The 55,801-nt window shown below is 70.2% G+C and carries 50 protein-coding genes and 1 pseudogene; 8 read left to right on the forward strand and 43 right to left on the reverse strand.

Going from position 1 to position 55,801, the window contains the following annotated elements:
- Positions 1-2,078 (reverse strand): ATP-binding protein (locus J7E87_RS11025; protein ID WP_308312899.1); only part of this gene is annotated, 2,078 nt, incomplete at its 3' end.
- Positions 2,079-2,256: 178 nt separating this feature from the next.
- Here J7E87_RS11025 and J7E87_RS11030 point away from each other — a divergent pair.
- Together J7E87_RS11030 and J7E87_RS11035 are read left to right on the forward strand one after the other, a co-directional pair.
- Complete coding sequence (locus J7E87_RS11030) at positions 2,257-3,336, forward strand: GDSL-type esterase/lipase family protein (protein ID WP_215092569.1); 1,080 nt, start codon at positions 2,257-2,259, stop codon at positions 3,334-3,336.
- A gap of 47 nt (positions 3,337-3,383) precedes the next feature.
- Positions 3,384-3,776 carry an ATP-binding protein gene (locus J7E87_RS11035; RefSeq protein WP_215092571.1) on the forward strand — a complete coding sequence of 131 codons (393 nt, stop codon included), beginning with the start codon at positions 3,384-3,386 and terminating at the stop codon, positions 3,774-3,776.
- Positions 3,777-3,916: 140 nt separating this feature from the next.
- Here the strand turns inward: J7E87_RS11035 and J7E87_RS11040 are convergent, their stop codons facing one another.
- The 5 genes from J7E87_RS11040 to J7E87_RS11060 form a co-directional block, all read right to left on the reverse strand.
- The gene (locus J7E87_RS11040) at positions 3,917-4,792 is read right to left on the reverse strand and encodes an RNA polymerase sigma factor SigF (protein ID WP_215092573.1); all 876 of its coding nucleotides are present in this window, start codon (positions 4,790-4,792) and stop codon (positions 3,917-3,919) included.
- Between the two features lie 151 nt (positions 4,793-4,943).
- Entirely contained in the window at positions 4,944-6,386 is a 1,443-nt protein-coding gene (locus J7E87_RS11045; RefSeq protein WP_215092575.1) for a GuaB1 family IMP dehydrogenase-related protein, read from the reverse strand.
- Between the two features lie 196 nt (positions 6,387-6,582).
- A complete protein-coding gene (locus tag J7E87_RS11050; RefSeq protein ID WP_215092577.1) occupies positions 6,583-7,617 on the reverse strand; it encodes a sugar-binding transcriptional regulator in 1,035 nt (344 codons plus the stop codon).
- A 75-nt stretch (positions 7,618-7,692) separates the two neighbouring features.
- Complete coding sequence (gene rpe / locus J7E87_RS11055) at positions 7,693-8,379, reverse strand: ribulose-phosphate 3-epimerase (protein WP_215092579.1); 687 nt, start codon at positions 8,377-8,379, stop codon at positions 7,693-7,695.
- Positions 8,380-8,691: 312 nt separating this feature from the next.
- Entirely contained in the window at positions 8,692-9,387 is a 696-nt protein-coding gene (locus tag J7E87_RS11060) for an SDR family oxidoreductase (protein ID WP_215092581.1), read from the reverse strand.
- Positions 9,388-9,523: 136 nt separating this feature from the next.
- On the opposite strand from J7E87_RS11060, the gene J7E87_RS11065 reads away from it, so the two are divergent.
- The gene (locus J7E87_RS11065; protein WP_308312900.1) at positions 9,524-10,381 is read left to right on the forward strand and encodes a helix-turn-helix transcriptional regulator; all 858 of its coding nucleotides are present in this window, start codon (positions 9,524-9,526) and stop codon (positions 10,379-10,381) included.
- Between the two features lie 74 nt (positions 10,382-10,455).
- Here the strand turns inward: J7E87_RS11065 and J7E87_RS34975 are convergent, their stop codons facing one another.
- Complete coding sequence (locus tag J7E87_RS34975) at positions 10,456-10,695, reverse strand: hypothetical protein (protein WP_285427319.1); 240 nt, start codon at positions 10,693-10,695, stop codon at positions 10,456-10,458.
- A gap of 165 nt (positions 10,696-10,860) precedes the next feature.
- Here J7E87_RS34975 and J7E87_RS11075 point away from each other — a divergent pair, with 165 nt between their 5' ends.
- Positions 10,861-12,768: a glycoside hydrolase family 5 protein gene (locus tag J7E87_RS11075; protein ID WP_215092653.1), complete on the forward strand. Its 1,908-nt coding sequence runs from the start codon at positions 10,861-10,863 to the stop codon at positions 12,766-12,768.
- A 60-nt stretch (positions 12,769-12,828) separates the two neighbouring features.
- On the opposite strand, the gene J7E87_RS11080 is transcribed toward J7E87_RS11075, so the two are convergent.
- The 6 genes and pseudogenes from J7E87_RS11080 to fmt form a co-directional block, all read right to left on the reverse strand.
- Complete coding sequence (locus J7E87_RS11080) at positions 12,829-13,551, reverse strand: hypothetical protein (protein ID WP_308312901.1); 723 nt, start codon at positions 13,549-13,551, stop codon at positions 12,829-12,831.
- Between the two features lie 62 nt (positions 13,552-13,613).
- Positions 13,614-13,964 (reverse strand): annotated as a pseudogene (locus J7E87_RS36430) (hypothetical protein); the annotation flags it as partial.
- Positions 13,965-14,897: 933 nt separating this feature from the next.
- Positions 14,898-15,194, reverse strand: coding sequence for a hypothetical protein (locus tag J7E87_RS11090; protein WP_215092587.1), 297 nt, complete (start codon positions 15,192-15,194; stop codon positions 14,898-14,900).
- A 617-nt stretch (positions 15,195-15,811) separates the two neighbouring features.
- On the reverse strand, positions 15,812-16,027 hold the full coding sequence (locus tag J7E87_RS11095; protein WP_215092589.1) for a DUF6243 family protein: 216 nt from the start codon (positions 16,025-16,027) through the stop codon (positions 15,812-15,814).
- A gap of 184 nt (positions 16,028-16,211) precedes the next feature.
- Positions 16,212-17,645, reverse strand: coding sequence for an RsmB/NOP family class I SAM-dependent RNA methyltransferase (locus J7E87_RS11100; protein WP_215092591.1), 1,434 nt, complete (start codon positions 17,643-17,645; stop codon positions 16,212-16,214).
- A 32-nt stretch (positions 17,646-17,677) separates the two neighbouring features.
- A complete protein-coding gene (fmt, locus tag J7E87_RS11105; protein WP_215092593.1) occupies positions 17,678-18,622 on the reverse strand; it encodes a methionyl-tRNA formyltransferase in 945 nt (314 codons plus the stop codon).
- Between the two features lie 251 nt (positions 18,623-18,873).
- Here fmt and J7E87_RS11110 point away from each other — a divergent pair, with 251 nt between their 5' ends.
- On the forward strand, positions 18,874-19,410 hold the full coding sequence (locus J7E87_RS11110) for a hypothetical protein (protein WP_215092595.1): 537 nt from the start codon (positions 18,874-18,876) through the stop codon (positions 19,408-19,410).
- A 70-nt stretch (positions 19,411-19,480) separates the two neighbouring features.
- On the opposite strand, the gene J7E87_RS11115 is transcribed toward J7E87_RS11110, so the two are convergent.
- The 14 genes from J7E87_RS11115 to pyrR all read right to left on the reverse strand — a co-directional run bounded on the left by J7E87_RS11115 (position 19,481) and on the right by pyrR (position 36,066).
- Positions 19,481-21,625: a primosomal protein N' gene (locus J7E87_RS11115; protein ID WP_215092597.1), complete on the reverse strand. Its 2,145-nt coding sequence runs from the start codon at positions 21,623-21,625 to the stop codon at positions 19,481-19,483.
- A gap of 88 nt (positions 21,626-21,713) precedes the next feature.
- Positions 21,714-22,922 (reverse strand): methionine adenosyltransferase, encoded by a 1,209-nt coding sequence (gene metK, locus J7E87_RS11120; RefSeq protein ID WP_215092599.1) that lies wholly within the window; start codon positions 22,920-22,922, stop codon positions 21,714-21,716.
- Between the two features lie 242 nt (positions 22,923-23,164).
- Positions 23,165-24,367, reverse strand: a complete 1,203-nt coding sequence (gene coaBC / locus J7E87_RS11125) for a bifunctional phosphopantothenoylcysteine decarboxylase/phosphopantothenate--cysteine ligase CoaBC (RefSeq protein WP_215092600.1) — start codon at positions 24,365-24,367, stop codon at positions 23,165-23,167.
- 122 nt (positions 24,368-24,489) lie between these two features.
- The gene (gene rpoZ, locus J7E87_RS11130; RefSeq protein WP_003977348.1) at positions 24,490-24,762 is read right to left on the reverse strand and encodes a DNA-directed RNA polymerase subunit omega; all 273 of its coding nucleotides are present in this window, start codon (positions 24,760-24,762) and stop codon (positions 24,490-24,492) included.
- Between the two features lie 43 nt (positions 24,763-24,805).
- Entirely contained in the window at positions 24,806-25,369 is a 564-nt protein-coding gene (gene gmk / locus J7E87_RS11135; protein ID WP_215092602.1) for a guanylate kinase, read from the reverse strand.
- A 38-nt stretch (positions 25,370-25,407) separates the two neighbouring features.
- A complete protein-coding gene (locus tag J7E87_RS11140) occupies positions 25,408-25,731 on the reverse strand; it encodes an integration host factor (RefSeq protein WP_005319887.1) in 324 nt (107 codons plus the stop codon).
- Between the two features lie 284 nt (positions 25,732-26,015).
- Complete coding sequence (gene pyrF / locus J7E87_RS11145) at positions 26,016-26,855, reverse strand: orotidine-5'-phosphate decarboxylase (protein ID WP_215092604.1); 840 nt, start codon at positions 26,853-26,855, stop codon at positions 26,016-26,018.
- Complete coding sequence (locus tag J7E87_RS11150) at positions 26,852-27,961, reverse strand: quinone-dependent dihydroorotate dehydrogenase (protein WP_215092605.1); 1,110 nt, start codon at positions 27,959-27,961, stop codon at positions 26,852-26,854. Before J7E87_RS11150 ends, pyrF begins: the two co-directional genes overlap by 4 nt.
- 55 nt (positions 27,962-28,016) lie before the next feature.
- Positions 28,017-31,325, reverse strand: coding sequence for a carbamoyl-phosphate synthase large subunit (gene carB / locus J7E87_RS11155; RefSeq protein WP_215092607.1), 3,309 nt, complete (start codon positions 31,323-31,325; stop codon positions 28,017-28,019).
- The gene (carA, locus tag J7E87_RS11160; protein ID WP_215092609.1) at positions 31,318-32,469 is read right to left on the reverse strand and encodes a glutamine-hydrolyzing carbamoyl-phosphate synthase small subunit; all 1,152 of its coding nucleotides are present in this window, start codon (positions 32,467-32,469) and stop codon (positions 31,318-31,320) included. Before carA ends, carB begins: the two co-directional genes overlap by 8 nt.
- Complete coding sequence (locus J7E87_RS11165; RefSeq protein WP_215092611.1) at positions 32,466-33,038, reverse strand: hypothetical protein; 573 nt, start codon at positions 33,036-33,038, stop codon at positions 32,466-32,468. The genes carA and J7E87_RS11165 overlap by 4 nt, the downstream gene beginning before the upstream one ends.
- A complete protein-coding gene (locus J7E87_RS11170) occupies positions 33,035-34,321 on the reverse strand; it encodes a dihydroorotase (protein WP_215092613.1) in 1,287 nt (428 codons plus the stop codon). Before J7E87_RS11170 ends, J7E87_RS11165 begins: the two co-directional genes overlap by 4 nt.
- 2 nt (positions 34,322-34,323) lie before the next feature.
- Positions 34,324-35,310, reverse strand: a complete 987-nt coding sequence (locus J7E87_RS11175) for an aspartate carbamoyltransferase catalytic subunit (protein WP_215092615.1) — start codon at positions 35,308-35,310, stop codon at positions 34,324-34,326.
- 138 nt (positions 35,311-35,448) lie between these two features.
- The gene (gene pyrR, locus J7E87_RS11180; RefSeq protein WP_215092617.1) at positions 35,449-36,066 is read right to left on the reverse strand and encodes a bifunctional pyr operon transcriptional regulator/uracil phosphoribosyltransferase PyrR; all 618 of its coding nucleotides are present in this window, start codon (positions 36,064-36,066) and stop codon (positions 35,449-35,451) included.
- A 234-nt stretch (positions 36,067-36,300) separates the two neighbouring features.
- Between pyrR and bldD the strand changes: the two genes are divergently transcribed.
- Positions 36,301-36,801 carry a transcriptional regulator BldD gene (bldD, locus tag J7E87_RS11185; protein ID WP_215092619.1) on the forward strand — a complete coding sequence of 167 codons (501 nt, stop codon included), beginning with the start codon at positions 36,301-36,303 and terminating at the stop codon, positions 36,799-36,801.
- Between the two features lie 190 nt (positions 36,802-36,991).
- Here bldD and nusB read toward each other — a convergent pair whose 3' ends face one another.
- The 14 genes from nusB to J7E87_RS11255 all read right to left on the reverse strand — a co-directional run bounded on the left by nusB (position 36,992) and on the right by J7E87_RS11255 (position 50,260).
- A complete protein-coding gene (gene nusB, locus J7E87_RS11190; protein ID WP_215092621.1) occupies positions 36,992-37,420 on the reverse strand; it encodes a transcription antitermination factor NusB in 429 nt (142 codons plus the stop codon).
- A gap of 2 nt (positions 37,421-37,422) precedes the next feature.
- Positions 37,423-37,989 carry an elongation factor P gene (gene efp / locus J7E87_RS11195; RefSeq protein WP_215092623.1) on the reverse strand — a complete coding sequence of 189 codons (567 nt, stop codon included), beginning with the start codon at positions 37,987-37,989 and terminating at the stop codon, positions 37,423-37,425.
- A gap of 59 nt (positions 37,990-38,048) precedes the next feature.
- Positions 38,049-39,155, reverse strand: a complete 1,107-nt coding sequence (locus J7E87_RS11200) for an aminopeptidase P family protein (protein WP_215092625.1) — start codon at positions 39,153-39,155, stop codon at positions 38,049-38,051.
- 101 nt (positions 39,156-39,256) lie between these two features.
- Positions 39,257-40,207 carry an AAA family ATPase gene (locus J7E87_RS11205; protein WP_215092627.1) on the reverse strand — a complete coding sequence of 317 codons (951 nt, stop codon included), beginning with the start codon at positions 40,205-40,207 and terminating at the stop codon, positions 39,257-39,259.
- 122 nt (positions 40,208-40,329) lie between these two features.
- A complete protein-coding gene (aroQ, locus tag J7E87_RS11210; protein ID WP_215092629.1) occupies positions 40,330-40,770 on the reverse strand; it encodes a type II 3-dehydroquinate dehydratase in 441 nt (146 codons plus the stop codon).
- Entirely contained in the window at positions 40,767-41,858 is a 1,092-nt protein-coding gene (gene aroB, locus J7E87_RS11215; protein ID WP_215092631.1) for a 3-dehydroquinate synthase, read from the reverse strand. Before aroB ends, aroQ begins: the two co-directional genes overlap by 4 nt.
- Complete coding sequence (locus tag J7E87_RS11220) at positions 41,855-42,340, reverse strand: shikimate kinase (protein ID WP_215092657.1); 486 nt, start codon at positions 42,338-42,340, stop codon at positions 41,855-41,857. The genes aroB and J7E87_RS11220 overlap by 4 nt, the downstream gene beginning before the upstream one ends.
- 38 nt (positions 42,341-42,378) lie before the next feature.
- Positions 42,379-43,563: a chorismate synthase gene (aroC, locus tag J7E87_RS11225; protein WP_215092633.1), complete on the reverse strand. Its 1,185-nt coding sequence runs from the start codon at positions 43,561-43,563 to the stop codon at positions 42,379-42,381.
- Positions 43,564-43,701: 138 nt separating this feature from the next.
- Positions 43,702-44,532, reverse strand: a complete 831-nt coding sequence (locus J7E87_RS11230) for a shikimate dehydrogenase (RefSeq protein ID WP_215092635.1) — start codon at positions 44,530-44,532, stop codon at positions 43,702-43,704.
- A complete protein-coding gene (mltG, locus tag J7E87_RS11235; RefSeq protein WP_215092637.1) occupies positions 44,529-46,232 on the reverse strand; it encodes an endolytic transglycosylase MltG in 1,704 nt (567 codons plus the stop codon). Before mltG ends, J7E87_RS11230 begins: the two co-directional genes overlap by 4 nt.
- A gap of 104 nt (positions 46,233-46,336) precedes the next feature.
- A complete protein-coding gene (gene ruvX / locus J7E87_RS11240; RefSeq protein WP_215092639.1) occupies positions 46,337-46,801 on the reverse strand; it encodes a Holliday junction resolvase RuvX in 465 nt (154 codons plus the stop codon).
- Between the two features lie 4 nt (positions 46,802-46,805).
- Positions 46,806-49,475: an alanine--tRNA ligase gene (alaS, locus tag J7E87_RS11245; RefSeq protein WP_215092641.1), complete on the reverse strand. Its 2,670-nt coding sequence runs from the start codon at positions 49,473-49,475 to the stop codon at positions 46,806-46,808.
- On the reverse strand, positions 49,475-49,816 hold the full coding sequence (locus J7E87_RS11250) for a DUF6167 family protein (RefSeq protein ID WP_215092643.1): 342 nt from the start codon (positions 49,814-49,816) through the stop codon (positions 49,475-49,477). Before J7E87_RS11250 ends, alaS begins: the two co-directional genes overlap by 1 nt.
- Before the next feature lie 6 nt (positions 49,817-49,822).
- A complete protein-coding gene (locus J7E87_RS11255) occupies positions 49,823-50,260 on the reverse strand; it encodes a DUF948 domain-containing protein (RefSeq protein ID WP_215092644.1) in 438 nt (145 codons plus the stop codon).
- Positions 50,261-50,418: 158 nt separating this feature from the next.
- On the opposite strand from J7E87_RS11255, the gene J7E87_RS11260 reads away from it, so the two are divergent.
- Entirely contained in the window at positions 50,419-52,608 is a 2,190-nt protein-coding gene (locus tag J7E87_RS11260) for an AAA family ATPase (protein WP_251017269.1), read from the forward strand.
- A gap of 22 nt (positions 52,609-52,630) precedes the next feature.
- Here the strand turns inward: J7E87_RS11260 and rpsD are convergent, their stop codons facing one another.
- Complete coding sequence (gene rpsD / locus J7E87_RS11265; RefSeq protein WP_215092649.1) at positions 52,631-53,245, reverse strand: 30S ribosomal protein S4; 615 nt, start codon at positions 53,243-53,245, stop codon at positions 52,631-52,633.
- A gap of 188 nt (positions 53,246-53,433) precedes the next feature.
- Here rpsD and J7E87_RS11270 point away from each other — a divergent pair, with 188 nt between their 5' ends.
- Positions 53,434-54,165 (forward strand): hypothetical protein, encoded by a 732-nt coding sequence (locus J7E87_RS11270; RefSeq protein WP_215092659.1) that lies wholly within the window; start codon positions 53,434-53,436, stop codon positions 54,163-54,165.
- A 114-nt stretch (positions 54,166-54,279) separates the two neighbouring features.
- Here J7E87_RS11270 and J7E87_RS11275 read toward each other — a convergent pair whose 3' ends face one another.
- On the reverse strand, positions 54,280-55,629 hold the full coding sequence (locus tag J7E87_RS11275) for a replication-associated recombination protein A (RefSeq protein ID WP_215092651.1): 1,350 nt from the start codon (positions 55,627-55,629) through the stop codon (positions 54,280-54,282).
- Positions 55,630-55,801 lie beyond the last annotated feature (172 nt).

Raw genomic sequence — 55,801 nt, forward strand, 5'->3', positions numbered from 1 at the left:
CCCTCGGGAGCTCCGGGGCCCGCGGCGGCGCGCGGTTCCGCCCCGGCGGGCGGCCGGCCCGACTCCGCCTGCGCGGCGGCGGCCGAGTCCTCCGGAGCGCGATCGTGCACCGGAGGAACGGACTCCAGCGCCCTGCGCGCGGACACCGCCCGCACCGGCGCGGGCTCCGCATCCGCTCCGTTCGGCCGGTCGGCCGGCTCGACGGGGGCGAGGATCGTGTGCGGCACAAGCACCACGGCCGTGGTGCCGCCGTACGGCGACCTGGTGAGGGTCACCCCGATGCCGTGCCGCGCGGCGAGCCGGCCGACGACGTACAGGCCGAGGCGCTCGTCCTGCGCGGGGTCGAAGTCCAGCGGGTGGGTGAGCGTCCGGTGCGCCAGCGCCAGTTCGTCCGTGTCCATGCCGAGCCCGCGGTCGTCGATCTCCAGCACAAAACCGTTGCGTGCATGCCCGGTCCGCATGGTGACCTGGGTGTGCGGCGGGGAGAACACGGCCGCGTTCTCGATCAGTTCGGCGACCAGGTGCACCATGTCGGCCACCGCCTCCGCGGCGATGCCCACCGCGGGCATCGGCGGCACCACGACCCGGGTGTAATCCTCGATCTCGCCGACCGCCGCGGACACGATGTCGGCCACCGGCACCGGATTGCGCCAACGGCGGCCGGGCGTCGCGCCGGAGAGGATGATGAGCCCTTCCGCGTGCCGTCGCATCCGGGTCGTCAGATGGTCGATCCGGAACAGGTCCTCCAGCGTGTCCGGGTCGCCGGTACGCCTCTCCAGGGTGTCGACCAGCTTCGACTGACGGTGGACCAGTGCCTGATTGCGCCGGGCGATGTTGAGCAGGACGGCGAAGATGCCACGGCGCAGTGTCGCCTGCTTGACGGCGGCCTCGACGGCCGCCAGGCGGGCGGCGTTGAGCGCCCGGCCGACCTGGCCGATCTCGTCGAGTCCTCTGGCCTCGTCGCCGAAGTCGAGCGGCGGGGCGGCCTCGGCCGCGTCGACCTCCTCGCCCGCGCCGAGCCGTTCCATGACCTCGGGCAGCTGACGGGTGGCCAGCACATCGGCGGCGTCGCGCAGTTCCTCCAGCCGGCGCGAGATGCGCCGGCCACTGGCCACCGAGAACCAGATCGACAGGCCGACCGCGATCAGCCCGACCACGCCGACGACCGCTGCTTTGATCATCTCGCGGTAGGCGAAGGCCCTGCCTCGGTCGGCGGTGTTGAGGGCCGAATCGGTGCACAGCAGCATGTACCGCTTGACCGCGCGGTCCGTCGTGGTCCGCCAGGAGTCGGCCGCCATGGCCTCCCCCGCGTAGGCCGCGCCCGCCCGCAGCAGCGTGTCCTCCCCGGCGGTCAGCGCCCGGTACTCCTCGCTCCGCTCGAAGGCGGTGAACAGCAGCCGGGAGTCGGCCGGGAGGTCGGGGACATAAGTACGGTGGAAGACCCGCCGGTCCTCGATGGTGGCGGTGAGCGAGTCGTACTGGCTGTCGGTGAGGCTCCCCGCGGCGCGCGCCCCGGCGACCAGGGCGTCCTCCCGCGAGACGAACTCCCGTACGCGCACCAGCTCCACGACGACCTGCGCCTCGCGGGCCATCTGACCGGCCTGCAGCGCGGTGAGCGTGGACTGTACGTCGAAGGTCGGCTCGACCATGGCGGTGTACGCGTCGACCGCACCGTCCCAGGAGATCGTCCGGGCCACCACCTGCTCGCGCAGGGGCTCGAGCCCGTCGGCGGCGCCGTTCATCGCGTCGAGGGACTGCCGCTGCCTGGCGGAGAGGTCCTCGCGCCGCTCCTGGTTCGCGATCGCGTCCCGCATGGCGCGCACGGCCCGGTCGGTCGAACGGTGCTGCTGGGTGAGCGCGGCAACGGCGGCCGGGCTGTCCTGCCGCCCCCCGCCCAGATACTCGGCGGAGATCCGGCGTTCGATCTGGATCTGGCCGACAGCGGTGTCGACCGGCGTGCCGAAACTCTCGTACACACCCTGTACGCGGATCAGGGCCCGCAGGTCTCCGGTCACCGACACCACGGCGAAAGTCCACAGCACCATCAGAGCGATGACGGGTATGACCGTCAGAGTCACGATCCGGCCACGGATCGTGGGACGGCGCAGTCGCCGGCGCATGGTCTCCCCAGAACAATAGGACAACTGGTCAGCGGTTATTACCGTCCGGTAGGGGCAGTCAAGCTACGCGACGTGGCCTGGACAGCGCAATGTTCCTGAAGGTAACCGAGCAGCACCCCGACCCCCTGGAGGTCTCGTGACCTGGCTCGACCCCAGCCCCTTTCTGCGCGGGGTGGCGTGGCTGGACGACGGGCGGGCGGTCCGCGCCGACCCGGCGGATCTGGCCAGGCTGCCGTGGGACGTCGCCGAGCGCGCGGCGCTGCCCATCGGCGTACGGCTGGAGTTCACGGCCCAGGGCGCCCGGGCGGTCGAGATCCGCTACCGCGCCTGCGTGCCGGGTCCGACCGACACGCTTAGGGAGATCGCCCACTGCTTCGCCCTCTGGCGGGGCGGCAGCCTTGTCTGCGAGACGATCGCCGAACCCGCCGAGGAGGCGGTCGTCACCCTCCGCCTGCCCGCGGGCGCCGAGGGACCGTTCACCATCCATCCGCCCGAAGCCCAGTCCCCCGTGATCCTGGGTCTCCGGGCCCTCGGCGGATCCGTCACGCCCGCCCCGCGCCGACCGCGCTGGGTGGTCCACGGCGACTCCATCACCGAGGGCTGGTGGTCCACCCGTCCTGCCAACTCCTGGCCCGCCGTCGCCGGGCGGCTCCTCGGCCTGGACCCGGTCAACCTCGGCTACGCCGGAGCCGGCCGCGGCGAACTGGCCACCGCGGAACAGCTCGCGGGACTTCCGGCCGACGCGATCACGCTCGCCTTCGGCACCAACTGCTGGTCCGGGATCCCCTGTTCGGCCCCGCTGCTGTACGAGACGACGCGCGCGTTCATCGCGCTCGTACGCCAGGGCCACCCGCACACCCCGCTGCTGTTGGTCTCCCCGGTGCTGCGACCCGACGCCGAGCAGACCCCGAACCGCCTGGGGGCCACGCTCGCCGAACTGCGTACGGCGATGGAGGAGGCGGTCGTCGACCTCATGGGCTCCGGCCCCGGCATCAGCTCCGGACCCCGACCGGGACCTGGCTCCAGCATCCGCTCCGGCTCCGGCTCCGGCTCCGGCGACAAGCGGCTCGCGCTCCTGCCGGGACGCGATCTGATCGGACCCGGACAGCTGGCCGACGGCGTGCACCCCGACGACGAGGGCCATGCGGCAATGGCGGCCGCGGTCGCCAAGGCGCTGCGTACGACACTCTCGTCATTCGAGTCGAGCGACACATAATGCGCGCGGGCTGATACAAGTGCGGCAAGTGGGGTAGGCGAGCCGTGATGAACGCAGAGCCGCACGTGGTGATTGACCAGTCGCCACACAGGGACAGCGCGGGGGCCCGCCGGGCCGCCGCGGAATTCTTGCTGCAGCACTGCCCCTGGGCCGACCTGGACGCGGTGCTGCTGGTCGTCTCCGAGCTGGTCGCCAACGCGGCCCGGCACACCGCGGGCTGGTGGCAACTGCATCTGCGGGCGGGGCAGGAGACGCTGGTAGTGGAGTTGGACGACTCCAGCCCGCTGCCTCCGGTGCCGCGCGAACCCGACTTCGCCGGTGGCGGCGGATTCGGCTGGCCCATGGTGCTGAAGCTCGCGGGACGAGTGGAAGTGCGCCCGCTGCCGCACGGCAAGCGGGTCCAGGCCACCTGGATGCGGCCGATGGCAGCGGCGTCCTGACCCCGGACACACCCCGAACTGACTCCGGATGCACCGAGGACCCCGGACGCACCCGGAACCCCGGAACACACGGAAGCGGCGTCCCGGCAGGCCGGGACGCCGCTTCTCCCGTGGGGGGGCAAAGGTAGTCCGCCGTCAGGTCACTCCACGGCGAGCAGTCCCGCACGCAGCCGCGAAGTGATGCGCGTCAGCAGGCGGGAGACGTGCATCTGCGAGACGCCCAGCTCCGCGCCGATCTCCGACTGGGTCATCTCCTCGCCGAAACGCATCTGCAGGATCTGCCTGTCCCGGTCGCCGAGCTCCTTGATGAGCGGCTTGAGCGCCTGGACGTTTTCCGCGGCCTCAAGATCGGCGTCGGGCGCGCCCAGCCGGTCGGACAGCGGCACCGCGGCGTGGTCGGAGGAGTCGTCCATCGGCATGTCGATCGAGCCTGCCGTATAGCCGTTGCTGGCGACCACGCCCTCGATGATCTGATCCTCGTCGAGCCCGAGGTGCTCGGCGAGTTCGGCGGTGGTCGGCGCACGGTCCAGTCGCTGGGAGAGCTCGTCGGTCGCCTTCGCCAGATCGATCCGCAGCTCCTGCAGCCTGCGCGGCACATGCACCGCCCAGCTGGTGTCGCGGAAGAACCGCTTGATCTCACCGATGATGTACGGCACGGCGAACGTCGCGAACTCCACCTCGCGGCTCAGCTCGAACCGGTCGATCGCCTTGATCAGGCCGATGGTTCCGACCTGGACGATGTCCTCCATCTGCTCGGCGCGGTTGCGGAACCGGCCTGCCGCGTACCTGACCAGCGCCAGGTTCAGTTCAATCAGCGTGTTGCGTACGTACTGGTGCTCGTGCGTTCCCTCTTCCAGCGCAGCCAGCCGCACGAAGAAGACCCTCGAGATCTCCCGTGCGTCACTGGGCGCCACCTCCCCAGGATTGGGCACGTCCGGAAGATCCAGCTCCGCGATCTTCGGCCCCCGTGTTCCAGGCTGTGTGAGTTCGGTCGTGACCGTGCTCGCCGTGGACACTTCGTCCTCCCCTGCTCGTGGACAATGCACGGCGCGTATACCCCGCCTGACGCCACACATGCCTGCCCAATTTGAAAAGAAACGCCGCGTCCGGCCGCCGCAGGATCGCGGGGCCGGACGCGGACGGCTCGTACCGGTTCCAGTCGGCGTGCTAGTTCCAGCTGACATGCAGGGGTTTGCCCTCGGCGTAGCCGGCGGCGCTCTGGATGCCGACGATCGCCTTTTCGGAGAACTCCTCGAGGGAGCCCGCGCCCGCGTAGGTGCAGGAGGAGCGGACGCCCGCGATGATCGAGTCGATGAGGTCCTCGACGCCCGGACGGCTCGGGTCGAGGAACATGCGCGAGGTGGAGATGCCCTCGTCGAACAGCGCCTTGCGGGCGCGGTCGTACGCCGACTCCTCGCTCGTACGATTACGGACGGCGCGCGCGGACGCCATGCCGAAGGACTCCTTGTACAGGCGTCCGTCGGCGGCCTGCTGCAGGTCGCCCGGGGACTCGTAGGTCCCGGCGAACCAGGAGCCGACCATGACGTTGGAGGCTCCGGCAGCGAGCGCCATGGCGACGTCGCGCGGGTGGCGGATACCGCCGTCGGCCCAGACATGCTTGCCGTACTTCTTCGCCTCGGCGGCACACTCCAGCACGGCCGAGAACTGCGGCCGGCCCACGCCGGTCATCATGCGGGTGGTGCACATGGCGCCGGGACCCACACCGACCTTGATGATGTCCGCGCCGGCCTCGACGAGATCGCGCACGCCCTCGGCGGCCACGATGTTGCCCGCGACGATCGGCACATGGGGGTCGAGGCCGCGGACCGCCTTGATCGCGCTGATCATCGACTCCTGGTGGCCGTGCGCGGTGTCGACGACGAGGGTGTCGACGCCCGCGTCGAGGAGCTGCTTGGCCTTGCCGGCCACATCGCCGTTGATGCCGACGGCGGCGGCGATGCGCAGCCGGCCATCGGCGTCGACGGCGGGGCTGTAGAGGGTCGCACGCAGGGCGCCCTTGCGGGTGAGGATGCCGGCGAGCCGGCCGTCCTTGTCCACGGCGGGGGCGTACCGGCGGTTGGCGTGGTCAAGCGTGTTGAAGGCGTCGCGCGGGTCGATGTCCGCGTCGAGCAGCAGCAGGTCCCTGGACATGACCTCGGACAGCTGGGTGAAGCGGTCGACGCCGGACAGGTCGGCGTCGGTGACGACACCGACGGGCCGGTGGTCCGCGTCGACGACGACACCGGCGTCGTGCGCCCGCTTCGGCAGCAGGGACAGCGCGTCGGCGACGGTCTGACCGGGGGCGAGCACGATCGGGGTGTCCAGGACGAGGTGGCGCGTCTTGACCCAGGAGATGACGTCGGTGACGACCTCGATCGGGATGTCCTGGGGGATGACGACGAGGCCACCGCGGCGGGCGAGTGTCTCGGCCATCCGGCGTCCCGCGATGGCGGTCATGTTCGCGACGACCAGCGGGATGGTGGTGCCGGACCCGTCGGGAGAGGAGAGGTCCACGTCATGACGGGAGCCGACGGCCGAGCGGCTCGGCACCATGAACACGTCGTCATAGGTCAGGTCGTACGGCGGCTTCAGGTCATTGAGGAAACGCACGTGCAGAACATCCCAGTCGATCGGAGTTGGCCCCCGGACATGTCAGCCGGGGAAATCGCACGTACCTCATTGTCCCATGGCGACGAGAATGCGATGCCGGGAGGAAACTCCAGCTCACAGGGGTGCCGTCGAGCAGATCCTCCAAACGGTCCGGCCCCGGCGCCCGCCTGGGACACCCGCGGGCCCAGCGGTCCGCTCAGTCGTCCGGGTCCGCCCGTTCCAGTGCCGGTCGCGCTCCCGGCGGGGCCGCCAGCAGCTGGTCCGCCGCCGCCGTGTCCGTCACCAGGCTGGTGACCAGCCCGGAGCGCAGTACGGCCGCGATCGCCTCCGCCTTGCGCTGGCCGCCCGCGATCGCCACCACCTCGGGGATCCGGCGCAGCCGGTCCGCCTCGACCGTGATGCACCGCTCGCCCAGGTCACGACCGACCCGCCGGCCGTCCGCGTCGAAGAGGTGCGCGGACATCTCGGCGGCGACGCCGAGCGAGGCGTAGTGCTCGCGCTCCTCGTCGGTGAGCATGTCGTGCACGGTCGAGATGCCCGCCTCCCAGGAGCCGATGGAGACGGCGGCGACGGTGACCTTGTCGAAGTACTCGAAGGCGCGGGCGATGCCGGTCTGGTTGCGCAGCGCCGCGGCGGTCGCCGGGTCGGGCAGCAGCATCGGGGCGTAGATGGGGTGGGCCTCGCCGCCGGAGACCTGAGCGGCGCGCCGCACCGCCTCGACCGAGCCGCGCTCGGCGGTCCCCGCGTCGTACACCCCGGTGAGCTGCACGACCGTGCACGGCGGCAGCTGGTCGAGCGCGGCAGCCATGTGAATGGTGGACCGGCCCCAGGCCAGGCCCAGCACATCGCCCTCGTTCACGAGCTCGCCGAGCAGATCGGCGGCCACTTCGCCGAGGTTCTCCGGGTCGGGTGACTCGTCGGCGGCCTCCGCGGGGGATTCGACGACGACCGCATGCCGCAGTCCGTAGCGTGCGCGGAGCGCGTCGGAGCGCTCGGCGTCCAGTTCCGCGGGTACGCGGATCTCGATCCGTACAAGATCACGCTCGAGCGCCGTCTCCAGGACCCGCGCGACCTTGAAGCGGCTGACGCCGAACTCCTCCGCGATCTGGATCTTGGATTTGCCCTCGAGGTAGAAGCGGCGGGCCATGGCCGCCGCCTGCACCAGCTCCGCGGGTCCCATCCGCATGGCTGACCGGCCCGTCGACACCGCGATCTCCTCACTGCTGTACACACTCCAGATCCGTCATCCTGTCAGATCCGGCGGTTCTTGATCAGCCCTGATGGGCTGAGTTCACTTGCTTGTGGCTCAGTGGTTGCACGGCCAGGCCGCCGAGGCCAGGGTGTTCTGCGCCTTCGTACGCAGCGCACGTACCGCCTGTGCCGGGTCCTCGGCGCCGTAGACCGCCGAACCGGCGACGAACACATCCGCGCCGGCCTCGGCGCACCGCTCGATCGTCGAGGCCGAGACGCCACCGTCGACCTGCAGCCACAGCTCCAGGCCGTGCTTGGAGATGAGCTCCCGGGTACGGCGGATCTTCGGCAGCATGATGTCGAGGAAGGACTGGCCGCCGAAGCCCGGCTCCACGGTCATGATCAACAGCATGTCGAGCTCGGGGAGCAGGTCCTCGTACGGCTCGATCGGGGTAGCGGGCTTGAGGGCCATCGATGCACGGGCGCCCTTGGACCGTATCTCGCGCGCCAGTCGTACGGGCGCGGCCGCGGCCTCGACATGGAAGGTGACGGAGCCGGCCCCCGCTTCGACGTACTGCGGGGCCCAGCGGTCGGGGTCTTCGATCATCAGATGGCAGTCCAGCGGAGTATCCGTCGCGCGGCTGAGGGATTCCACGACCGGCACACCCAGCGTGAGGTTGGGCACGAAGTGGTTGTCCATCACGTCGACATGGAGCCAGTCGGCGCCCTCAACTGCCTTGGCCTCCTCCCCCAGGCGGGAGAAGTCGGCGGAGAGAATACTGGGATTGATCTGAACGGCCATGAGCCAAGCCTGCCATGTTCCGGGGCTCTTCCCATCCCCGGTCTGCCACTCGGTACGGACCAATGGATCCCGGGATCATCACAGTCCGCGCAATCCTGACGATTCGGCCCGTCACGCGGGCCTATTGGGGGCGTCGTGCCGCACGCGCCGGAGCTTCAGCCGGGGCGCCTCCCTTGCCGGTGCACTTCGCGACGGCGGCCGCCGGCGCGGGTTCCTCCGCCGATGGTGCGGGCGCAGTCCCACGAGCCGATCGCGCCGTCATGGTTCTCTCCCTTCTCGGGGTGTCGGCCTTCTCGGGGTCTCGGCCCGGGGTTACCAGTCGACCGGGCCGGAGTTGTCGAAGAAGCCGCCGGTCGGGCCGTCGGCGCCGATGGACGCCATGCGGACGATGATGTCGGCGCCATCTTCAACGCTGTTGGTGCCCTGGTGGCCGTTGAGGTCGGTGGCGGTGTAGCCGGGGTCGACGGCGTTGAACCTGATGGCCGGGTACGCCTTGGCGTACTGCGAGGTGATCATGACCAGCGCGGTCTTGGACGAGTTGTAGTCCAGCAGCGCCACGTGGAACTCGATGCGGCTCGGGTCAGCGGTCGCCGCCAGCGAGGCCAGGCCGCTGCTGACGTTGACGACGACCGGAGTGCGACTGGCCTCCAGGAGCGGCAGGAAGGCGTGCGTCACGCGCACGACGCCGAACACATTGGTGTCGTAGGTGGTCTGCATGTCGGACCCGGTTACTTCACCGACCTGCTTGTGCGCGCCCACGATCCCGGCGTTGTTGACGAGGACGTCGATATGGCCGGCGTCGTCGCGGACGAATTCGGTGGCGGCCTTGACGGAGTCCTCGTCGGTGACGTCGATCTGGACGAAGCGGGCGCCGAGCTCGGCGGCCGCCTCCTGACCGCGCCGGGCATCGCGGGCCCCGATGTAGACGGTGTGCCCGGCCGAGATCAGGCGGCGGGCCGTCTCGAAGCCGAGGCCCTTATTCGCTCCGGTGATCAATGTGGTGGTCATTGTTTCACTCCGGTAATCGGTGGGTGGTGTGATGCCTCCACCCTCACCGCGCCGCGGACGAACAGGCAGTACCCGCTATTGCCTATGGACTGCCAGTACCAGGCTGTCCTGGCGCCGTGGCCTGATACTGGGGGGCGTGAGCGAATCCAGGAAACTGGGCACGGCGCTGCGCGGCTGGCGCGACCGGACAGCCCCCGCCACGGTCGGACTGCCCGCCGGCGGAGTACGGCGGGCCGCGGGCCTTCGGCGCGAGGAACTGGCTCAGCTCGCCGGCCTGTCGGTGGACTACATCACCCGCCTCGAACAGGGCCGGTCCACCTCACCGTCCCAGCAGGTCCTGTCCTCGCTCGCCCGCGCCCTGCGGCTGTCGGCGGCGGAACGAGAGCACCTGTTCCTCCTCGCCGGCCAGTCGGCGCCCGGCCCCGGACAGCTGTCGGCGCACATACCGCCCGGGGTCCGGCGACTGCTCGACCAACTGGACAGCGCACCACTGAGCGTGCACGACGCCGCCTGGAACCTGATCCTGTGGAACCCACTGTGGGCGGCCCTGTTCGGAGACGCATCGTCGCTGCACGGACGTGAGCGCAATATCGTGTGGCGCCACTTCGCCGGCCTGCCCGGCCGGGTCAGCCACACCCCCGAGCAGGAGGCCCGATTCGAGGCGGCCGTGGTCGCCGACCTCAGGGCGGCGACCGCCCGCTACCCCACCGACGCCGGCCTGCGCTCCCTGATCAAGGACCTGCGGGGCGTCAGCACCGACTTCGCACGCCTGTGGGACACCGCAATCGTGGGCGTCCACGAGACGGACACCAAGACCATCCACCACCCCGACATCGGAACGCTCACCCTCGACTGCGACGTGCTCATAGCCCCCGGCAGCGATCTGCGCATCGTCACCTACACCGCCGCCCCCAACAGCGAGGCCGCCGACAAACTCAAGCTCCTCGTCGTCATCGGCACCCAGGCCATGACCGAGGACGGCACCCCGGCATAGATGTCGACGGCGACACACCCGGCACCCGCGGGCCGAGGCCGGGCACGCTACGAGGCCGCCTCCCCTGTAGGTTCTCAGCCGCCAGAGGGAAGGTGGTGCCGCCCTCGCCGGGTGGCTGCCGGAAGCATGATGTCGAGGACGATCGCGTCGTACGCCGTCTCACGTGCCCGCCACAGGCCGTCCGTACCGTCGAGCGCGCCATCGACGGCGAAGCCCTCCGCCTCCAGACCGTTGCGAGCCCCTCGTCGAACCCGCTCCTCGTCCTCGTGGACGGAAGCGTCCGAGCCGCGCGCTCCGTCGCGTTTCGGCCTCATACCGGCTTGAGGGCCAAGACGTTACCGGCGGTACTGGCAACATCACCCGATGCCCACCATCATGGCGCATACATGCCAATGACAGCTCGCCGGGCACGCCGCGCTCCGCGAGGGAAACGGGTGGTCGTGAACAGGTCTTTCGTCAGGTCGGCGCTGGCCGCCGCGATGCTGGGCGTCCTGGCGGGTGCTTCGCTCGCGCCTGCGGCGACGGCCGAGCCGGGTCCCCCCGATCCCACGCGAGCCGGGCATGCCACCGAACTCGCCGCCGTCCGGTCGGCGCAGGCATGGACCCCTCCGCTGAGTACCCGGGGCCGGTACGTCGTCGACGCCGACGGCAACCGGTTCAAGCTGAAGTCGGGCAACTGGCACGGGGCGAGCGGTACATGGACCGGTTCGGGCAGCGCCGACGACCCGGCGAACAACCACGCGGGCGAGAAGTCGGACCGTATGCCGCTGGGCCTGGACCGCGCCCCGATGTCCGAGATCGTCGCCGGATTCCGCGAACTCGGTCTCAACAGCGTCCGCCTCCCCTTCTCCAACGAGATGGTCCACGACACTCGCCCGGTCGCGGACGCCTCGTTGGCAGCCAACCCACAGCTGAAGGGGAAGACACCTCTCCAGGTCTACGACGCCACCGTCAAGGCCCTGACGGACGCGGGCCTCGCGGTGATCCTCAACAACCACACCAACACGACGCGCTGGTGCTGCGGCGTCGACGGCAACGAGCGGTGGAACGCGAGCCGGAGCACCGAGAACTGGGAGAGCGACTGGCTGTTCATGGCCCGTCGCTACCGGGACAACCCACGGGTCGTCGGCGCCGATCTCTACAACGAAGTACGCCGCTCCATCCTCGACGACCCCAACTGGGGCCTCGGCGACCGGCACGACTGGTTCGCCGCGTCACAGCACCTGGGAGACCGGATCCTTCAGGAGGCCAATCCGGACCTGCTGGTGATCGTCGAAGGGATCAACTGGACCGGGATTCCCGTGGACGGTCTCCCGCACGAACGGCCCACCCTCGAGCCCGTTCAGCGGCTCTCGCACACCCTCGTGCGATCCGGAAAACTCGTGTACTCGGCCCACTTCTACGACTACACGGGACCGAACCACACCGGCGCCACCGGCACCGGAGAGACCTCCGACCCCCGCTACCGCGACTTCAGCCGCTCCGAGCTGTACGACGTGCTGCGGCGGCAGGCCTTCTACGTCGCCTCGCAAGCCGACCGGCACTTCACCGCACCGGTGTGGATCAGCGAGTTCGGCGTCGGAGGCCGGGAGGAGACGGGTGCGAAGCAGCGCGCCTGGTTCCAGAACTTCGTCGACGTCCTCATCGAGACGGACGCCGACTTCGCCTACTGGCCGCTCGTCGGCTGGCACGAGGACCGCAAGGGCAACGGCTGGGCGCTGCTGCACTGGGACTCCGCGGGGCGGCGGGCGGGTCTCTTCGACGGGGACGACTGGCGCGCCGGGCCCTGGGCGCGGCTGGTCGAAGCACCCGGCCGGACGGGCGAGGTCGCCCCGGCCGACCGCTGGTCGATGCTGAGCCCGGACCACGGGGACTTCGTCCAGTCACTGCGGATGCGCGAAGTCCAGGACTGGGACCACGGGGCGCGGAAGGCGGCGTGCCCGGACGACCAGCGGCTGGCCGGACTCAGCCACTCCGGCAACCGGGGACTGTGCACCGACGCCGGAGCCCGCGGTCTTCGTGCACCGGGCGGCGCCCATGAGGTGGTCCGCGACGAACGGCACGTCGAACCCGGCCGCGACTGGGCCTCCGGATACACCAAGCTCCAGTGCCCGTCGCGGCACTTTCTGATCGGCTACAGCGTGCGCGGGGCCGCCGTGTCCGCGGCCCTGTGCGCCGAGGCGGGCGAACCGCTGGGGGCGGCGGGCCGGACCGTATGGTTCGACCGGTCCGACGGCCGCCCGCCGGCGGCGGGCGGAGGCGACTTCGCGTACGGCCACCGCAAGGGGCAGTGCGCGGACGACGAGTACGCCGCCGGTATCGCGTACACCGGCCGCCTGGGCTCGTCCCGCACCCCGGACGCGCTCCTGTGCCGGAAGCTGCGCTGAAGCCCCGGGCCCAGCCTCACCCGGGTGAGTGACACGCATCGCCCGTGCGCGTCGGGCCCGTCACGCGGGCGGTCCGCCGGCCTCGGGTGCGAAGGCCTCCCCTGTCACGTCGCGGGCGAAACTGGCCCGTTGAAACCCGTAGGTGCCGATGTCCGAGACCTTGATCATGATGCAGAAGCGCTCGACCGACGTGAGGCGGTCGGCGATCTCCCGGTAGTTCCGCTTGAGGTAGTGGACGGCGGCCTGATTCGCCAAGGAACTCTGGCCGCAGATGAGAACCACCGGGCGTGTGGCCTCCGGCGGCATGAATTTGGCCACCACGGTGTGTTCGACGTGGTCGTGTTCAAACAGGTAGCGGTGCTCGCCCACGACGATGGCCGCCGAGTCGGGCGCTGGACCGTACGGAACGATGCGAACGCCCGGTAGATGGGCAGCCAGATGGCCGCCGGTGCGGACGTTGGCGTCACCCAGCGGGCCGCCTATGCAGTACTCGGTACGGTTGTCGTTGCTGCCCCGGAAGTCGTCACTGGACTCCGTGACGACATCGCAGCCGAGCTGGCTCGCCAGCGTCGCGACTTCGATCATGGCCCGGATCTCCTTGTGGGTGGCGACTCCTTTCACGTTGTGCTTGTTGCCCATGACGACTAAGCACGTCTCCCCCGGGACCAGGCCGAAGAAATCGGCCTTGCGTCGCAGCACCCGGGCGTCCTTGCCGCGCTCCCAGAGCCAGACGAACGCACCGCCGATGAGGCTGGTCGCCAGTCCGACCAGCACGTTGACCACGAGTGAGTAGATAGCTGCTCCCCCTTCGTTCAGCTGTCGTTCAGCGGTGCGGGCCGGCGATGTCAGAACCCCAGGGTGGTGAGGAGTTCGTCGACCGCACGTGACCACGGCAGCCGCTCGGCCAGGTCGACACGGAGTGCTTCGGCGGCCGCGAACTTCTCTTTGCTCTCCGAGAGCATGCCGTCGATCGCCCGGGCCCACGTCTGGATGTCGGTGGCGGTGTCGCCCGACATGGGCACCACCCAGACGCGGCCGCCTCGTCGCCGAGCGCCTCCCTCAGCAGGTCTCCGAGCCCGCTCGCCTCGCTCACCAGCACGGGTGCCCTCCACGATGGCCTCCTGCCCCACGAGGCCGAAGCCCTCGGCGCGGGACGGCATGATGACGAGGCTCGCCCGAATGAGGTCGTCCGCGAGATGCTCCGCGTCCTATCGACGAACACCTCGTCCCGCAGGGAGGAACTGGGCCCGTGCGTCTTCGATCCTGTCGCGCCTCCGGGGCCGGAGGGTCGGCAGAGGTCTACGACGTACTGCAGGTATCGCAAGTGGAAACTGCCGCCCTTCCAGGGCGGGCGCCACACGACCGCGCCGACGAATCCAGCGAGGGTGGCCAACAGGACGGCGTACCATCCCCCGCTGGACACCGACGCGAGTACGGCGCTGACAGCGCCGACGTTCGAACCCGCTCCCACCCCACCGGCGAAGCGACTTGTGATCGCGGTCCGCCTGACCAATATGACGCCCCCGATTCCGCAACCTAGGCCGCATAGCCGTACTACGGTCACGTCTTTCATACCGCTTGCACAGCTTCGGGTGCACACAAATGCCCGGATCGAGATGCGGAAATGAGAACGAGAGCGGCAGACGAGTCGGGCTGTACGCCAGGTTCTCCTGAGGCACCTCGCTGACCTGCGCTCTTGCGAGCTGAACCGGTCGTGAACGCCTGTTGGCTGCGCTGTACAGCGGGGTCTACGGGATCTTGTCGAAGCGCTGGTAGTGAAGGAGGTCGTTGCAGTTCAGCACCAGGGTGCGCGTGGGTATGCGGTGGATGACCTCCTGGCCAGGTACTCGCCCGGCCGCGCAGGGCGCAGCTTCCCGTACACGCCTGGGGGACGTGCGGCGATGTCCCGGTTCCTCTTCGTGCTCAGCCGGAACGTCGGCCGACGCTTCTCCAACTCCTCCAGCCACCGGTCATTTTGAGACGCTGACAGGCGGCGGCTGTAGGTTTCCAATTCGGAATGCCACATTCCGTTTAGGTGGGCTGGGCTTTTGCTGGTCGTCTCGCCTATGGGCCACGCGGTTCCGTCTCACGATCTTGGCCCATCGGCGAGTCCTCTCGGCCGAGACCCCTCATTGCTGGCACCACCACCCCCGATCGGCTTGCCAGTCCTGCAGCCAGGCCACGAAGTCGACCTCTGGCTCTGCTTCTGCTCCCGCGTCCACAAAGGGCGCCACACATCCGTCCCCCAGCCACCAGACCCGGCCGCGCTGGGGTCCGGTCACGATGAGGATCCAGAACTCACAATCACGGCTGCTACCCAAGAGGATCGAGCCGTGCCGATAGATGCTGTGCAGCAGGGGTGAGTGCTCATCGTGGTCGTAGTAGTCGTACTCCCACTGCCACTCCTCCTCGAGGGGGAAAGGCACGGCCGGCTCCCGTGAGGCCGTCCCATCGAACGGTTCGGGGCTCAGCCAGCACTCTGCCTCCCAGTGCTGCCAGCTCTCGGGAAGTCCGCCCAATGGAAGCAGCCCATGCGCAGTGGATGGACCCGTCAGCGAGCCGTTGGAAACCTCGGCGATGAGAGTCCGGTACGGCTCAGGCAGTTCAACGTCATGTGCGGTTTCCCAAGCCCGAACGCCGGCCTGACCAAGGGGAGGGTGACGCCGGCTGCTGGGAACGGCCTCGCTGAGGGTGGTGATAGCAGCCTGGAGCCGCCGCTTCACTGGGTCATCTGACATGAGGGTCCATTCGGTGGTGAGGGCGCGCGAGTGAAGGTGTCCGCGACGTCCGCCCCTGGGATCGCTCCGGGCCCGAGCTCCTCAACAAGCTGGACCACTCCGCCCCAGGCAGAATCGCCGCGTCTCCCGGCTGGGCGCGATGCCCGGCCACCCAATCTGCTGCTGCCCCGGGTGGTCGGCTGAGCCGCGGGTGGTCGGCCGAGAGCTGAGCGGGACCGGCCGCGCCCGGTACGGCAGCAGGGCCCGGACCGCGCGTCGCGGTCCGGGCCCTGCCCCGTGCGGTACCGCCCTGCGGCGGCGGTGCGTCAGCTCTGTGCGGTGTCGTCGCCCGCCTGCCCGGAGCCCTCAGCTGCGCCTGCCTTCTCGCGCATCTTGCGCACCAGCTCCGCCTTCTGGTCGGCTGCACCCTGGCGGTCGAGGTTGCGGTGCGGACCGTTGTTCTGCCGTTCGGCGCGGGACAGCTTCTTGCGCTGGCCGCCGCCCATGCCCACGGGGTTGTTGATGTTCTTGCTCACGGTCATGGGTTCTCCCGGTAATGATGTGAAGTGATCTACGGATTCATCGGTGGGGGACGGGGGCGACGTTGAAGGACGTCAGCAGGGACCCATCACGCTCTCACTCGTAAATCGGCGTCTGGAAGAACATGACAAAGACGTTACCCGGTTCCGTCGGCCCCGCACACCAACCTTTTCGCCGCCCCGCGCCTCAGGCCGTACGCCTCAGCAGCGCCAGGTACATCGCGTCCGTGCCGTGCAGATGCGGCCACAGCTGCACATCGGGACCGTCGCCCAGCGCGGGCACACCCGGCATCAGGGGCCTCGCGTCCACCCACTCCGCCTCGGCGGCCGGGCCGCCGCGTCCGTTCAGCACGTCCTCGACGACCACCCGGGTCTCGGCGAGATGCGGCGAGCAGGTCGCGTAGCCGACCACTCCTCCGATCCGTACGGCCGCCAACGCCTCGCGCAGCAACGCGCGTTGGAGCGGCGCGAAGCCCTCCAGGTCCTCGGGACGCCGACGCCAGCGGGCCTCCGGGCGCCGTCGCAGCGCGCCGAGACCCGTGCACGGAACATCGACGAGCACCCGGTCGAAGGATCCGGGACGCCACGGCGGACGCGTGCCGTCCGCGGTGATGACCTGATACGGGCCGGGGTTGCCGGCCAGCGCCCGCTCGACCAGCCGGGCGCGGTGCTGCTGCTTCTCGGCGGCCACCAGGGACGCGCCCCGGCCCGCGGCGAACGCGGCCAGCAGCGCGGCCTTGCCTCCGGGGCCCGCACAGCTGTCGAGCCACCGCTCGTCGGGGCCGTCCAGCGGCGCATTGGCCAGCGCGATCGCGACGAGCTGACTGCCCTCGTCCTGGACGCCGGCCCGCCCCTCCCGTACGGCTTCGATGGCGCCGGGCTCGCCGCCCTCGGCCAGTCGCACGGCATACGGCGACCAGCGCCCGGGCAGCCCGGACTCCTGGCCCACGGCTTCGAGCAGTTCAGCGGCCGTGGAGCGGCCCGGCCGGGCGACGAGCGTCACCTCGGGCCGCTCGTTGTCGGCCTCCAGCAGGTCCTCGATCCCGGCGCGCCCGCCGCCCAGCGAGTCCCACAGGGCGGAGACAACCCACCGCGGATGCGAGTGCACCACGGCCAGATGGTCCTCGGCGTCCTCGTCGTAGGGCGGAGCGACCCGCTCCAGCCAGGCGTCCAGGTCGTGCTGCGCGATCTTGCGCAGGACGGCGTTGACGAACTTCGCCCGCCCGTCGCCGACCACCACCCGCGCCAGGTCCACGCTCGCCGACACGGCGGCGTGGGTCGGGATCCGCGTCCCGAGCAGCTGGTGCGCACCAAGCGCCAGCACATCGAGCACCGGCGGGTCGACCTCGCGCAGCGGCCGGTCGACGCACGTCGCGATGATCGCGTCGTAGGTGCCCTGGCGGCGCAGCGTCCCGTACACCAGCTCGGTGGCGAGCGCGGCGTCGCGGCCGTCGAAGTCGTCGTTCTCGCGGGCCTTCTTCAGCAGGGGCGGCAGAACGAGATTGGCGTACGCGTCCCTCTCGTCGACGGCCCGCAGCGCCTCGAAGGCCAGGATCCGCACCGGATCCTTCTTCGGGCGGCGGTACGGCTTCTGGGGGCGGCGAGGTGCCTGCTCGTTCAAAGGTGCTCCGCTGTTGAATGGGTCGAACCCTCTCAGCCTACGTCCGCGGCGCCAACCCTCTCGCCGGGGGCGATGCGCACACCGCGGGCCCAGTCGGCGGCGCGCATCGGCTTCTTGCCCTGCGGCTGGACCCAGAGCAGCTCGACGGCGTGCGATCCGGTGCCGACGTACACGTTGTTCTTGCCGACGGAGAGCTCACCGGGCGCGAGGTCCGTGCGGCCGGGCACCAGGGCGGCCTGGATCAGCTTGAGCCGTTCCCTCCGGAAGACCGTCCACGCGCCGGGCGCGGGGGTGCAGCCGCGGACGACGCGGTCGACGCGGAGCGCCGGAGCTTTCCAGTCCACATGCGCGTCCTCGACGGTGATCTTCGGCGCGAGCGAGAGGCCCTCGGTCGGCTGCGGCACGGCGTTGAGGGTGCCGTCCTCGATACCGTCCATGGTCGCGGCGAGCAGCCCGGCGCCGGCGAAGGCCAGCCGGGTGAGCAGGTCACCGCTGGTGTCGGTGGGCCGTACATGCTCGGTGATCACGCCGTACACCGGACCTGAGTCGAGGCCTTCCTCGATCTGGAAGGTCGCGGCGCCCGTCATCTCGTCCCCGGCGAGGATGGCGTGCTGGACCGGTGCGGCGCCGCGCCAGGCGGGCAGCAGCGAGAAGTGCAGATTGACCCAGCCGCGGCGGGGGACGTCCAGGGCCACCTTGGGCAGCAGCGCGCCGTAGGCGACGACCGGGCAGCAGTCGGGCGCGATCTCACGCAGCCGTGCCAGGAAGTCCTCGTCCCGCGGCTTGGCCGGCTTGAGCACCTCGATCCCGGCCTCCTCGGCGCGCTGGGCGACCGGGCTGGCCACCAGGTGGCGGCCGCGTCCGGCGGGTGCGTCGGGCCGGGTGATGACGGCGGCGACTTCATGCCGGCGGGAGGCGATCAGGGCGTCCAGGGCGGGTACGGCGACCTCGGGGGTGCCTGCGAAGACGAGCTTCATCGGTGGCTGACTGCCTCTCAGGCTGGTATGTGCAGGTAACTGGTGGTGCGTGTGGTGACGAGCAGCGCACCAGTCTATGGGCCGGGGCGCAGGGGGCGTACTGAGGACCGTGCGCCCCGCGCATATGTGCAAACGGCCGCGCAGCGTGACCACATCGCCGGGTAGAGCGTTGGTCAAGAGAGATTGACCGAAGCGGGCCGCCTCCGGATGCGGCCCGACCCCTTTTCAACGCCGGTTCGAGAGGCTTGTCAATGGCCGACCACGCAACCCACGACGCCCAAGCCCGAGCAAGCCTGCATCTGTTGGTGCGGGACATCGAGCGGGTCCGCCGGCAGGTGGACGCATTGCGCACGCTCACCGCCCAGCTGGGAAATGTCTACCGTCCGCGCCGATCCGGCCCGTCCACCGGCTTCGTCGTCTACGGCAGAGCCCCGGCCCCGACCGTCCGTCTTGCGCAGGAGCTGCGGGACAGCGTCGAGACGCTGGTGACCGCGGCAGTGGATTTCGACCGTTCGCTGGGCTTTTCGTGGGACGCGGTGGGCTCGGCGCTCGGGGTGACCAAGCAGGCGGTCCACCGCCGTTACGGCGCGCGCCGGGCCGCGCAGCAGGCGGGCCCGGCGGACTTGGACCACGGCGCGGACCCGGCGCCGACCCGCACGCTGCCGATGGGCGCGGGCCTGCCGGCCGTCCCCGCCGCCCGCACGATGCCTCCGCAGCCGGCGGTCACCGGCCAATCCCTCCGCGAGGAGGCCCGCCCGAGCGCCTTCCCCGGCCCGCGAAACGGCTGAGCTTCCCCCCAGCTGCCCCTGCCCCGACGGGTGGGGGCAGCCGTTTGCCCGAGGTCCTGTCCTGGCCCGGTCAGCCGATGTCCGGCGGGTCGACCCTGATCCGTACGGGCTCCGTGCCCCCGCGGGCCAGCCGCGCCGCCTGTGCCGACTTCAGCGCGGCCGCCAGCGCCGCCCCGCTGCCCGGCGGCACCCTCAGCAGAACTCGCTCCCACACCTCGCCCGCCGGGGGATCACCCGGCCGCCGTGGCCTGCCCGGATCGCTGACCGGCAGCGGTACCGGGCCCAACAGCTCAGCGTCACCCGGCAAATCGGCAGCCGCGACAAACTCGGCGATCGCCTCAGCACGGCCCGTCACCGACGCCATCCGGGAAACCGGCGGGAACCCCAGGTGCGCCCGCTCGCCCAGCTCGCGCTGCGCGTGCCCGACCGGGTCCCAGCGCACCAGCGCCTGGACCGGCCGCAGTGTCGGCTCGGCGACGATCACCACGGTGCCGCCCTCGCTCTGGCCGCGCACCAGCGATGCGGCGTCCATCCAGCGCCGCAGCGCGTCCTCGCCCGCCCGCAGGTCTGCCCGCCCCAGCATCGCCCAGCCGTCGAGCAGCAGCGCCGCCGCGTATCCACCCTCGGCGACGGGCTCCGCGCCCGGCGTGCTCACCACCAGCGCCGGCCGCCCCGGCACGGTGTCCAGCACATGGTCGCGGCCCGATGTGCGCACCTGCACCGCGGGGAAGGCCCGGCCGAGCTCCTCCGCCGTCCGCCGCGCGCCCACTATCTGGGCGCGCAGTTTCGCACTCCCACACGCGACGCAGTGCCAGTCCACCGCACCGCGCCCGCACCATCCACAGGTCAGATCCCGCTCGTCGGGCGCCTCCAGCGGCCCGGAACAGTGCCGGCACCGCGCGGGCGTGCGGCACCGCTCGCACGCGAGCCTGGGCACATAGCCCCGCCTGGGAACCTGGACCAGCACCGGTCCGCTCTTCAGCCCGTCGCGGACGGTCTGCCAGGCCAGACTCGGCAGCCGCGCAGCCCGCGCCGCCCCGTCACGGGCCAGCTCCCCGTCCCCGACCGTGCGCACCAGGGGCGCCGCGCCGCGTACCAGCTCACGGTCGGCGATCAGCGGCAGGGCCCAGCCGCTCTCCACCAGCTGGGCCGCCTCCACCGTGCAGCTCGTGCTCCCCAGCAGGAAGCCGCACTTGTCGTGGGTGGCCCGCAGCTCGAGGACCTCGCGCACATGCGGGAACGGTGCGTTCTCATCACTGTGGCTGGAGTCGCCGTCGTCCCAGACGGCGACCAGCCCGAGATCCTGTACGGGAGCGAACATCGCAGCCCTGGTCCCGACGACGGCCCGTACCGACCCGCGCCGCACGGCAAGCCATTGCCGGTACCGCTTCTCGGGCCCGGACTCGGCGGTCAGCACCGCATGCCGGCCCTCCCCCAGCAGCGCGGTGAGCGCGGCGTCGACCCGCGCCGCACGCCGCCCGTCGGGCACGACGACCAGCGCGCCCCGCCCCGAGGCGAGCGTCGCCACGACGGCCCGCGCCAGCTCGTCCGGCCACTGCTGTCCGGGCAGCGCGGTCCACACGGCCCGCGGCGCACCGCCGCCCCCGAGCGCCTCCACAAACGCCGCTCCGCGCCCGTACCGACTCCAGCTCCCGGCGTCCGGTGCGGCGGGCGGCGGCAGCGGCTCCGGAGAGGGCTTCGACTCGGCCCGCCCGTTCCTGGGCGGGATGGCGAGCTGCAGCACATCCGCCAGGCTGCCCGCATACCGGTCGGCGACCGCGCGGGCGAGGGCCAGCATCTGAGGGCTGAGCACCGGCTCGGGCGAGACGACATAGGCGAGCGCGGCGAGCGCTCCCCCGTAGTCCGTGTCGGCACGCCGCTCGATGAGAAACCCGTCGATCAGCCCGCCCCCTTCGCGCCGCCCCTCCCGCACCCGATGCGCCCCGGCCCCGAACCTCACCCGCACCCGCACCCCGGGCTGCGCGTCCGCGTCCAGCTCCTCGGGCACGGCATAGTCGAAGTACTGGTCGAGATGGAGCACGCCCTTGTTGACCATCACCCGTGCGACGGGCAGCTCCCTGGCGAGCGCGGCCCCTCGCCAGGTCCGCGGCTTGGCCTTGGGGACCTTGGCCTTGCGGACGGTCTCCCGGATGAGGGCAAGCTGCTCCGGCCCACCGGCGGCGGGCTCCTCGGGCTGCTTGTCGTCGCTGCTCACAGCCAAATTCCTACCAGACGCCACTGACAGCCGAACGGCCCCGGACCTTGTCGGTCCGGGGCCGTCGTGCGCGTGCGGTGCTTGGTGCTTACAGACCCGCAGCCTTGCGCAGTGCTTCCACGCGGTCCGTGCGCTCCCACGTGAAGTCCGGCAGCTCGCGGCCGAAATGGCCGTACGCCGCCGTCTGCGCGTAGATCGGGCGCAGCAGGTCCAGGTCGCGGATGATCGCGGCCGGACGGAGGTCGAAGACCTCTCCGATGGCCTGCTCGATCTTTTCCCCGTCGACGGTGGCGGTGCCGAAGGTCTCGACGAAGAGGCCGACCGGCTCGGCCTTGCCGATCGCGTAGGCGACCTGAACCTCGCAGCGTGCCGCGAGGCCGGCGGCGACGACGTTCTTCGCGACCCAGCGCATCGCGTACGCCGCGGAGCGGTCCACCTTGGACGGGTCCTTGCCGGAGAAGGCGCCGCCGCCGTGACGGGCCATGCCGCCGTAGGTGTCGATGATGATCTTGCGGCCGGTGAGGCCGGCGTCGCCCATCGGGCCGCCGATCTCGAACCGTCCGGTCGGGTTGACCAGCAGGCGGTAGCCGTCGGTGTCCAGCTTGATGCCGTCTTCCACCAGCTGCTTCAGCACGTGCTCGACGACGAACTCGCGGATGTCGGGAGCGAGCAGCGAGTCCAGGTCGATGTCCGAGGCGTGCTGCGAGGAGACCACGACGGTGTCGAGGCGGACGGCCTTGTCGCCGTCGTACTCAATGGTGACCTGGGTCTTGCCGTCGGGGCGCAGGTAGGGGATGGTCCCGTTCTTGCGGACCTCGGAGAGGCGGCGGGAGAGCCGGTGCGCCAGGTGGATCGGCAGCGGCATCAGCTCGGGCGTCTCATCGGTGGCGTAGCCGAACATCAGGCCCTGGTCGCCGGCGCCCTGCTTGTCGAGCTCGTCCTCGTCACCCTCGACGCGCTGCTCGTACGCGGTGTCGACGCCCTGCGCGATGTCCGGCGACTGCGCGCCGATGGAGACCGAGACGCCGCAGGAAGCGCCGTCGAAGCCCTTCTTCGACGAGTCGTAGCCGATCTCGAGGATCTTGTTGCGAACGATCGTGGGGATGTCCGCGTACGCCTTGGTGGTCACCTCGCCGGCGACGTGCACCAGACCGGTGGTGATCAAGGTCTCCACGGCGACCCGGGAGGTCGGGTCCTCCCGCAGAAGGGCGTCGAGGATCGTGTCGCTGATCTGGTCAGCGATCTTGTCGGGGTGACCCTCGGTCACAGACTCCGAGGTGAACAGACGACGGGACACAATGCTCCCTGGGGTTGCAGCGGCTGCTGGCTGATCATTGGCGGACCGGCCGGGGGCTGCGCCTCGAGACGGTCCATGAGCAGTTTATCCGTCACCCTCCGCCGCCGGTCCACCTGTCTCGCTCCGTGGGAGCTCTGCGACCGGCACTCCGGCCCGGGACAGCAGGGCGATAGACCCCGATCCTAGGGTGATACGTCGGATTTCACGTGATTTAGTCCACTCGTCGCGGCGAAACCAAGAATTCACCCAAGCCGCGGGACGACCAGATCCCAGACGGTGTCGGCGAGGGATTCCTTCGGTCCGTACGGCACCGGAGTCTCGCAGCCGTCCGCAGCGAGCACCACCGCTTCGTTCTCCTCGGAGCCGAACGTCTTGCGCTCCCCCACCTCGTTCACGACGAGAAGGTCACAGCCCTTGCGGCGCAGCTTCTCGCGGCCGTTGGCGAGTACGTCGTCCGTCTCGGCGGCGAAGCCCACGACCACCTGGGCGGGGCGGGCGCGTCCGGTGGAGATCTCGGCGAGGATGTCGGGGTTACGGACCAGCTCGACGGGGGCGGGCTCCTTGCCGTCCTTCTTCTTGATCTTCCCCGTGGCGTACGCGGCGGGGCGGAAGTCCGCGACGGCCGCGGCCATCACCACCGCATCGGCCTCCGCGGCGGCCTCGAGCACGGCCTCGCGCAGCTGTACCGCCGTGCCGACGTGGACGACGTCGACGCCCGCCGGGTCCGGCAGCCCGGTGTTGGCCTCGATGAGGGTGACGCGGGCGCCACGGGCGGCGGCGGTGCGGGCCAGGGCGTACCCCTGCTTGCCCGAGGAGCGGTTCCCCAGGTAGCGCACGGGGTCCAGCGGCTCACGCGTGCCGCCCGCGCTGACGACCACATGGCGGCCCGCGAGGTCCGGGGCGGCCACGCCGCGGGCGAGTACCCGGCGGCAGACCTCGAAGATCTCGTCCGGCTCTGGCAGCCGCCCCTTGCCGGTGTCGACGCCGGTGAGGCGGCCGACGGCGGGCTCGATAACGAGGGCCCCGCGGCGGCGCAGGGTGGCGACGTTCTCCTGGGTGGCGGGGTGCTCCCACATCTCGGTGTGCATCGCGGGCGCGAAGACCACCGGGCAGCGGGCGGTGAGCAGTGTGTTGGTCAGCAGGTCGTCGGCGAGGCCGTGGGCCGCCTTGGCGAGCATGTCGGCGGTGGCCGGCGCGACGACGACCAGGTCGGCGCCCTGCCCGATCCGTACGTGCGGAACCTCGTGGACGTCGGACCAGACCTCGGTCGAGACGGCGTGTCCGGAGAGCGCCGACCAGGTCGCGGCGCCCACGAAGTGCAGCGCGGACTCGGTGGGCACGACGCGTACGTCATGGCCCGACTCCGTCAGCCTCCGCAGCAGCTCGCACGCCTTGTATGCGGCGATGCCCCCACTGACCCCCAGAACGACCCTCGGCTTGTCCACGCTTGCGTCTCCCCGTATTCGGATGCGTACTTCCCCCATGACACACCACAGGCCCGGCGGTAGCGCCGCCGGGCCTGTGGTGAAGAACGTAAAACGTAAGACAACGCTGAGAACGTAAGACGCTACTGAGCCGGGCCCTCGATGGCCTCGGAGGTCAGCAGACCCGCGTTGATCTCCCGCAGGGCGATCGAGAGCGGCTTCTCGTGGACGTGGGTGTCCACAAGCGGGCCGACGTACTCGAGCAGACCCTCACCGAGCTGCGAGTAGTACGCGTTGATCTGACGCGCGCGCTTGGCCGCGTAGATCACGAGGCTGTACTTCGAGTCAGTCGCCTCGAGCAGCTCGTCGATCGGCGGGTTGATGATGCCCTCGGGCGCAGAAATGGAAGAGGACACGCTCTAGCCTTCCGAAGAAACTTCAGGGAAAAACAGAAAAAGATCAAACAACTTGCATCAAGGCTAGCAGCTCACGTGCTACATCCTCGACGGAGGTGTTGACCAGGGTCGTATCGAACTCCGACTCGGCCGCCAGTTCCACCTTGGCCGCCTGAAGCCGGCGCTCGATGACCTCGGCCGATTCGGTGCCGCGGCCGGTGAGGCGGCGCACCAGCTCCTCCCAGCCCGGCGGGGCCAGGAAGACCAGCAGCGCCTCCGGCATCGATTCCTTGATCTGCCGGGCTCCCTGGAGGTCGATCTCCAGCAGTACGGGCTCGCCCGCCTCCAGGTGATCGAGGACCGCGCGGCGCGGTGTGCCGTAGCGGTGGCACGCGAACTCAGCCCATTCCAGCAGCTCGCCGTTGGCGATCAGCTTGTCGAATTCCTCGTCGGAGACGAAGAAATACTCAACGCCGTGGCGTTCGCCGGGGCGCGGCTTTCTTGTGGTGGCCGACACCGAGAGCCATACCTCGGGGTGAACCTTGCGCATATGCGCGACGACCGTGCTCTTGCCGACCCCGGAGGGGCCGGAGAGCACGGTCAGCCGCGGACCTACCTCTGCTGCCATGCAGCGATTATCCAGGTTCTCGGGAGTGCCCGAGAACGTCAGGCGGCACCGCCGCCGAACTCGCGCTCGAGAGACGCGATCTGGTTGGAGCCGAGACCGCGCACGCGACGGCTCTCGGAGATGCCGAGCCGTTCCATGATCTGCTTGGCGCGGACCTTGCCCACGCCCGGCAGGGACTCAAGGAGAGCGGAGACCTTCATCTTGCCGATGACGTCGTTCTCCTGGCCCTGCTTGATGACCTCGTGGAGCGAGGCGCCGGAGTGCTTGAGTCGATTTTTGACCTCGGCCCGCTCCCGGCGAGCCGCGGCGGCCTTTTCGAGCGCGGCTGCGCGCTGTTCAGGGGTAAGGGGCGGAAGAGCCACGCCTACGTCACCTCGGATGTCGAACTGTCGGATACGGACCGGTGAGGAACCTATCGCCCCACACCAGGCGAGCAACGTGCAACGCCGTGCACGTTCGCTCTTCGACGGAGACTAGCGGCCACGGCCGCTCCAGTCAGCGAGAACAGACGAAAAGTCCTGGTCAGCATCGACCGACCAGGACATTTCTGACATATAGACCAGGTTTTTCGGCCAAGTTTCTGCCAATGCGGCCGCTACGGAGGATTTCGAGGCCGCTTGACGACGCCCTGGCTCCCCCAGAGGCGCTAGATCCCCGCGACCGCCGACCGCACCTCTTGCGCGAAACGCGCCGCCGACTCCCGCAGCGCCGCCACGTCCGGACCGTGCCGCAGCACCCCGCGGCTCACGCTGGGCACGACATTGCCGACCGCCGAGCCGAAGACACCGGGAAGGTCCGCCGGGGTAGCGCCCTGCGCACCGATGCCCGGGGCCAGGAGCGGCCCGTTGATGTCGAGGTTCACACCCGCGTCGCCCAGCGTCGCGCCGACCACCGCGCCGACCGAGCCGAGCGGCTCGGCGCCGGCGTTCTCAGCCGCCATGTGGTCGAGCATCAGCTGGGCCAGGGAGCGGCCGTCCGCGGTCGTGGAGCGCTGGACCTCCGCACCCTCCGGGTTGGAGGTGAGGGCCAGTACGAAGACACCCGCACCCGAGACGGCGGCCGCGTCCAGCGCCGGGCGCAGCGAGCCGAAGCCGAGATACGGAGAGAGGGTCACCGCGTCCGAGAAGAGCGGCGAGTCCTTGTCGAGGTAGGTCGCGGCGTACGCGCCCATCGTCGAGCCGATGTCGCCGCGTTTGGCGTCCATCAGCACCAGCGCACCCGCCGCACGCGCTTCTTCGACCGCCTTTTCCAGCACGGCGATGCCGCGCGAGCCGAAGCGCTCGAAGAACGCCGACTGCGGCTTGAGCACGGCGACCCGGTCGGCCAGCGCCTCCACGGCCGTACGCGTGAAGCGCTCCAGGCCGCCGATGTCGTCGTTCAGGCCCCACGCGGTCAGCAGGGAGCCGTGCGGGTCGATGCCGACGCAGAGCGGGCCGCGGGTGTCCATGGCGTGGCGCAGGCGTGCGCCGAACGGTTCGGGGGTCACTTTGCTGCCTTCCGGGTCTCGGCGCCGACCGCGTCGGCGAGGGTGGCGTACGGGGATGCCTCGAGCCGGGCGGCCAGGCCCTTGTGGATGGCGCGGGCATAGAAGGGGCCCTCGTAGATGAAGGCGCTGTAGCCCTGGACCAGCGTGGCGCCCGCCAGGATGCGCTGCCAGGCGTCCTCGGCGTTCTCGATGCCCCCGACGCCAACGAGCGTGATCCGGTCGCCCACGCGCGCGTACAGGCGGCTCAGCACCTCCAGGGAGCGCGCCTTGAGCGGCGCTCCGGACAGGCCGCCGGTCTCCTTGATCAGCGACGGGTCGGACTTCAGGCCGAGGCCTTCACGCGCGATGGTCGTGTTCGTGGCGATGATGCCGTCCAGGCTCAGCTCGAGGGCCAGGTCCGCGACCGCGTCCACGTCCTCGTCCGCGAGGTCCGGCGCGATCTTGACCAGGAGGGGGACGCGGCGGTCCTCGACGCCGCGGTCGGCCGCCTCGCGTACGGCCGTCAGCAGCGGGCGCAGCGACTCGGTCGCCTGGAGGTTGCGCAGACCGGGCGTGTTCGGCGACGAGACGTTGACCACGAGGTAGTCGGCGTGGCGCGCCAGGCGCTCGGTCGACGTCACGTAGTCGGCCACCGCCTCCGCCTCGGGCACGACCTTCGTCTTGCCGATGTTGACGCCCACGACGGTCTTGAAGACCGCCTCGCGGGAGGCCAGCCGCTCGGCGACGGCCGCCGAGCCGTCGTTGTTGAAGCCCATGCGGTTGATCAGCGCACGGTCCGGCACGAGCCGGAACAGCCGTTTCGTGGGGTTGCCCGGCTGCGGCTGTGCCGTGACCGTGCCGATCTCGATGTGGTCGAAGCCGAGCATCGACATGCCGTCGATGGCGACGGCGTTCTTGTCGAAGCCGGCGGCGAGGCCGAACGGACCGTGCATGCGCAGACCGAGTGCCTCGGTGCGCAGCGACTCGTACCGGGGCGCGAGCACGGCCGCGACGAAGGTACGCAAGCCGGGGAGGCGGGCGGCACCGCGGATCCAGCGGAACGCCAGGTAGTGCGCCTGCTCCGGGTCCATCCGCTTGAAGACGAGGTTGAAGAAGAGCTTGTACATGGTGGAGTCCTCGCAAAGAGGGGGACACCGTTTCCGGTGTCCCCCTCCCCGATTGCTAGTCGCGGGCCGCGGTCAGGTGTTCCGCGTGGTCCTGGAGTGAACGCACGCCCACGTCTCCGCGGTTGAGCGCGTCGATGCCCTGGACAGCGGCGGCGAGGGCCTGGACCGTGGTCAGGCACGGCACGGAGCGCGCCACCGCCGCCGTACGGATGTCGTAGCCGTCGAGCCTGCCGCCGGTGCCGTAGGGGGTGTTGACGATGAGGTCGACATCGCCGTCGTGGATGAGCTGGACGATGGTCCGCTCGCCGTTCGGGCCGGCGCCCTCGCTCTGCTTGCGCACGACGGTGGCGTTTATGCCGTTGCGCTTGAGCACCTCGGCCGTGCCGGACGTGGCGAGCAGCTCGAAGCCGTGCGCGACCAGTTCACGGGCCGGGAAGATCATCGAGCGCTTGTCGCGGTTGGCGACGGAGATGAAGGCGCGGCCCTTGGTGGGCAGCGGACCGTACGCGCCCGCCTGGGACTTGGCGTACGCCGTGCCGAACACCGTGTCGATGCCCATGACTTCACCGGTGGAGCGCATCTCGGGGCCGAGGACGGTGTCGACGCCGCGGCCGTGGATGTCGCGGAAGCGCGACCACGGCATCACGGCCTCCTTGACGGAGATCGGCGCGTCCATCGGGAGCGTCCCGCCGTCGCCGTTGGCGGGCAGCAGGCCCTCCGCGCGCAGCTCGGCGATGGTCGAGCCGAGCGAGATGCGGGCGGCGGCCTTCGCCAGCGGCACGGCGGTCGCCTTCGATGTGAAGGGGACGGTGCGCGAGGCACGCGGGTTGGCCTCGAGGACGTAGAGGATGTCCCCGGCCATCGCGAACTGGATGTTGATCAGTCCGCGCACCCCGACGCCGCGCGCGATGGCCTCGGTCGAAGCCCGCAGCCGCTTGATGTCGAAGCCGCCGAGCGTGATCGGGGGCAGTGCGCAGGCCGAGTCGCCGGAGTGGATGCCGGCCTCCTCGATGTGCTCCATCACGCCGCCGAGGTAGAGCTCGGTGCCGTCGTAGAGCGCGTCGACGTCGATCTCGATCGCGTCGTCGAGGAAACGGTCGACCAGCACCGGACGGGTGGGGCTGATCTCGGTGGACTCGGCGATGTACGACTCGAGGCGGGCCTCGTCGTACACGATCTCCATGCCGCGCCCGCCCAGCACGTACGACGGGCGTACGAGGACGGGGTAGCCGATCTCGTCGGCGATGGCCTTGGCCCCGGCGAAGGTGGTCGCGGTGCCGTGCTTGGGGGCCGGGAGTCCGGCCTCGGCGAGCACCTGGCCGAAGGCGCCGCGGTCCTCGGCGGAGTGGATGGCCTCGGGGGAGGTGCCGACGATCGGCACGCCGTTGTCCTTGAGTGCCTGCGCGAGGCCCAGCGGGGTCTGGCCGCCGAGCTGGACGATGACGCCCGCGATGGGGCCGGCCTTGGACTCGGCGTGGACGATCTCCAGGACGTCCTCCAGGGTGAGCGGCTCGAAGTAGAGCCGGTCGGAGGTGTCGTAGTCGGTGGAGACGGTCTCGGGGTTGCAGTTGACCATGATCGTCTCGTAGCCCGCGTCGCTCAGCGCGAAGGAGGCGTGGACGCAGGAGTAGTCGAACTCGATGCCCTGGCCGATGCGGTTGGGACCCGAGCCGAGGATGATCACGGCGGGCTTCTCGCGCGGCGCGACCTCGCTCTCCTCGTCGTAGGAGGAGTAGAAGTACGGGGTCTTCGCGGCGAATTCGGCGGCGCAAGTGTCGACCGTCTTGTAGACCGGGCGAATGCCCAGCGCGTGCCGGACCTCGCGTACGACGTCCTCGCGCAGCCCGCGGATCTCGGCGATCTGGACATCGGAGAAGCCGTGCCGCTTTGCTTCGGCGAGCAGCTCGGGGTCCAGCTTCTCGGCGGCGGCGAGCTCGTCGGCGTACTCCTTGATCAGGAAGAGCTGGTCGACGAACCAGGGGTCGATCTTCGTCGCTTCGAAGACCTCTTCGGGCGTGGCGCCCGCCCGGATGGCCTCCATGACGGTGTTGATCCGGCCGTCGGTGGGGACCTTCGAGGCCAGCAGCAGCGCGCCCTTGTCGCCGGGATCGCCGGTGAAGGAGAACTGCGAGCCCTTCTTCTCCAGCGAGCGCAGGGCCTTGTTCAGCGCCTCGGTGAAGTTCCGGCCGATCGCCATGGCCTCGCCGACCGACTTCATGGTGGTGGTGAGGGTGGCGTCGGCGGAGGGGAACTTCTCGAAAGCGAAGCGCGGCACCTTGACGACGACGTAGTCGAGCGTGGGCTCGAAGGACGCCGGGGTCTTCTCGGTGATGTCGTTGGGGATCTCGTCGAGGGTGTAGCCGACGGCGAGACGGGCGGCGATCTTGGCGATCGGGAAGCCGGTGGCCTTCGATGCCAGCGCCGAGGAGCGCGACACCCGCGGGTTCATCTCGATAACGATGATCCGGCCGTCGTCGGGGTTGACGGCGAACTGGATGTTGCAGCCGCCGGTGTCCACGCCGACCTCGCGGATGATCGCGATACCGACGTCGCGCAGCCGCTGGTACTCACGGTCCGTCAGCGTCATCGCGGGCGCGACGGTGATCGAGTCGCCGGTGTGCACGCCCATGGGGTCGAAGTTCTCGATGGAGCAGACGACCACGACGTTGTCGTTCTTGTCGCGCATCAGCTCGAGCTCGTACTCCTTCCAGCCGAGGATGGACTCCTCCAGGAGCACCTCGGTGGTCGGCGAGAGCGTGAGGCCCTGTCCCGCGATACGGCGCAGCTCGTCCTCGTTGTGGGCGAAGCCGGAACCGGCGCCGCCCATGGTGAAGGAGGGGCGGACGACGACCGGGTAGCCGCCGAGCTCGTCCACGCCCGCCAGGATGTCGTCCATGGAGTGGCAGATGACCGAGCGTGCGGACTCGCCGTGCCCGATCTTGGCCTTGACGGCCTCGACGACGCCCTTGAACAGCTCTCGGTCCTCGCCCTTGTTGATCGCCTCGACATTGGCGCCGATGAGTTCGACGCCGTACTTCTCCAGCACACCCTGCTCGTGCATGGAGATCGCGGTGTTGAGCGCGGTCTGGCCGCCGAGGGTGGGCAGCAGCGCGTCGGGGCGCTCCTTGGCGATGATCTTCTCGACGAACTCCGGGGTGATCGGCTCGACGTACGTGGCGTCGGCGATCTCCGGGTCGGTCATGATCGTCGCGGGGTTGGAGTTCACCAGGATGACGCGCAGACCCTCGGCTTTGAGGACGCGGCAGGCCTGGGTGCCGGAGTAGTCGAACTCGGCAGCCTGGCCGATGACGATCGGGCCGGAGCCGATGACCAGGACGGACTGGATATCGGAGCGCTTAGGCACGCTGGCCCTCCATCAGGGATACGAAACGGTCGAAGAGGTACGCGGCGTCGTGCGGGCCCGCGGCCGCCTCGGGGTGGTACTGGACGCTGAAGGCCGGCTGGTCGAGCAGTTTCAGGCCCTCCACCACGTTGTCGTTGAGGCAGACGTGGGAGACCTCGGCGCGGCCGTAGGGGGTCTTCGACACCTTGTCGAGCGGCGCGTCGACGGCGAACCCGTGGTTGTGCGCAGTGATCTCGACCTTGCCGGTGGCGCGGTCCTGCACGGGCTGGTTGATACCGCGGTGGCCGTACTTCAGCTTGTACGTGCCGAAGCCGAGCGAGCGGCCCAGCAGCTGGTTGCCGAAGCAGATGCCGAAGAGCGGCGTCCTGCGTTCCAGTACGGCCTTGACCACGGTCAGGTCGGCGGTCGCGGGGTCGCCGGGACCGTTGGAGAGGAACACGCCGTCGGGGTTCACGGCGTACACGTCCTCGACCGTGGCGGTGGCGGGCAGGACGTGCACCTCGATGCCGCGCTCGGCCAGCCGGTGCGGGGTCATGCCCTTGATGCCGAGGTCTATGGCGGCGACGGTGAAGCGCTTGGTGCCGATCGCCGGGACGACGTATGCCTCGGTGGTCGCCACCTGGGCGGAGAGGTTCGCGCCCTTCATCTGCGGGGCTCCCTGCACCCGCGCGAGCAGCGTGGCCTCGTCGGCGAGCGCCTCGCCGGAGAAGATGCCGACGCGCATCGCGCCGCGCTCACGCAGATGGCGGGTGAGCGCACGGGTGTCGATGCCGCTGATGCCCACGACGCCCTGGGCGACGAGCTCGTCGCCCAGGGAGCGCCGCGAGCGCCAGTTGGAGGGCACCCGAGCGGGGTCGCGGACGACATAGCCGGCGACCCAGATCCGCCTGGACTCGGCGTCCTCGTCGTTGACGCCGGTGTTGCCGATGTGCGGGGCTGTCATCACGACGACCTGGCGGTGGTACGAGGGGTCGGTGAGCGTCTCCTGGTAACCGGTCATGCCGGTGTTGAACACCGCCTCACCGAAGGTCTCCCCCACGGCCCCGTAGGCGCGACCGCGGAAGGTGCGGCCGTCCTCCAGGACGAGTACGGCGGGAGACGCCCCTTGCCTCGTCGAGGCGTACCCCGGATTGGAGGTCGTCATCGTGCGGTGCCTTCCGTCGTGCCGTTCACAGTGCTCTTGGTGTTGATCGCCTCGACCCAGGCGGCGTGCTCGGCCGCGTGGTCGGAGCGGAAGCCGGAGTCGATCAGCCTGTCGCCGTGCGCCCAGGTGACGACCAGCAGCCCGTTCTCGGCGAGGACCTTGCCCGCGATGCCCTTGTCCAGCCTGGCCTCGCGCAGGGCCGCCGTCGGCACGAGGAAGTCCCGCGCCCCGGGGCGTACGACCTCCAGTCCCGCGTCCGTGAGCCTGAGCTCGGCCCGGCTGCGTACACCGAGGCCGTGGGCCACGATCCGGTCCAGCCACTGCCCCGCGGTCGTGGAGCCGTGGTAGCGGCCGGTCAGCTCAAGTGTCGCCTCGCCCGGCGCCTCGGGCACGGCGGGCAGCTCGGGCAGGTCGGACTGGAGACTGCCGCGCCACTTCCATCCCTGGCGCATCAGCCAGTAGACGAACGCGATGAAGAGCAGCAGTCCGACGACCCAGGCGATGCGTCCGGCCCAGTTGGTCACCTCCGCCGACTTCTCCCCGGCGGCCAGGATGATGAGAGTTGTCACGCGAGCTTCCCGTCGACGACCGTGGCACGGCCCCGCAGGAAGGTGTGGGTCACTCGTCCCGGCAGCTCACGGCCCTGGTAGGGGGTGTTGCGGCTGCGGGAGGCGAAGCCCGCGGGGTCCACGAGTCCACGGTATGCCGGATCGACGAGCGTGAGGTTCGCGGGCTCACCTGCCGAGACGGGGCGGCCGTGGCCGTCCAGACGGCCGATCTGCGCCGGGCGGAAGGACATCCGGTCGGCGACCGCGGCCCAGTCGAGCAGCCCGGTGTCGACCATCGTCTGCTGGACGACGGAGAGCGCGGTCTCCAGGCCCACCATGCCCATGGCGGCCGCGGCCCACTCGCAGTCCTTGTCCTCGTGCGGGTGCGGGGCGTGGTCGGTGGCGACGCAGTCGATGGTGCCGTCGGCGAGAGCCTCGCGCAGGGCCAGAACGTCGGCCTCGGTGCGCAGCGGCGGGTTCACCTTGTAGACGGGGTTGTACGTACGTACCAGGTCGTCCGTGAGCAGCAGGTGGTGCGGGGTGACCTCGGCGGTGACGTTCCAGCCCTTGGACTTGGCCCAGCGGACGATCTCGACCGAGCCCGCGGTGGAGAGGTGGCAGATGTGGACGCGGGAGCCCACGTGGGCGGCGAGGAGGACATCGCGGGCGATGATCGACTCCTCGGCGACCGCCGGCCAGCCTCCGAGGCCGAGCTCGGCGGAGACGATGCCCTCGTTCATCTGGGCGCCCTCGGTGAGGCGGGGCTCCTGGGCGTGCTGGGCGACGACGCCGTCGAACGCCTTCACATACTCCAGGGCGCGGCGCATGATCACTGCGTCGTCGACGCACTTGCCGTCGTCGGAGAAGACCTTCACACCGGCGGCGGAGTCGTGCATGGCGCCGAGCTCGGCGAGCTTCTTGCCCTCCAGGCCCACAGTGACGGCGCCGATGGGCTGCACGTCGCAGTAGCCGGACTCCTTGCCGAGGCGGTAGACCTGCTCGACGACGCCGGCCGTGTCGGCGACCGGGAAGGTGTTTGCCATCGCGTGTACGGCGGTGAAGCCGCCGACAGCGGCCGCCCTGGTGCCGGTGAGGACGGTCTCTGAGTCCTCGCGACCGGGCTCGCGCAGGTGGGTGTGCAGGTCCACGAGACCGGGCAGCAGGATCTGTCCTGCGGCCTCGACCACCGTCGCGTCCCCGGCTTCGAGGTCCGTGCCGACCTCGGCGATGGTCTCGCCGTCGATCAGGACGTCCCGCGTCTCGCCGCCCAGCACCTTCGCGCCGCGAATAAGGATCTTGCTCATGGTTACTTGTTCTCCTCGGTGCGCGCGTTGGTGGGGCTGACGGCGGACTCGTTGCCGCCCAGAAGCAGATACAGGACGGCCATGCGGGTCGAGACGCCGTTGGCGACCTGCTCGACGGCCGTGCAGCGGTCGGAGTCGGCGACCTCGGCGGTGATCTCCATGCCGCGGTTCATCGGGCCGGGGTGCATGACGATGGCGTGCTCCGGCATCCGGGCCATGCGGTCGCCGTCAAGGCCGTAGCGGCGGGAGTACTCACGCTCGGTCGGGAAGAAGGCGGCGTTCATCCGCTCGCGCTGGACGCGCAGCATCATCACCGCGTCGGATTTCGGCAGCACCGCGTCGAGGTCGTACGACACTTCGCACGGCCAGTTCTCGACGCCGATCGGAACCAGGGTCGGCGGGGCGACCAGGGTGACCTGGGCGCCGAGGGTGTGCAGCAGCAGGACGTTGGAGCGGGCCACCCGGCTGTGCAGGATGTCGCCGACGATCGTGATCCGGCGGCCGTCCAGGCCACGCCCTGTGCCGGCGTCCGCGCCGACCAGGCGGCGGCGCATGGTGAAGGCGTCGAGCAGTGCCTGCGTGGGGTGCTCGTGCGTGCCGTCGCCGGCGTTGACGACTGCGCCGTCGATCCAGCCGGAGGTGGCGAGCCGGTAGGGGGCTCCGGACGCGCCGTGCCGGATGACGACGGCGTCCGCGCCCATCGCCTCCAGGGTCAGCGCGGTGTCCTTGAGCGACTCGCCCTTGGAGACCGAGGACCCCTTGGCGGAGAAGTTGATGACGTCGGCGGAGAGCCGCTTGGCGGCGGCTTCGAAGGAGATCCGGGTCCGTGTCGAGTCCTCGAAGAAGAGGTTGACCACGGTGCGGCCGCGCAGGGTCGGCAGTTTCTTGATCGGCCGGTCGGCGACCCGGGCCATCTCCTCGGCGGTGTCGAGGATCAGAACGGCGTCGTCGCGGGTGAGGTCGGCGGCCGAGATGAGGTGGCGCTTCATCTGGGTGTGCTCCGTTGTCTGGAGGTCGTGGGTCCGGGCCTGCGGGGAGCCGCTCGGGATGCGGCCCGGACAAGCACAGCGGCATGCGGGCGCGCAGGTGGCACGTCCGTACGGGATTCGGGGGCGTACGGAGAGGTGCTACTGCTCGCCGGCCGGGGCGGTCTCGCTCCCCCGGCCTTCGGCCGACGGGTCCCCGCTCTCGCGTCGCTCGCCGAGAAGCACCGAGTCGCGGCCGTCCTCCTCGGCGAGCAGGACCCTGACCGTCTCCCGCAGCGACGTGGGGAGGTTCTTGCCGACGTAGTCGGCGCGGATCGGGAGTTCGCGGTGGCCTCGGTCCACCAGGACGGCGAGCTGCACGGCGCGCGGCCTGCCGATGTCGCCGAGCGCGTCGAGGGCGGCGCGGATGGTGCGACCGGAGAAGAGCACGTCGTCGACGAGTACGACCAGCCGGCCGTCCACGCCGTCACCGGGGATCTCGGTGCGGGCCAGCGTGCGGGGAGGCCGCAGGCGCAGGTCGTCGCGGTACATGGTGATGTCGAGCGAGCCGACCGGGATCTTGCGGCCGGTGATCTCTTCGAGCTTGTCGGCCAGCCGGCGGGCGAGGAACACACCGCGGGTCGGAATGCCGAGAAGCACCACGTCGTCGGCGCCCTTGGCGCGTTCGACGATCTCGTGGGCGATGCGGGTCAGAACCCGCGCGATGTCGGGGGCCTCGAGAACGGGGCGTGCCGAATCGGAATTGTTCTTGGTGTCCATATGAAAACGGACCTCCTTCTCCGCCTCACGGGACGGATCTTAAAGGACGTCTAAATTGCGCCACCCACGTTATCAGGGCCTTGCGGGGCCCGGTCGCGGGCCCCCGGTCCCGCCGCAGGCGGATACCGGTCGGACCTTTTCGGCTTGACGCATCCAAGTAACGCTGCGTAACCTCACAGTGAGTTACCAGCCGCGCGGCGGAGCCGCACGTTGTCACAGCGTCCGGGGAGCTATATGTCCAGCGAATACGCAAAACAGCTCGGGGCCAAGCTCCGCGCCATCCGCACCCAGCAGGGGCTTTCCCTCCACGGCGTGGAAGAGAAGTCCCAGGGCCGCTGGAAGGCCGTTGTAGTCGGTTCGTACGAGCGTGGCGACCGCGCGGTGACCGTGCAGCGCCTCGCCGAGCTGGCGGACTTCTACGGCGTCCCGGTGCAGGAACTGCTTCCTGGCACCACGCCGGGCGGGGCCGCCGAGCCGCCGCCGAAGCTCGTCCTGGATCTGGAGCGGCTTGCCCATGTGCCGCAGGAGAAGGCGGGCCCGCTGCAGCGCTACGCCGCCACGATCCAGTCCCAGCGCGGCGACTACAACGGCAAGGTGCTGTCGATCCGCCAGGACGACCTGCGCACCCTGGCCGTCATCTACGACCAGTCGCCCTCGGTTCTGACCGAGCAGCTCATCAGCTGGGGCGTGCTGGACGCGGAGGCGCGGCGCGCGGTGGGCCACGAAGAGGGCTGACGCCACTTCAGGAGAAACGTCACATCGGAGGGCGAACCCGTCATGTGCGGGTTCGCCCTCCATTGCGTTTCCCCGCGTTCCCCTTGTGTCTCATTGCGTCTCATGGCGTTCGGACCGTGCGGACATGCACCAGGCCCGAAGCGGAAGATGGTTCATCTTCGGCTTCGGGCCTGGTGGAGCCTGCTGGGGGCTAGTCGCGCCGCAGGCTCGGCTTGAGGTCCTTGAAGCGGCCGAGCAGGCCGTTCACGAACGACGGGGACTCGTCGGTGGAGAACTCCTTGGCGAGCTGCACCGCCTCGTCGATCACCACCGCGTCCGGGGTCTCGTCCACCCACACCAGCTCGTACGCGCCGAGCCGGATGATGTTGCGGTCGACGGCCGGCATCCGGTCGAGGGTCCAGCCGACAGAGTAGGTGGCGATGAGGTCGTCGATCCGGTCCGCGTACTGCGCGTACCCCTCGACGAGCTCCATGGTGTACTCGCCGACCGGCGGCTGCCTGTCGTCGGTCCGCGCGTGCCGCAGCCAGTCCGTGAGGACCGTCTGCACGGACTCACCGCGCTGGTCGGCCTCGAAGAGGATCTGAAAGGCGCGCTTGCGGGCCTTGTTCCGGGCAGCCACGGTTAGCTGTTCACCCGGCCGAGGTACTCACCGGAGCGGGTGTCGACCTTGATCTTCTCACCGGTGGTGATGAAGAGCGGGACACCGATCTCGAAGCCGGTCTCCAGGGTGGCGGGCTTGGTGCCGCCGGTGGAGCGGTCCCCCTGGACGCCGGGGTCGGTGTGCTGGATGGTCAGCTCGACGGCGGCGGGCAGCTCGACATAGAGCACCGCGCCCTCGTGCTGGGCCACGCTGGCGGTGAAGCCCTCGATCAGGAAGTTGGCGGCGTCACCGACGGCCTTGCGCTCGATGTGCAGCTGGTCGTACGTCTGCATGTCCATGAAGACGAAGTAGTCGCCGTCCATGTACGAGAACTGCATGTCGCGGCGGTCTACGGTGGCCGTCTCGACCTTTACACCGGCGTTGAAGGTCTTGTCGACGACCTTGCCGGAAAGCACGTTCTTGAGCTTGGTGCGCACAAAGGCAGGGCCCTTGCCGGGCTTGACGTGCTGGAACTCGACGACGGACCAGAGCTGGCCTCCGTCGAGCTTGAGCACCATGCCGTTCTTGAGGTCGTTCGTGGAAGCCACGGTTGCGGAATCTCCTGGACTGACGCTGGTGGACGACCGAGGACGCGCGCTCAGCTGAGCTAGAGCGCGAGCAGCTCCTTGGTCGTGATGGTGAGTAGCTCGGGTCCGCCGTCCGCCACCTGGCGCACGACGAGCGTGTCATCGATCCGGACACCGCCCCGGCCCGGGAGGTGGACCCCCGGTTCGACGGTGACCGGCACACAAGCGTCCAGTTTACCCATGGCCGCAGGGGCCAGCTGCGGCTCCTCGTCGATTTCGAGCCCCACCCCGTGCCCGGTGAGCGGCGGGAGGCCCTCGCCATGGCCCGCGGAGTCCAGGATCTGGCGGGCCGCGTGGTCCACATCGCGATACGCGGCGCCCGGTGAGAGAGACTCCCGGGCGGCCCGCTGAGCGGTGAAGACAATGTCGTACAGCTCGATCTGCCAGTCCGCCGGGGTCGTACCGATCACGAATGTACGGCCGATCTCGCAGAGGTAGCCGCGGTAGTTGGCGCCCACGCAGACGGCCAGGAAATCACCTTCCTCGACCCTGCGGTCGGTGGGACGGTGACCGCCGCAGCCCGAGTTGGGTCCGGTGGCGACCGAGGTCGGGAAGGCGGGGCCGTCGGCGCCGTGGTCGACGAGCCGGCGCTCCAGCTCGAGGGCGAGATGCCGTTCGGTGCGGCCCACCAGGATCGACTCCAGCAGTTCGCCGAGGGCCTGGTCGGTGATCTCGGCCGCGATCCGCAGGCAGGCGATCTCCTCCTCGTCCTTGACGAGCCGCTGATGCTCCACTGCGAGGCCGAGGTCGGCCAGACGCAGCCGGGGCGCGACCGAGCCGACCGCCCGGTGCCTCGCCACGGTCAGATGGTGCTCCTCGACGGCGAGACTCTCCACGCCGACGGTCCGCGCGAGCTCGCCGGCCGCGACCGCCGGATCGCCGGCCGAGGTCGGCAGGACCGTCAGCCGCAGCTGCTCGTCAAGGCGGCCGTAGGCGGGGTCTCCGGTGGGTGTACGGGGGCAGAGCAGGTGGTCCTCGCCGGGGCCGAGCAGCAGCACGGCGCCGGGCGGCGCGCCGCCCGCCAGATAGCGGACGTTGGCGGGGCGGGAGACCAGGGCCCCGGCGCTGCCGGTGGCCGCGCACTGGTCACGCAGCCGGTCGCGGCGGACCCCATACACCTCTGACATGTCACGAGCCTACGAGCGGTTGCGCGGCTCGGCCTGGTCAGCGCGTCCGACCGGGGGTGCGCACGGGTCGGCTGCCGGGACACGGCCCGCGTATGCCCGGGCTACCAGCTCGGCGGGCTCGCGATGGACCGCGCCAGGACGTCGTCGAGCACCCGGGCGGTGGTCTCCACGTCGTACTTGGAGTTGTCAATTATCGGCAGCCCGGATCCGTACCAACCGGCCATCCGGCCGTGGATGCCGGCGACTTCCTCGTCCGAAAGGCGACGGTTGCCGCTGCGCTCGGCGTTGCGCTCCAGCACGATCTCGAGGCCGGGGAGCAGAACGACGGGCAGCAGGCCCGGGCCGATATGACGCTTCCAGCCGCCGAGACCGACGACCGGCCGGTCCGGGAAGACCGCGTCGTCAAGGATGCAGGAGATGCCGTTCGCCAGGAAGTTGCGGGCGGCGAAGCCGCAGGTGCGGCGGGCCAGGCGGTACTGCGCCTCGGAGTGGTCGTTCCAGCCGGACTGGGGGTCGGCGAAGCCGGAGCAGACCCATTCGCGTACGTCGTCGAGGCTGATGTGCGCGGTGGGGACGCGGCGGCTGGTGGCCCAGTGCCGGGCCACAGTCGTCTTGCCTGCGCCGGCCGGGCCGATGAGCAGGACGGCGAGGGTGGCCACGCCGGTGCCGCTGTCGGAGAGCGGCGGGGCGGGTATGGGAACCGGGCCGCCGGGCGGCAGCGGGATGTGCCCGGTCGTCTCCCGGGACGCCGGCGCGGAGGCCTGCTGGGGGGCGGGACCCGACCAGCCGGGGGCGGGATGCCCGCCGTGCGGCTGCCCCTGCGGCGGATGCGCGGGCGGCCGGCCCTGAGGCGGCGGAGAACCCGCGGGCGCGGCGGGCGGCCGGCCCTGCGGGTGCGCAGGACCCGCGGGAGCCACGGGAGGCGGTCCGGCAGGCCCCGTGGGCGGCGGCCCGGCAGGAGCGCCCGGGTGCTGGGCGCTGTGTGTCCATCCGGCCGGGCCGTGCCCCGGTCCCTGGGGCGGCGGCAGCGGAGCCCCCACTGCGTGCTGCATCCGGTGCCACTCCGTCTCGTACGACTGACGCTGGTCAGGCGGCACTCGGCCGCCTTGCTACCGAACGGTACCTTCCCGTCCGCCCCCTGCGTGAACGGCCGGGGAAGGCCCGAAGTGCCCTGTCAGCCAGTCAATTCCTCGGCCAGGGCGCGCAGAGCGAGGCGATACGAGCCGATGCCGAAGCCCGCGACCGTGCCGCTGGCGACCGCCGCGACCACCGAAGTGTGCCGGAATGTCTCCCGCGTGTACGGATTCGAGATGTGCACCTCGATCAGCGGGGCGGTCCGCTGGGCGGCCGCGTCGCGCATCGCGTACGAGTAGTGCGTGAAGGCACCGGGGTTGAGAACGACCGGAATTGAGCCGTCCGCAGCCTCGTGCAGCCAGCGGATCATCTCGCCCTCGTCGTTCGTCTCACGTACGTCGACGTCGAACCCGAGCTCCTTGCCGAGCGCCTGGCAGGTCTCCACCAGACCCGCGTAGGAGGTCGCGCCGTAGACGTCGGGCTCTCGGGAGCCGAGCCGCCCGAGGTTGGGGCCGTTGAGGACGAGCACCCGGCGGGTCATGCGGACACCTCTCCGTACGCGGCGAGCAGCACCGCCGGGTCCGGGCCCTCCAGCACAGTCGGCTTGGCGAGGCCGTCGAGCACGATGAAGCGCAGCAGATTGCCGCGGGACTTCTTGTCCACCTTCATGGTCTCCACGAGCTTGGGCCACTGGTCGCCCCGGTAGGTGAGCGGCAGTCCGACGGACTCCAGGACGGAGCGGTGCCGGTCGGCGGTCGCGTCGTCCAACCGGCCTGCCAGCCGGCCCAGTTCGGCGGCGAAGACCATGCCGACCGAGACGGCCGCGCCGTGCCGCCACTTGTAGCGCTCGTTCTTCTCGATGGCGTGGGCGAGCGTGTGTCCGTAGTTGAGGATCTCGCGCAGCCCGGACTCCTTGAGGTCGTTGGAGACGACCTCGGCCTTCACCCGGATCGAGCGCTCGATCAGCTCGGCGGTGTGCGGACCGGCGGGAGAGCGCGCGCCCTGCGGGTCGGCCTCGACCAGGTCGAGGATCGCCGGGTCGGCGATGAAGCCCGCCTTGATGATCTCGGCCATGCCGCTGACGTAGTCGTTGACGGGCAGCGAGTCCAGCGCGGCGAGATCGCACAGCACTCCGGCGGGCGGGTGGAAGGCGCCCACGAGGTTCTTGCCCTCGGCGGTGTTGATGCCGGTCTTGCCGCCGACGGCCGCGTCGACCATGCCGAGCACGGTCGTCGGCAGGGCGATCCAGCGCACGCCCCGCAGCCACGTCGCGGCCACAAAGCCCGCGACGTCGGTGGTGGCGCCGCCGCCGACGCCGACGATGACGTCGCTGCGGGTGAACCCGGTCTGGCCCAGTGCCTTCCAGCAGTACGCGGCGACCTCGACGGTCTTGGACTCCTCGGCGTTCGGCAGCTGGATCGCGATCGCCTCGTACCCCTGGGAAGCCAGGTCCTCGCGGATCGCCTCGCCGGTGCCGGCCAGCGCCTCGGGGTGCAGCACAGCCACCCGCTGGGCGCGGCCGATCAGCCCCGGGAGCTCGCCGAGCAGCTGACGGCCGACCAGCACCTCGTACGGATCGGAGCCTTCCGTACCGCCGACCTGAATACGGGTCACAGCCTGGTCCGTCATGCCTGCTTCTCCAGCTTCAGGGCGTCGAGGATCGCTTGGGCGACCTCTTCGGGGGTGCGGTCGTCGGTGGCGACGACAATACGGGCGACTTCGGTGTACAGGTGGCGGCGCGCGTCCATCAGCTCCCGCCACTGGCGGCGCGGATTGACAGCGAGGAGCGGGCGCGCCTGGTTGAGGCCGACCCGCCTGACCGCCTCCTCCACGTCCAGCGAGAGGTAGACGACAGGGAGTCCGGCCAGCAGCTCGCGGGTCGAGTCGTCGAGGATCGCGCCGCCGCCGAGCGCGAGCACGCCCCGGTGTTCGGCGACCGCGACTCGTACGGCCTGCTTTTCGAGCCCGCGGAAGTACGCCTCGCCCTCGTCGACGAAGATGTCCGCGATCTCCCGGCCGTGGGCCGCGACGATGTCGGCGTCGGTGTCCCGGTAGGGCACGCCGAGCCGCTCGGCGAGCAGCCCGCCGACGGTGGACTTGCCCGAGCCCATGGGGCCGACCAGGACGATCAGCGGCGTCAGTGGCGCGTTCACCGGATGCGCAGGTTGTCGAGGTAGGACCGGACGTTGCGGCGGGTCTCGGTCACGCTGTCGCCGCCGAACTTCTCGGCGACCGCGTCCGCGAGCACAAGCGCGACCATCGCCTCGGCGACGATCCCCGCGGCCGGCACGGCACACACATCGGAACGCTGGTGATGGGCCGCCGCGACCTCACCGGTGGCGACATCGACGGTGGCCAGCGCGCGCGGCACGGTCGCGATCGGCTTCATCGCGGCCCGTACTCGCAGCAGTTCACCCGTCGACATGCCTCCCTCCGTACCGCCGGAGTGGCCGGAGGTGCGGCGGATTCCGTCCGCGGTCGGCACGATCTCGTCGTGCGCCTTCGATCCCGGCACTCGCGCGAGCTCGAAACCGTCGCCGACCTCGACGCCCTTGATGGCCTGGATGCCCATCAGCGCCGCGGCGAGCCGGGCGTCCAGCCGGCGGTCCCAGTGCACATGCGAGCCGAGGCCCACCGGCACCCCGTACGCCAGCACCTCGACCACACCGCCAAGGGTGTCGCCGTCCTTGTGGGCCTGGTCGATCTCGGCGACCATCGCCTTCGACGCGTCCGCGTCCAGGCAGCGCACCGGGTCGGCGTCGAGCTTCGCCTCGTCGGAGGGCTCGGGGTAGACGCCGTACGGAGCCTTCGCCGCGGCCAGCTCCACGACATGGGAGACGATCTCGATACCCGTCGTCTCCTTGAGGTAGGAGCGGGCGACCGCTCCCAGCGCGACCCGGGCGGCCGTCTCGCGGGCGCTGGCCCGCTCCAGGATCGGCCGGGCCTCGTCGAGCGAATACTTCTGCATCCCCGCCAGATCGGCGTGACCGGGCCGCGGCCGGGTCAGAGGTGCGTTGCGGGCCAGCTTGGCGAGTTCATCGGGGTCGACCGGGTCGGCCGACATGACCTGCTCCCACTTCGGCCACTCGGTGTTGCCCACCATGACCGCCACCGGCGAGCCCATGGTCAGTCCGTGCCGTACGCCACCGAGGAAGGTGACCTCGTCGCGCTCGAACTTCATCCGCGCACCGCGTCCATAGCCGAGGCGCCGCCGGGCGAGGTGGTCCGCCACCATCTCGGTGGTGATGGGGACACCGGCGGGAAGACCCTCCAGCGTCGCCACCAGTGCGGGTCCGTGCGACTCCCCCGCCGTCAGCCAACGCAACCTGCTCAACGGTGCTCCTCATGCTCGCGCCTGGAACTGCGACGGCGCGACCGGGTGCGCGGCCCTGGCACGCCTGACTCGATCCTCCCACGTCCGGGCCCGTGCCCCGCTCTCCGGTCCAGCAACCGGACGCCGCGCGGGCGGACCCTACCGGGCTTCGAGCGCCCGTTCTCCCGCGCGCCGCATGGCCTCCAGCGGGGCCGGTGCGCGTCCGGTCATCTGCTCGACCTGAAGAACTGCCTGGTGGACCAGGAGATCGAGGCCCCCGACGACGGCTCCGCCCCGCGCGGACCAGCGGGCGGCCAGGCCCGTCGGCCACGGCTCGTACAGGACGTCGAACAGCGTGCCGGGCCTCTCGGGCACCTCGGCCGCAAGGGCATCGGTCGTACCCGCCGGGGTGGTGGCGATGACCAGCGGCGCCCGCAGGGCCACATCGGCCTCCGCCCAGTCGGCGATGCGCACGTCGACGCCGAGCCGGTTGCCCCAGCCGCGCATCTCCCCGGCCCGGGCGGCGCTGCGTACATAGGCGGTGACAGGCCCCGTGCAGATCTGTGAGAGCGCGGCGAGAGCGGACGAGGCTGTCGCGCCCGCGCCCAGCACAGCGGCCGATTCGACTTTGTCGACGCCGCGCTCGCGCAGTGCGGCGATCATGCCGGGGATGTCGGTGTTGTCGCCGACGCGGCGGCCGTCCTCGGTGAAGACAACGGTGTTGACGGCTTCGACCGAGGCCGCGGTGTCGCTGATGCCGTCGAGCAGCGGAAGGACCGCGCGCTTGAGCGGCATCGTCAGCGACAGCCCGGCCCAGGAGCTGTCGAGCCCCGCCAGGAATCCCGGGAGACCTGCCTCGTCCACCTCGAAACGGTCGTACGACCAGTGGGTGAGGCCGAGTTCCGCATAGGCCGCGCGGTGCAGCACCGGGGAGAGCGAGTGGGTGATCGGCGATCCGAGGACCGCCGCACGCCGCTTCGGAGTGCTCACTGGCCGGACTTCTCCTGCTCCGCTTCGTACTTCCTACGGTTGCGCTCGTGCTCCTCGTTGGTGACCGCGAAGAGCGTCTTGTCCTCGGTGATCGACACGAAGTAGTACCAGGGGCCGGACGCGGGCTTGAGAGCCGAGCTGAAGGCGGACTGCCCCGGATTGCCGATCGGACCCGGCGGCAGACCCTTTATGTCGTACGTGTTGTACGGATCCTTTATCTTGCGCAGATTGTCGACAGCGCCGAGGTCGAGCCTGCTGTCGCTCTTGATGTAGTTGATCGTGGAGTCGAATTCGAGCCGGCCGACCGTCTCGGCGTTGTTCGGCTTGAGCCGGTTGTAGACGACCCGCGAGACCTTGTCGAAATCATGCTTGTACTTGCCTTCGGCCTGCACGAGGCTCGCGACGGTGAGCACCTGGAGCGGCGACCCGAGGCCGAGCCTGCGGGCCTCGGCCTTGAGGTCCGTCTTGCCGAACTCCTCGTTGGCCCGGGCCACCATCCTCTGCAGGACGGCTTCCGGCTTCATGCCCTTGGCGACGGGATAGCTCGCGGGGAACAGGAAGCCTTCGAGCGGGTCCTTGATCTGCCGGTTGTCGGCGGCCCAGTCCGGCAGCCCGAGCCGCTTCGCATTCGCCTTGGCGGCGGCCTTGGTGGTGCCGGCCTTGATCTCCAGGCGCTTGTCGATCTGCTCGTAGACCCAGACGTTCCGCTTGCCCTCGGGGATGATCAAGTTGTTGCGGCTGGCCGGATTGAGCATCAGTTCAACGGCGCTCGCTCCCGACATCCCCTTCTTGAGGAGGTAGATGCCCGCCTGGATCGACTTGCCCTTCGGATCGTTGTTGGCCGCCGAGACAAAGGCACCCGTGCTCTTGACGACACCGGCCTCCTTGAGTATGCCGCCGATCTCCCCGAGGCCCGCTCCCTTGGGGATCTCCACCTGCGCCGAGCCGCTGCCGGCGCCTTTGAAGTCCTCGGCCTCGCCGAACCGGCCCTGCCAGAACTGGTAGCCGAAATAGCCGACGCCGCCGACACCGCCGGCCAGCACCAGCGCGACGACCAGACATGCGCAACCGTTCCTGCTCTTCTTCTTGGTCTTGCCGCGGCGCTCACGGCCGCCGCCCCTGCGCGTCTCACGCGGGTCGTCGTCGTATTCGCCGTCGTCGTCACGGCCGTCGTCGCCGGTGAAGAAGGGGTGTGTCTCCTCCTGGGCCGCCTCGGCATCCCAGTCGGTCGTGGGCTCGGGCTCCGGCCGGCGGCGGCCCGGGGGCTGGGGCGGCGGATAGGCCTCGGGCGTGGCGTAGTAGTCGCCGCCCTGGTCGCCGTAGCCGGGCTGCTGACCGCCGTAGGTGTCGGCCGGATTGCCGTACGGCATGGCCGCCTGCTGGCCGGTGTCCCAGCCGCCGTTGTACTGCTGCTGTTGTTGTTGTTGTTGCTGCTGGTTGTACTGCTGTTGCTGTTGCTGCTGGTTGTACTGCTGCTGTTGCTGCTGGTTGTAGCGCTGCTGTTGCTCGTTGTACTGCTGCTGGTACGGGTCGTTCTGGGCGCCGTACTGCTGCGGCTGCTGCGGGTACTGCTGCTGCGGCTGGCCGCCGTACGGAGTCTCGCCGGCTGCGGCCTGCTGTCCTCCCCATCCCTGGTCCCCGTACAAAGGGTCCTCGGGATGCCACGGTTCGGAGCCGGGGCCCCGGCCATACTCAGTCATCGATCCCCTAGGGCCGCGAGGCAGACGCCGAACGGGCCGGCCTCTTTGCTGTGCGGCAGCTGTTCGAACATCGCCGCATCGCGCGGAACGTTACCGTATCGCGATCAGACAACCACTTCGACGCCCTCGCCCGGAGCAGCACCCGCCGCCCGTTCGGACTCCAGAGCGTTCTGAAGGATCACCACCGCGGCAGCCTGGTCGATGACGGAACGGCCCTTTTTGGACTTCACGCCCGAAGCGCGCAGCCCCTGACTGGCCGTCACTGTGGTCATCCTCTCGTCGACGAGTCGGACCGGAATGGGGGCGATGCCCCGCGCGAGCTCCTGGGCGAAGCCGCGGACCTTGACCGCGGCCGGGCCCTCCCCGCCGCTGAGCGAGCGGGGCAGGCCGACGACGACCTCGATCGGTTCGTATTCCTCGACGAGCTGCTTCAGCCGCCGGTGGGCTGCCGGGACGTCGCGTCCCGGCACGGTCTCGACCGGAGTGGCGAGGACCCCGTCGGGGTCGCACGAGGCGACCCCGATCCGGGCATCCCCGACGTCGATCGCGAGGCGGCGTCCGCGGCGCACAGCGTCAGGCCGTCTCGGCGACGAGACGCTCGACGGCGGCGACAGCGTCGCCGATGGCGTCCGGGTTCTGGCCGCCGCCCTGGGCGACGTCCGGCTTCCCGCCACCGCCACCGCCGAGGGTCTTGGCGGCGGCACGGACCAGGTCACCGGCCTTGAGACCGCGCTCGCGGGCGGCCTCGTTGGTGGCGATGACGGTCAGCGGACGGCCGCCCGCCAACGCGAACAGGGCCACGACCGCCGGACGGTCGCCAGGGATGCGGCCACGGACGTCGAGGACCAGCTTGCGCAGGTCGTCGGCGGAGGTGCCGTCCGGCACCTGACCGGTGACCAGAGCCACGCCCCGTACGTCCTTGGCGCCCGCGGCGAGACCGGCCGCGGCGGCGAGCACCTTCTGCGCGCGGAACCTCTCGATCTCCTTCTCGGCGTCCTTCAGCTTGGTGAGCATGCCGGAGATCTTCTCGGGAAGCTCCTCGGGACGGCCCTTGACCAGCTCCTGGAGCTGGGCGACGACCGTGTGCTCCCTGGCGAGGAAGTTGTAGGCGTCGACGCCGACGAGGGCCTCGATACGGCGCACACCGGAGCCGATCGAGGACTCGCCGAGCAGCTTCACCAGGCCCAGCTGGGCGGTGTTGTGCACATGCGTGCCGCCGCAGAGCTCCTTGGAGAAGTCTCCGATGGTGACGACCCGCACCCGCTCGCCGTACTTCTCGCCGAACTCGGCGATGGCGCCCTGCTTCTTGGCCTCGTCGATGCTCATGACCTCGGCCTGGACGTCGAGTTCCCGGGCGAGGACTTCGTTGATCTTCTGCTCGACGTCGGTGAGGACCGTGCCGGGTACGGCGGCGGGCGAGCCGAAGTCGAAGCGGAAGCGGCCGGGCGAGTTCTCCGAGCCGGCCTGGGCGGCCGTCGGGCCGAGAGCGTCGCGCAGCGCCTGGTGGGTCAGGTGGGTGGCGCTGTGGGCGCGGGCGATGGCGCGGCGGCGCTGGGTGTCGATCACGGCGTAGGCCGAAGCGCCGACGGTGACCTCGCCGACCTGTACCGAGCCCTTGTGCACGGAGACGCCCGGGACCGGCTGCTGCACATCGCGGACCTGGATGACGGCGCCCGTGTCGAGCTTGATGCGGCCCTGGTCGGCGAGCTGGCCGCCGCCCTCCGCGTAGAAGGGAGTTCGGTCGAGGACGACCTCGACCTCGTCGCCCTCGGAGGCGGCCGGCGAGGGCATGCCGTCGACCAGCAGGCCGACGATGGTCGACTCGCCCTCGGTGTGGGTGTAGCCGGTGAACTCGGTGGTGCCGGACTGGTCGGCGACGAGCCGGTAGGCGGAGACGTCGGCGTGGCCGGTCTTCTTGGCCCTGGCGTCGGCCTTGGCCTGCTCCCGCTGCTGCTTCATCAGGCGGCGGAAGCCGTCCTCGTCCACCGAGAGGCCCTGTTCGGCGGCCATCTCCAGGGTGAGGTCGATCGGGAAGCCCCAGGTGTCGTGGAGCAGGAAGGCCTTGTCGCCGGCGAGTACCTTGCCGCCGCCGGACTTGGTCTCGGTGATGGCGGTGTCGAGGATGTTGGTGCCGGCCTTCAGCGTCTTGAGGAAGGCGGCCTCCTCGGCGAGGGCCACGGCCTCGATCCGCTTGCGGTCGGTGATCAGCTCCGGGTACTGCTCGCCCATGGTCTTGATGACCACGTCGGCCAGCTCGGCGACGACGGGCTCGGTGGCGCCGAGGAGGCGCATATTGCGGATGGCGCGGCGCATGATGCGGCGCAGCACGTAGCCACGGCCCTCGTTGCCGGGGGTGACGCCGTCGCCGATGAGCATCACGGAGGTGCGGATGTGGTCGGCGACCACCCGCATCGAGACGTCCGAGCCGTGGTCGGCGCCGTAGCGTACGCCGGTCAGCTCGGTGGCCTTGTCCATGACGACGCGCAGGGTGTCGGTCTCGTACATGTTCTGTACGCCCTGCAGGATCATCGCGAGACGCTCGAGGCCGAGGCCGGTGTCGATGTTCTTGGACGGCAGCTCACCGAGGATCGGGAAGTCCTCCTTGCCCTCGCCGGCGCCGCGCTCGTACTGCATGAAGACCAGGTTCCAAAGCTCCACGTACCGCTCGTCGTTGACGGCCGGGCCGCCCTCTTCGCCGAACTCCGGGCCGCGGTCGTAGTTGATCTCGGAGCAGGGTCCGCAGGGGCCGGGGACGCCCATCGACCAGTAGTTGGAGTCCATGCCCAGGCGCTGGATGCGCTCGGCGGGCACGCCGATCACGTCGCGCCAGATCTGCTCGGCCTCGTCGTCCTCCTTGTAGACCGTGATCCACAGGCGTTCGGGGTCGAGGCCGTAGCCACCGTCCGCGACGGAGCCGGTCAGCAGCTCCCAGGCGAACTTGATGGCGCCTTCCTTGAAGTAGTCCCCGAAGGAGAAGTTGCCGCACATCTGGAAGAACGTGCCGTGCCGGGTGGTCTTGCCGACCTCTTCGATGTCCGGCGTACGCACGCACTTCTGCACGCTGGTGGCGCGCGGGGCCGGCGGCTTGGCCTCGCCGAGGAAGTACGGCTTGAACGGCACCATGCCCGCGTTGACCAGCAGCAGAGTCGGGTCGTCCGCGATGAGCGACGCCGAAGGCACGACGGTGTGCCCGCGCTCCTCGAAGAAGCTCAGCCAGCGGCGGCGGATTTCAGCCGACTCCATCAGTGGTCCTCATTCCGGTTGTACGAGTGCTTGTTGTCGGGGCGCTTGTTGCCGGGGTGCCTGGGGCGGTCGATCGCGACGGGGCGTCGCTGCGCCGGCAGTTCGGGGTCGTCGGATGCCTGCAGGCCGAGCGCTTCACCCAGTTCGGCCTCGCGCCTGGCCATGCCGGACCTGACGTCGAGTGCGAAGTCCTTGAGCTTGTGGCCCGCGTCGATCGCCTTGTTCGCGGCCTGCGCCGCGAGGCTCTCGGGGGTCAGTTGCTTCAGCTTGCGATTGACCTTGGTGGTGGCCCAGACACCGGCCGCGGCACCCGCGGTGAACCAGAACGTGCGGCGGAACATCGTGCCTCAGCCTTTCCGTTTCTTGCTTCGGGCGGCCGGCACCGTGCGGCCGACGATCACCGAGCGACGGGACGGCTTGGGCGGCGCGGGCGCTTCTTCGTGCTTGCGGCTCATGGCCCGGCGTACGCCGTAGCCGAAGGCGGCGACCTTGACCAGCGGGCCGCCGAAGGTGGAGGCGACCGTCGTGGAGAGCGCGGAGGCGTTGGAGGTGACCTCCTGGACGTCCGTCGCGATGGCGTCGACCCGGTCGAGCTGTGTCTGTGCGGAGCGCACCGTCGCGGAGGCGTCGGCAAGCAGCGGCACTGCCTGCTCGGTCACGTCCGCCACGAGTTTGGTGGTCGCCCTGAGCGTCTGCGCCAGCCTCACCAGCACCACGGCGAGGAAGGAGACCAAAATCGCCCAGAACACGGCCACCAGGATCCCGGCAACCTCTCCACCGGTCACTCCGCACCGCTCTCTGCTCGTCGATGAATACGTCGAAAATCGTCCTCCGACCTTATCGCGCCCAGGGTCGCACCCCATACCGCATTCCTGCCGGGGGCGAGCGGGGATATGCATGGCGATTGTACGGAGTGCATACGAGTAGGTACGCTGCGTGTCTCATGCGACGCGACCATCGCTCCTGCGCCTCCCCCGACGATCAGCCTCCGGTACAGGGCAATCTCCCCGCAGAGCTGAACCGGTTCGTGGGCCGGGCCGACGAACTGGCCGAACTCGGCCGCCTTCTGGACGACTCCCGTCTGGTCACCGTCGCCGGAGCGGGCGGGGTGGGGAAATCCCGATTAGCGACCTATGGCGCCGCCGCACAGCAGAGGCGGTACCGCGACGGTGTCTGGCTCACCGAGCTCTCCACCCTCCGCGACCCCGAACTGGTGGCCCACACCCTTCTGGAGTCGCTCGGCGTCACCGACCAGAGCAGTAGGCCCCCGCGCGACGTCCTCGTCGACCACCTCGCGAGACGTCAACTCCTGCTGGTTCTGGACGGGTTCGAGTATCTCGTCGACGAATGCGCCGGGCTCGTACGCGACCTGCTGCGCCGCGCGCCCCGCCTCCAGGTGCTCGCCGTCAGCCGTATGCCGCTGCGGCTGGACGGGGAAGTCTTCCTCCCGCTGACTCCGATGACCGAGGCGGACGCCGTAGCGCTCTTCGCCGACCGCGCTGCCTGCGCACTGCCGCACTTCCGGCTGACCGACGACAACCGCGCCGGCGCGCAGGAACTCTGCAGACGTCTCGACGGGATCCCGCTCGCGCTGGAACTGGCCGCCGGGCGGCTGCGCGCGCTCGGTCTCGATCAGATCCTGCACCGGCTCGACGACCGGTTCAAGCTGCTGACCGGCGGCAGCAGGGGCGCGCTGCCGCGCCACCAGACGCTGCGTACGGCAGTCGGCTGGAGCCATGAACTGTGCACACCCGAGGAGCGGCTGCTGTGGGCGCGGCTTTCGGTCTTCGTCGGCCAGTTCGACCTGGAGGCGGTCGAGTACATCTGCAGCGGGCACGATCTGCCCGCCGCGGATGTGCTGGATGTGCTCGGCGAGCTGCTCGCCCAGTCAGTGATCTCCCGCGAGGAGACGCCCGCGGGTGTGCGCTACCGCATGCTGGACACGATCCGGGCGTACGGCGCCGAGTGGCTGGAGGCGCTCGGCGACGCCGGCCGGATGCGCAAGCGGCACCGCGACTGGTATCTGGGCCTGGCCACCTGGTGCGAGCTGGACTGGTTCAGTCCACGCCAGTCCGAGGGCGCGGACTGCACCGAGAGCGCACTGCCGAATCTGCGGAGCGCGCTGGAGCTCTGTCTGGAGACCCCCGAGGACACGCATCTCGGCCACTATCTGGCGGGGACGCTCTGGTTCTACTGGGTCGGCTGCGGCCGCCTCGCCGAGGGCAGACACTGGCTGGACCGGGCGCTGGCTCTGGAGGGGGGACACGAGGAGTCCCGGCAGAAGGCACTGTGGGTGCTCGGTTATGTGGCGATCCTGCAGGGTGACAGCACCGCGGCGTCGGGCGCGCTTCACGAGTGCGGGGAAGCAGCCGCGCGTACGGGCAACCCGGTGGCCGCCGCGTACGCCCTTCATCGCATGGGCTGCCTTGCGCTCCTCAGCGATGACCTGCCGCGCGCCGAGGAACTGCTGCGCTCGGCCCTCGCCGCGTACAAGGACCTGGGCGAGCTCAACAGCAATGTGCTGATGGGGCAGGTCGAACTCGCGATGGCTCTGGTCTTCCAGAACCGTCTGGAGGCGGCGGTCGCGCTGTGCGAGGAGGTCCGGGAGATCTGCGAGGAGCGCGGCGAGCTGTGGACCCGCGCCTATGCGCTGTATGTGCTGGCCTACGCGGCGTGGACCGGCGGCGAGCACGGCCGGGCGCGGGCTCTGCTCACGGACTGCATCACCATCGACCACCGGTTCAAGGACCTGGTGGGTCTGGTGCTGGCGATCGAACTGCTGGCCCTGGTGACCGCGAGCGAGGGCGACCCGGCGGAGGCCGCCGTCCTGCAGGGGGCCGCCGCGCCGGTGTGGGACGCGGTCGGCATGCCGCTCTTCGGCTCCGGCTACTTCAGCGCCCCGCGCGCCCTGTGCGAGCAGCAGGCGGGCGAGCTGCTGGGCGCCGAGCGTTATGCGGCATGCGCGCGGGAGGGGCGCGGGCTCTCCCTCGACGCGGCGGTGAGACGAGCGCTGGCCGCGCAGAACGCGCCGGGTCCGCAGCCGGGCCGGCAGCGTTCGGTCCGTCCCTCGCCCCTGGAAACGCGGGAGCCCGCCGGCTCCCCCACCGGTAAGGGCGGGGAAGCGGCGGGCTGAAGCGTGGTGAGCTACGCCTTGATCAGCGGGCGTAGTACTCGACGACCAGCTGCTCGTCGCAGATGACCGGGACTTCCTTGCGCTGCGGGTCACGGTCCAGGCGGAACGCCAGGGCCTTCAGGTTGACCTGCATGTAGCGCGGGGTCTCGCCGTCGGGGGCGAAGCCACCCTCACGCGCGACCTGGAAGAGGGTCTTCTCGCGGGAGCGCTCGCGGACCATCACGACGTCGTCGGGGCGGACGCGGAAGGAAGGCTTGTCGACCTTGCCGCCGTTGACCTCGATGTGGCCGTGGACGACCATCTGACGGGCCTGGTAGATGGTGCGGGCGATGCCCGAACGCAGGACCAGGGCGTCGAGGCGGCGCTCGAGCTCGACGACCAGCGCCTCGCCCGTCTTGCCCTCGGCCTTCTTGGCGCGGTCGTAGGCGCGCGCCATCTGGCGCTCGCTGATGTCGTACTGCGCGCGCAGGCGCTGCTTCTCGAGCAGACGGACCTTGTAGTCCGAGTTCTGCTTGCGGCCACGGCCGTGCTCGCCCGGCGGGTAGGGGCGGGCCTCGAAGTACTTGACGGCCTTCGGCGTCAGTGCGATACCGAGCGCACGAGACTTCTTGACCTTGGGACGCGACTGGTTAGGCACGTTCTCCAGACCTCCGTTGTAGGTTAGGTTAGGCTCACCTTACTCAAGGAGATCGCATGTCTCGCCCTGGGAACACCAAGCGCATCACGGACAGCACAAAGAACGTCGACGCTGCACAGAGCGACGAGGCGACGGAGGTCCGATCAGCTCATGGTCAGCCGCGTCCCAGCGGGCTTGAAATCACTCGGATGCCGTCAGCAGCCGAGCGCACACGAACTCTCGTACAGAGTACATCCTCCGCGGTACTGCTTATCCCGGGGGCCAGGGCGGCACGCCCCGAGCAGCTGGCGCCGCAGGCCCGGGCCGTGGGTCCGGACGGCGAGGTGTTCCTGCTCTTCCCCGCGGACTCACCGGCCGTACGCGCAGCCACGCACGCGCAGGACGACGAGCTGTCCGCTGTGCTGGAGATCACCGATGTCGCGCCGGTCTCCGTGCCCAATCGTATCCGCGGCCGCGCCTGGGTCTCCGGCTGGCTGACCTGCGTGCCCGGCCTGGCCGGGCCCGGCGGGATGATGGTGCGCCTCGAGGTCGGCGAGGCGTGCGTGGACGATCTGTGGGGCGCCGAAAGCGTGGAGCCGGAGGAGTTCGCGCGGGCGTCCGCCGATCCGCTCGTGGCGCACGAGACGGAGCTGTTGCAGCATCTGCACTCGGCGCACAGCGAGCAGGTACAGGGGCTGAGCGGGCTGCTCGGCGATCGAAACGGGATGGGGGTCCTCCCGGCCGAAGGCCGGGCACGGTCGGACGGGGCGTGGGCGAACGGGCCGCGGGCGGTCCCGCTGGCGCTGGACCGGTTCGGACTGCGGGTGCGGTTCGCCGGCGAGCGGTGCTTCGACGCGCGCTTCGACTTCCCCACGCCGGTGCGCGACATCACCGAGCTGCGGCGGGCCATGCACACGCTGTTCGAGGCCGCGTCGCACTGAAGCCTCGTCGTACTGAGCCCTCTCCGTACTGAGCCCTCCCCGTCTGCCCGTACTCAGCCCTCCGCGTGCTCAGCCCTCGCCCGGGGTGCGTGCTCCGGCGGGCCGGGGCGCGGATCAATCCCCGCGCAGCCGCTCACGGACCTTCTCGACCACATCGGCGTACCGCGCTTCGGCGCCGTACCGGGTGGGCTCGTAGTAGCGCTTGCCGTGCACCGCGTCCGGAGCGTATTGCTGGGCGGCGATCGCACCCGGCACGTCATGCGGATAGACGTACCCCTGCGCGTGGCCGAGCTTGGCCGCGCCCTTGTAGTGGCCGTCACGCAGATGCGGCGGGACGGGGCCCGCCGCCCCCGCCCGCACATCGGCGAGCGCGGCGCCTATCGCGGTGGTCGCGGCATTCGACTTGGGGGCGAGCGCGAGCGCGATGGTGGCGTGGCTGAGGGTGAGCGCGGCCTCGGGGAAGCCGATCATGGCCACGGCCTGGGCGGCCGCGACCGCGGTGGGCAGCGCCGTCGGGTCGGCGAGGCCGATGTCCTCGCTCGCCGAGATCATCAGCCGACGCGCGATGAACCGCGGGTCCTCCCCCGCCTCGATCATGCGGGCCAGATAGTGCAGCGCGGCGTCCACGTCGGAGCCGCGGATGGACTTGATCAGGGCGCTCGCCACGTCATAGTGCTGATCGCCGTCGCGGTCGTACTTCACCGCCGCGCGGTCGACGGTCTCCTCCAGGGTCTGGAGGCTGATCTCCTTCTCGCTCTTGTCCATCGCGGCTCCCGCGGCCGCCTCCAGCGCGGTCAGTGCCCGGCGGGCGTCGCCTCCAGCGATCCGAAGCAGATGCGCCTCGGAGTCCTCGGGGAGGGTGACGGCGCCGCCCAGGCCCCGCTCCTCGGTGAGCGCGCGGCGCAGCAGTCCGCTCAGATCCTCGTCGGTCAGCGACTCCAGCGTGAGCAGCAGGGAGCGGGAGAGCAGTGGGGAGATGATCGAGAAGTACGGGTTCTCGGTGGTGGCGGCGATCAGCGTCACCCAGCGGTTCTCGACGGCGGGCAGCAGCGAGTCCTGCTGGGCCTTGGAGAAGCGGTGGATCTCGTCGAGGAAGAGGACTGTCTCCTTGCCGAAGCCACCCGCGGCCCGGCGGGCGCCGTCGATGACCGCCCGTACCTCCTTGACGCCCGCGGTGATCGCCGAGAGCTCTACGAAGCGTTTGTTGGTCGCCTTGGAGACGACGTACGCGAGGGTCGTCTTGCCGATGCCGGGCGGGCCCCAGAGGATCACCGAGGAGGGTCCGGCGGGTCCGCCGCCGCCCTCGCCGACGAGTCGGCGAAGCGGCGATCCGGGCTTCAGCAGATGCCGCTGGCCGACGACCTCATCGACGGTGCGCGGGCGCATCCGCACGGCCAGGGGGCTGGCGGACGGGTCCTTCTCCTGGCGTTCTTCCGCGGCGGCGGTAAATAGGTCGGGCTCCACGTCATGAAGCCTAAGTCAGTGCACTGACAACGCCCGCGGACCCGTCAGCCGGTCCAGAAGTCCCACCAGCGGGTCAGGATGAGCATCCCGATGATGCCGGTCCACAGCACCGGCGGCATCCAGTGGAACTCCAGCAGTCCCTTGCGCAGGCCTTCGGGAACCTTGATGATCC

The sequence above is a fragment of the Streptomyces sp. ISL-1 genome, assembly GCF_018614585.1.
Taxonomy (GTDB): Bacteria; Actinomycetota; Actinomycetes; order Streptomycetales; family Streptomycetaceae; genus Streptomyces; species Streptomyces maoxianensis.

Coding starts and splice junctions, on each gene's coding strand:
- pyrR (WP_215092617.1), bottom strand. CDS start 36,066: ATGGACACCAAGAACAATTCCGATTCGGCACGCCCCGTTCTCGAGGCC.
- J7E87_RS11205 (WP_215092627.1), bottom strand. CDS start 40,207: ATGCAGCACGCAGTGGGGGCTCCGCTGCCGCCGCCCCAGGGACCGGGG.
- J7E87_RS11150 (WP_215092605.1), bottom strand. CDS start 27,961: ATGTACAAGCTCTTCTTCAACCTCGTCTTCAAGCGGATGGACCCGGAG.
- J7E87_RS11175 (WP_215092615.1), bottom strand. CDS start 35,310: ATGAAGCGCCACCTCATCTCGGCCGCCGACCTCACCCGCGACGACGCC.
- alaS (WP_215092641.1), bottom strand. CDS start 49,475: ATGGAGTCGGCTGAAATCCGCCGCCGCTGGCTGAGCTTCTTCGAGGAG.
- J7E87_RS34975 (WP_285427319.1), bottom strand. CDS start 10,695: ATGAGGCCGAAACGCGACGGAGCGCGCGGCTCGGACGCTTCCGTCCAC.
- J7E87_RS11170 (WP_215092613.1), bottom strand. CDS start 34,321: ATGAGCAAGATCCTTATTCGCGGCGCGAAGGTGCTGGGCGGCGAGACG.
- J7E87_RS11060 (WP_215092581.1), bottom strand. CDS start 9,387: ATGACCACCACATTGATCACCGGAGCGAATAAGGGCCTCGGCTTCGAG.
- J7E87_RS11260 (WP_251017269.1), top strand. CDS start 50,419: ATGCGACGCGACCATCGCTCCTGCGCCTCCCCCGACGATCAGCCTCCG.
- carA (WP_215092609.1), bottom strand. CDS start 32,469: ATGACGACCTCCAATCCGGGGTACGCCTCGACGAGGCAAGGGGCGTCT.
- J7E87_RS11075 (WP_215092653.1), top strand. CDS start 10,861: ATGCTGGGCGTCCTGGCGGGTGCTTCGCTCGCGCCTGCGGCGACGGCC.
- bldD (WP_215092619.1), top strand. CDS start 36,301: ATGTCCAGCGAATACGCAAAACAGCTCGGGGCCAAGCTCCGCGCCATC.
- J7E87_RS11035 (WP_215092571.1), top strand. CDS start 3,384: ATGAACGCAGAGCCGCACGTGGTGATTGACCAGTCGCCACACAGGGAC.
- gmk (WP_215092602.1), bottom strand. CDS start 25,369: ATGGCAGCAGAGGTAGGTCCGCGGCTGACCGTGCTCTCCGGCCCCTCC.
- J7E87_RS11250 (WP_215092643.1), bottom strand. CDS start 49,816: ATGTTCCGCCGCACGTTCTGGTTCACCGCGGGTGCCGCGGCCGGTGTC.
- J7E87_RS11200 (WP_215092625.1), bottom strand. CDS start 39,155: ATGTCAGAGGTGTATGGGGTCCGCCGCGACCGGCTGCGTGACCAGTGC.
- mltG (WP_215092637.1), bottom strand. CDS start 46,232: ATGACTGAGTATGGCCGGGGCCCCGGCTCCGAACCGTGGCATCCCGAG.
- J7E87_RS11110 (WP_215092595.1), top strand. CDS start 18,874: ATGGCCGACCACGCAACCCACGACGCCCAAGCCCGAGCAAGCCTGCAT.
- fmt (WP_215092593.1), bottom strand. CDS start 18,622: ATGAAGCTCGTCTTCGCAGGCACCCCCGAGGTCGCCGTACCCGCCCTG.
- rpe (WP_215092579.1), bottom strand. CDS start 8,379: ATGGCCGTTCAGATCAATCCCAGTATTCTCTCCGCCGACTTCTCCCGC.
- J7E87_RS11270 (WP_215092659.1), top strand. CDS start 53,434: ATGCCGTCAGCAGCCGAGCGCACACGAACTCTCGTACAGAGTACATCC.
- J7E87_RS11095 (WP_215092589.1), bottom strand. CDS start 16,027: ATGACCGTGAGCAAGAACATCAACAACCCCGTGGGCATGGGCGGCGGC.
- aroQ (WP_215092629.1), bottom strand. CDS start 40,770: ATGACCCGCCGGGTGCTCGTCCTCAACGGCCCCAACCTCGGGCGGCTC.
- J7E87_RS11220 (WP_215092657.1), bottom strand. CDS start 42,340: ATGGGCTCGGGCAAGTCCACCGTCGGCGGGCTGCTCGCCGAGCGGCTC.
- aroB (WP_215092631.1), bottom strand. CDS start 41,858: ATGACGGACCAGGCTGTGACCCGTATTCAGGTCGGCGGTACGGAAGGC.